This window comes from Turicibacter sanguinis (assembly GCF_013046825.1).
Classification (GTDB): Bacteria; Bacillota_I; Bacilli_A; order MOL361; family Turicibacteraceae; genus Turicibacter; species Turicibacter sanguinis.
The window spans coordinates 1-57,671 of sequence record NZ_CP053187.1; the positions used below are offsets into that span (position 1 = coordinate 1).

A 57,671-nucleotide genomic window follows, 5' to 3' on the forward strand; every position below is an offset into this window, starting at 1 on the left:
TTAAAAAATCACTATATAAATAAAAAATAGGATGCTATCAACTGATAACATCCTATTTAAACCAACATTTTTTCTTTTAATTCTTTTAATACTTTTTTCTCAAGACGTGAAACAGCGACTTGATTAATCTCTAATCGCTTTGCTACCTCTGATTGTGTATAGCCTAAATCAAATCTTAAATAAATCAATAACTTTTCAATAGGATCGAGATTTGAAACTAATTGTTTCAGTACAATCTTTTGTTCTAATCCCATTCCCTCTTGATGATTCGGGATCCGCTCAATTAATGGCATATCTTCTCTTTCATAGTTATCTAAAGACGTCACATTGATTGGAGCATTTAATGCTAAAATGATTTGTTCTTCCGATAATTCTGTCTCTTGAGCGATTTCTTTAATCGTTGGCTCCCGTTCTAATACTTTATTTAAATGATCTTTCACTTCTTGAATTTTATGAATATTACTTTTAATACTTCGACTAATTTTAATTGGACTTTGTTCTCTAATAAAGGCTTTTATCTCACCAATGATTAAAGGAATTGCATAGGTTGAAAGGGTTGTATCATAAGATGAATCAAATTGGTTAATTGATTTAAGTAGCCCCATACAACCAATCTGAAATAAATCATCCTTTTCAACCTCTATATGTCCAAACTTATGAACAACGGACCAAACTAAATCCATATGATTTGTAACAAGTGTTAATCTAGCTTCTTCATCACCACTTTGAGCTTTTGCAATAAGCTCATGTATTTGTTTTTTATCCATCTAATCATCCCTCGTGCTAACTTTTCATCTTCATTTGGTAATGCCTATCACTAACGGATTATTTACTTTTTTATGATTGTTCATGTGCTGCAAATTCTTTTTCAAATACAAGTGTTGTCCCTAAACCTGGTGTAGATTGAACTTCAAAGTGATCACTAAATGATTCCATAATCATAAATCCGAGACCACTTCTTTCCTCCTCACTTTTTGTTGTATATAGCGGTTGCTTCGCTAATTCAATATTATCGATTCCTCTTCCTGAATCTTTAATTGTTACCTTTAACCGTCTTCCAACTAATGATGCACTCATGGTAATAAGCCCCTCTTCATTGTCCTCATAACCGTGAATAATCGCATTAGTTACACCTTCTGAAACAATGGTTTTAATTTCGGTCATTTCCTGAGAACTTGGATCAAGTGGCGCAATAAATCCCATGATCACAAGTCTAGCAAAACTTTCATTAATACTTTTTGCAGGAAACTGTAAATGCATTTCATTGTTCATATTATGCAATCCCCCTAATGATCGCTGTAATCTGTTTCTCATCCTCTACGACTTTAATAATTTGAGATAACCCTGATAACTCAAATACCTTTTTAACTAATGGTTTCATCCCAATCACCATGACTGTCCCATTAACAGACTTAAGTTGATTATAACGACCTAATATAATCCCAATTCCTGAACTATCCATAAAGTCTAAATGTTTTAAATTGAACACGATATGTTGAATACGTGATTCACTCATAACAGAATTTAAACGACTTCTCAGTTGATCTGCCGTATGATGATCGAGTTCACCATTTAAATTAACATAAAGAACTTGCCCCTCAACATAAAGAGAAACTGTAATACTCATATTAATCCCCTTTCTCGTGTGATTTTAATTATCTTCATTTTAAAATAGATTACTTTGGAATATGTCATTTTCGACAATTTTAGTCTTTCTTTTTTTTATTTCCTATGATAAAACTTTATTTTTTTATTCGGTCTTTGTCCAAAATTACAAAAAAAAGAAGAAAATGCATAAAACATGTTATGCATCTTCTCCAAATAATATTTTTGAAACAATATATGTGTATAGCCCAATGAAGCTATTTTTTTCAACAGGTTCACTGACTGTTAACGGAATTGTTGTATATTCTTCTCCATTATAGTAATACGTTAAAGTTCCGACTTCATCCCCTGGTTGAATAGGTAAGATTATTTCTTCATTTAATGTGACGGTATAATTAGTTTCACCTTCACCATCTGTTTTCTTTTTCAATATCGTAATTTGATCCCCTGTTACAATGTCAAAATCACGAGTTTTTGCTAATAAATGATGTCCTGATGAAACAACTAAACCACTTTCTAATTTAGGAACTAACTCATATTGTTCATAAGCATATTCAATTAATCGTGTCACTTCTTGATTACGAATCTCCGATTTACTTGCTCCCATCACAACAGCGATGACTCTCATTCCATTTCGTTGTGCTGTTGCCGTTAAGCAATATCCTGCTTCTTGTGTGAATCCCGTTTTTAAACCATCCACTCCATCAACATATTTAATTAGTTTATTCGTATTAACTAACCAAAATGGTGATTCAGTATCTTGTCGAATATAATCTTCATATAGACCTGAAAACTCTGTAATCTCTGGATAATCCTGTAACAAATGGCGAGCAATAATAGACATATCATAAGGTGTGGTAACATGTCCTGCTGCTGTTAAACCAGTTGGATTTTTAAAAACAGTATTATTCATTCCAAGTTCTTTTGCCTTTTGATTCATTAATTCGACAAATGCTTCTTCACTTCCCGCTACGCGTTCTGCTAAAGCTGTAACAGAATCATTAGCAGATGCGATGGCAATACTTTTGAATAAATCACGAACAATCATTTTTTCTCCAGGTTTTAAATAAATTTGTGATCCACCGTAACTAGCTGCATTTTCACTAACGCGAATCACTTCATCCCATTGCAATGCTCCATTATGAATGGATTCTAAGATTAAATACATCGACATCATTTTTGTCATACTTGCTGGAGCCAACTGTTCATGAGGATTTTTTTCGTATAAAATCTCTCCTGTTTCGGCTTCAATCAAAATGGCAGCTTTCCCATCAGTCACTAATTCATCTGCACTAACAATCTTTGAGTGAACGAGACAACTGAAGCTAAAGCAAGTTAGAAGACTAATTAACACTTTTCTTATTTTCATCTTTGCACCTCTTTTTCTACTGCAGCTTAATACACTTTTATGATACATCCAAATGATTTATACACGCTTAGATTAATTTTTATATAGATTATTTAAGTCGTTTCATAAATCATTTTAAGAATAAAAACGAATGCCCTCTTTTTTCATATTTATTTGAATTTTAATCATGAAAGGATGAGATAAAAACAAAAAGAAGTCGAAGCATCAGGTTTAAGATTCTTCGACTTCTTTTCAATTAAAATTCAAAGTGAACCACTTTTTTTGTCACACTAAAATGAGATTATCTTACTTAATTATATCATAAATTAAAGTAGGTGAGCAAACCTCTTCTGTTGAGATTTGATAAGCTTGCATAATATAATCGATGGCTTCTTGGTGTTCGCTACTATTTGAATGAATATAAGCTAATGTGTCCCCGACTTCAACCATCTCTCCCACTTTTTTATTTAAAACAACTCCAACACCCATATCGATAATATCTTCCTTCATTGCACGTCCAGCACCTAATTTCATGGCTGCGATTCCAATTGATAAGGCATCAATTTTTTCAATATAACCTGCACGGTTAGCCTTAACAGCAACGATGGTTTTCGCACTCGGTAATAATGATGGGTCCTCAATTTGACGAACATCTCCACCTTGTGCCTCAACGAATTCATTAAACTTCTGTAGAGCAATACCATTATGTAAATTTTCTTTTAGCGTTTGATATGCCTCATCTGTTGTATTTGCTTTTTTCGCTAAAACAACCATATGAGAAGCTAATTGTAGCACTAATTCTTCTAAATCTTTCGGGCCATGTCCACTTAATGTGTCAATAGCTTCTTTAACTTCTAAAGCATTTCCAATCGCAAATCCTAAAGGTTGGTTCATGTCCGTTAAAAATGCAACGGTTTGACGATGAGCATCACGCCCAATTTCAACCATTGCTTGCGCTAACTCTTTTGCATCTTCTAATGTTTTCATGAATGCACCCGCACCAAATTTAACATCTAACACAATCGCATCAGCACCTGCAGCAATTTTTTTACTCATGATGGAAGAGGCAATTAAAGGAATTGATTCAACAGTAGATGTTACATCACGTAATGCATATAAATATTTATCTGCAGGAGCTAGGTTCCCTGTTTGTCCAATGATTGCAATTTTTTTATCATTGACTTGTTTAATAAATTCTTCCATTTCAAGTTCAATTCTCATTCCTGAAATAGATTCTAATTTATCAAGGGTACCCCCTGTATGCCCAAGACCTCGTCCACTCATTTTTGCAACAGGGACACCAACAGAAGCCACAAGAGGTCCTAAAATTAATGAAGTTTTATCTCCTACTCCTCCTGTTGAATGCTTATCCACTTTAATTCCTTCAATTGCTGACAAATCAACGACCTCACCTGTCGCTACCATCGCTTGTGTTAAAGCTAATCTCTCAGCTTTTGTCATATCATTAAATACCACTGCCATTAAAAAAGCAGACATTTGGTAATCTGGGATTTCTTTATTTGTATACCCATTAATCATCCATTCAATTTCTTCTTTTGTTAATTCTACATTATGTCTTTTTTTGTAGATTAAATCTACCATTCTCATTTTCCAATCACCTTTTTTCTTTAAAAATAAAAACAATTAAATTATACCCCAAACTGGAAAAGGATGTAATCCTATTCGCGTTATAACATAAAAAAAAGATTTTTAAGGAATACTTCTATTAGGTAATGGAAAAATATAATTATAACCTTGACTAAATGAGGTGAAAATGATGTTCCGTCAACATAAAATCTTATGCGAAAATAAAGAGGTTATTGTCTATCTCTTCTTGTATGATCAGGAAATAGACCTTGAAACAATGAAGAATATTTTTTCCCAAATGTCTACTATGACATTAGAATCACGAATTTTAGACTACTTTTCCCAACATAACATAAAATTTTTCGGGAATCATATTCGCATTGTCTATCATGCAACCATTGTCAAAGATTTTGTTTTAAATCAAAAATATCATCATAAAAAACAGGCTGACAACGTCGTTAATTTATATCGTTAACGACAAAACAAAAGAGTGATATCTAATTATAATAGATATCACTTTTTTGTTTTAATAATTTTTATTTTTATTTTTTTCATCATCTTCTATAGGGGAAGTCAGTTCATTTAAAGATAAATCAAATTCATTTCCGAACTCAAAAAAACCAAACAGACTTTGATGAAGGCAACGATTCATTTCATTTTGCCAGGCATGATTAAAAGCTGAATGAGACTCAGTATGAGAGACATGGCGTTCTTTTTTCAAAATAATCAACTCCTTTATCTTAAAACAGTTGTTAAAATAACTAATAACATTAAGACAATAAGATAAGTAAGAACGGCTTTTGCAAAATTTCGTTTATTTGTATTCACTCGTTTACTAAAACTATAATAAATAAAAGAAACGAGATTCACGATAGGAATCATAGCGAGCAAAAGTAAAAAAATCCATTCTTCTATTTTAATGACAGGTTCTAATTCAATTTCTTGATGTGTCTTTTCCATTAACTCCGCCCTTTCTATTGAATGTATTACTTATTTTTAGAATTCAAAAATTTTTTATACTTATTTTTAGCACAAAAAAAGAACAGTCTCCTTAAGAGACTGTTCTTTCTATAATGCTTTTTTGATAATTGTTTCAACTTGCTCACAAATGTCGTTCGTTGACAATTCTGAATAAGCTTCATAAGGAATTGCATCGTGAATTTTCATTTTAACAACCGTTTTTCTTGGCCAACGCTTCGCTACTTCATAACTATTAAAGATAGTGACTGGAATAATATCCGCTTTAGCTTTTTGGGCTAATTTAAAGCTTCCAGCTTTGAATGAACCCATTTTTGCGTCTACCATACGAGTTCCTTCGGGGAAAATAACCATTAAATGACCTTCTTTAACTGTTTTAGCGGCATTTGAGATAACCTTAACAGATTGTCGCACATCATTTCGATCCATAAATTGACATTGAATTAAACGCATGCTATCACTTAATAAAAAAATATGATCTAATTCCTTTTTAGCAACGTATCCATGCGGACGTTTAATCGCTTTCAACATGGCCACAATATCGATATTACTTTGATGATTTGCATAAATAACACCGTGTTCAACTTCATCTAACTTTTCAAGACCATCCACTTCTACTCGAACATTAAATACTAATGGAATAGCCCATGAAACAACCCAACTGATAAATGAAAACTTCTCAACTGAAGAATACTTTTCGTCTTTTAGCTGTTGAACACGGAAATTTACACCTAAAACCGTGATAATGATGATTAATAGTAATAATCCTATAACTCCCAATCCCCAAAATAAAATAGTTAACAAGTCTTACTCACCCTTTCGTAAACATTAAATCTAAGCTCCTGAACCTTTTTTTCCTTTATACAACGCCACTCATCCCAATTAATTTCAGGGAAATAAGTATCACCTTCAAAGGTAGCATCAATATGCGTAATATATAAACGATCTGCTATTGGTAATGTCTGTTCATAAATTGAACGACCCCCAATGACAAATAATTCTTTAGAATTTTGATAGTTTGCTAAGATTTTATTTAAATTATCTGTAATCGTGACTTGTTCATGATTATAACTCATTTGCTTCGTTAACACAATATGGTGACGATTCGGTAATGGTTTATTTTGATAAGACAAAATCGACTCAAACGTATGACGCCCCATTAAAATATCATGTCCTGTTGTTGTTTCTTTAAAATATTTTAAATCTTCTTTATAATGCCACGGTAATTGATTATTAACACCGATTAATTGATTTTGATCAAAAGCTACAATAAGTGAAATCATCTTCTATTCCCCTTTTTTAAACTGCTACAACCCCTTTTAATAATGGATGAGGATCATAACCTTCTAATGTAAAATCTTCATATTTAAAATCAAAAATTGATTTAACGTCTTGATTTAACTTCATGGTTGGAAGAGGGCGAATATCACGTCCTAATTGAATTTTAACTTGTTCTAAATGATTTTGATAAATATGCGCATCTCCAAGAGTATGAACAAACTCTCCAACTTCTAAACCTGTCACTTGTGCAATCATCATCGTTAATAAAGCATATGATGCAATATTAAATGGTACACCTAAGAAAATATCAGCAGAACGTTGATATAACATACATGATAATTTTCCATCATTTACATAAAATTGAAATAATAAATGACATGGGGGTAAGGCCATTTGATCAAGTTCTCCAACATTCCAGGCATTCACAATTAAGCGACGTGAATTTGGATTTGTTTTAATTTGTTCTACTACTTCAGCTAACTGATCAATAACTGTTCCATTAGCTCCTTCCCAACGACGCCATTGTTTTCCATAAACAGGTCCTAAATTTCCTTCTTCATCTGCCCACTCATTCCAAATTCGTACCCCATTTTCTTGTAAATACTTAACGTTTGTATCTCCACTAATAAACCATAGTAATTCATGAATAATTGATTTCAAGTGAACTTTTTTAGTTGTTAATAACGGAAATCCTTCTGCTAAATCAAAACGCATCTGATATCCAAAGGTACTAATCGTTCCTGTTCCTGTTCGATCACCTTTTGTTGTCCCATTCTCTAATACATGATTTAATAAATCTAAGTATTGTTTCATTTATTTCACTCCTAAACTATATGATTACCTTACTTATTATTACAACTTTAAACTTTATCAATGACACCATAGAAAAAATGCCGTTTTTGATTTTCCCTTCTAATATCAAATCCTAATTCTTTTATTGACAGATTCCCGTAGTTCGATTTAACAACGACTCGTTTCTTAGCGACACGTAATGCTTCTTTAACATGTTCATTTGTCATAACATCATAAGATACAATCGGTTTGATTACTTTAATCCCATGAGAAGACTCAACGGAAGTATCAAACATGAAATCAAAGTATACCACATCAAACGAGTTACTGCGACAATTTTTTAAATATTCTAAATTATCTTCATTCCTAATCTGAATTCGATTAATTAATGAAGACCACTCTGGTTTTTCATGCTGAACATAGTAACTTAATCCTTCTTTAACAATGACGGAAAGAGGGAAACTTTTTTCTAATGACACCACTTCTCCCGTCTGACCAACAACATAGTTAGCGACCAATGTATCAGAGGCTAACCCTAAATTACAATCTAAAAATGTCATGCCTGATTCTAACTGACATGCTGTGATTAAACTGTCTTTTTGTCCCCTTTCGAGCTGCTTAATTCGATGCATAGCCATATTAGGATGAAAGAAAACTTCCTCTTGGCCTTTTTTGTAATAACTTAATCCACGTTGATTATTAACAACAAATATATCAGAGTCTACATGTTCTAATAAATATTTGACAGTCTTTTTATGACGTGAATAAAACGGAATATTTAATTTTTTTGATAAAGTTGAAGCTTGTGAAACAAGAGCCTCTGTTTCATCAAAAGCTGTTGTAATAATCATACGACTCACCTTTTCTAAATATTTTTTGATTTCGTGTTGAATAAAATCATGTCATCGACTTGTTTTTCCGTGAGGTCATAATATCGCCACATGATAATAATAGCAATAACGGCGCCGAAAATAGGATATAAAACATACATGTTCCAAATACCATTTAAAGTCTGTGGGGTTTGTATCACACCAGCTTCATATCCCACACGCTCTAATACAAATCCACTAATCGCCCCAGCAACAGCAGCCGATAACTTAGCTGTAAAAGTTTGTAAAGAAAAACTAATGCCTTCTGCTCGTTCATTTGTTGTATACGTTCCATACTCAATACAATCTACGGTAAATAATCCAATCATAAAAGTTGGGACTTGTGCAATTCCTTTTATTGTCGTAAAAAGGTGAACCCATACAATGTTTGAATAGCCAATCAAATAAAAAACCAATGAAGAGAGAATAGCAACGATAAATGCCATAATAAAAATTTTCTTTTTACCGTATCGTTTAATCAGTGGAGGTAAAACAAAGGGAACCAATAACATAGGGATCATGTTCGCAATGGTTAAAGTTGAAATATAAGATTCATTTCCTAAATTATAAATTGCAAAATAATTAATCGAGACTGTTGAGGTATTCGTTAAACTCGCCATAATAATAGCACCATAGAAAATGAGTAAATATTTATTATTCAAGACAAAGCTAAAGATTTTCTTAAGACTTAACACCTCTTTTTGCTGATAAACATAACGTTCTCTCCCTAGATATCTTAAAGGTAACATAGACAGGAGGGCGAGAGTGGCTAATAATAAAACAGTTCCAGTCCAAGCGATTTTAGAGAGGAGGGTCATAAAAAATAACGAGATAATGACGGATCCTAATCCTGCTCCAATACGACCTATGGAAATAAGGGTCACACGTTCATTTGAATTATGAGTCATGACTGTTGCTAATGCAAAAATGGGAACGTCACTAATGGTATAAATAATGCCCCAAATAAGATACGTGATATAAGCATAAATCAAACTATTGATCCCACCACCTCCTACTTTAATAAAAAGGATAACAGTGGTTAAAGGCATTAAAAAAATCACTAATTTAATCCATGGGATAAATTTTCCACCCTCTAAATTAGTTTTATCTACTATAATTCCCATAATGGGATCATTGACCGCATCAAAAATTCTAGCAATTAAAAACATCGTTCCAACGGCCCCCGCCGTAATCCCAACCACATCGGTATAAAATAGCATTAAAAACTGATAAACTAAAAAATAAATCAGATTTTGTCCCATAAAATAGCCGCCATATGCTAATCGCTCTAACCGATTTGTCACAAATTGTTCTCTAGCCATGCATCATCCTCCATTATAAATTAAACCCAAAATAACAATGATGAAGTGATATCATACAAGCTCACTAACTATCTATTTATTTTGACAGATTCCCTTAATAAGTTCAAGTATTCGATTCAATATTAACGTGTCCATTTTGAAGTTAGACATTCGTCTTCACCTATCAAAATAAAAAAGTTTTAGCCCTCTTTTATCTTAACAAAAGGAGGGCTAAAACTTTTCTCTTATTAAAGAAGCACTTCAATGAGATCCTGATCTTCAGTCGACAATTCTTTTAATTCTTGACGTTCTATTGGTTTAGTTTGAATAAACGAAACTTTTTCTGCAACGACTTCAACAACTCTCAATGATTTATAATTAGGCACCTCATACGTTTTATGAACTAATCTTGCTTTCACCCCAATGATGGCTCCTTTTCCACAGTATTCAACTACACTTTTAGCAATTCCCTCCCATAGGGTTATATTGATAAAATCTGTTTCATACTCACCACTCAAAGCATTTTTAAAAGAACGAGTGACAGCTAGTGTAATCGTTGAGACTTTCTTTCCATCAATTGTTTGTGATAACTCAGGTTGACGGACCACACGTCCGACTAATACAACATTGTTTAACATAATTTTTCACTCCAAAGTTTTAAAATTGTGCGCACTAATTTAATATACGATGACTTTTCTTCTTTTCCTTTTTTTATTTTTTTTAATTTTTAAAAATCAGAAAACGTATTCACCTTTTTTTAGACATAAGAACACAAAATGAACACAAAATTTTGTCGAATTTTGATATAATTTTTTTTGTATTCATGAACATCCCCCCCCGTTCATGTAATACATTCCTTTCATTATTGTTTTTCATTCCATTTTTAATTTTTTACATCCCCTCATCAAACAAACGTATTGGGTTTTTGACTTAGCTAACTTTTTTATGCTAAGTACCAATGCAACCTTATACTATTCCCCTCTCAAGGAGAACTGGTGCCCCCCACCAGTTCTCCTTTTTTTATCTTATAAAATAAAAAGAAACAGGAATTTCATCCTGTTTCTTTTTATTTTATTTTTTAGGAAGTAACTTAAACGTACTAAAACGATCGGCTACAAAATAATCTTTTGCTACCTGTTGTAAATCCTCAATCGTTAATTTTTCTAAAATATCTAGAATCGTAAATAAATGAACACCATTAAAAGCATATTGTGTGAATTGGTTCGCAATAAATTCCACAGAATTTAAAGCGCTTAAAAAGCGGCCTACTTTTTTATTTTTGATCCGATTAAATTCATCTTCATTAAATGCCATGGTTGAAATACTCTCTAATTTTTCTCTTAAACTCGATGCTAATTCATCGGGATATCGAGTGTCTCCTCCAACAATAGAAAAACCAAAGGCCGATTCAAAGTTTGTTTCATAAGAGAATGTATCATTAATATAACCCTTGTCTAACATTTCTTCATAATAAGCAGAACTACTACCAAATATCAAATCAAAAATAATATCAACAGCTATTTCATTCTTTAATAAAACTTCACCTTGACGATCTTTTGTCACATCTTTAATTCCTAAAAAGACTTTTGGAGTCGTGACTTCCATTTCTAGGACACTTTCTTTTGTCACAGCATAATCAGGCTCTTCTGGATATTGGCGTGGAATCTCATCTGCTTTCACATATTCTTTAGCAGCTTGATTTTGACGCACTAACGTCATGATTTCTTCTGGATTAAAATCACCAATAACAAAGAGTAACATGTTCGAAGGATGATAAAAGGTATGATAACATTCATATAATAAATCCGCTGTAATCGGTTGGATAGAATCAACGGTTCCGGCGATATCAATCTTTACTGGGTGATCTTTGAATAGATTATTAATGATTCCATAATAAGCTCTAAAATCAGGGTTATCGTCATACATTTTTATTTCTTGTGCAATAATGCCTTTTTCTTTTTCAACCGTTTCTTCTGTAAAATAAGGAGTTTGAACAAAGTCAATTAATGTCGTTAAATTCTCTGATAATTCACTTGTACAAGAAAATAAATAACACGTTCTCGTAAATGAAGTAAAAGCATTTGACGAGGCACTATGTGCAGAGAATTTTTAAAAAACATCATAGTCTTGTTTTTCAAATAATTTATGTTCGAGGAAATGAGCAATTCCATCTGGAACACGTTTCATTTCTGATTGCCCAATCGGAACAAACTCATTATCAATTGAACCATATTTCGTAGTAAAGGTTGCAAAAGATTTATTAAAGCCTGGTTTGGGTAATAAATAAACTTTTAACCCATTTTCTAATTCTTCAAAATATAACTTTTCTTGTAATTGAGGGAACTCTTTAAATTCCATTATTCTGTCACCTCTTTCCCAGTTAAGAAGAAGATGGCATCTTCTTCGATTTTACTTGCAACACGTTTGATATCTTCCACAGTAACAGCATTCACTTGATCAATCCACTCTTCAACGGTTAAAGGTTGGTCTAAAAGAGCATTTAAATTTTCGTGAGCCATCATCCCTGACGCTTGATCTAAAGATTCTAACTTAGAGTTAATTAATGATTTTTTAGCTAAATCCATTTCTTTATCTGTAAAATTACCATCAACCATATCCTTTAATTGTTGGCCGATAATCTCTAATGCTTTTTGATAATTTTGTGCTTCAATTCCTGAATAAACATACATTAAACCTTTATAGTTATCTAAACGAGAGGCACAGTAGTAACATAAAGAAGCTTTTTCTCGTACATTCATAAATAATTTTGAATGAGCATATCCTCCAAACATCCCATTAAACACTAATAATGGTAGATAGTCATCTTCTCCAATTCGGGTATGAGTTCGATAACCAATATTTAGTTTTCCTTGAGAGATATCTTGCTCTTCTTTCACCACTTCAATCTTTTTAATTTCTTTATCTTCGTGGTCAATTATTTGAGCATTTGTTGACTGAACATTGAATTGTAAATGTTGTTTAAAAGATTCATACACGGCTTGATGATCAATATCACCGACAACCATAATCGTTATTTGATCTTCTGTCAGCATTTTTTGATAAGTTTCTACTAAATCTTTTGCGTTAATTTTTTCTAAATCCTCGACATACCCGATAGAGGTAATGCTAAAACTTTCATCCTTACACATAATTTCAACGAGTTTTTGAAGGGAATAAGAAACTTTATCATCATAAATCGATTCAATATATTCCTTTAATAAACGTTTTTCAACTTCTACCACTTGATCTTTAAAGGCTCCGTCAACAAAACAAGGATGTAAAATGACCTCTTTTAATAAATCAATTCCTTGTTCGAGCAAATCTTCTGAATGACTTAAAAATTTTTCATTTGCTAATGAAAGGTAAAACTTAATATTATGTGTTTTTCCACGTTTTTCAACTGTCGCTGATAAAGAACCACCATATAAGGTTTCTAAATACGTATTTAATTCCTTTTTTGAAGGATATTTTTTCGTTGCAGAACGCATTACATATGGAAGTAACGAACGCTTCGTTACACTATCACGTTCAATCTCCGATTGAAACGAAACTGAAATAAGATTCGTTTTAAATTTATCACTTTTTATCGTTGTTAACTTATATCCTAAGTCATCAAATTGACGAACTTCCATAAATTCACCACCTCTAATTTATTAAATTAAGAATTACCTTAATTTCTTGCACATTAATTATAGGGTATTTTGAACATTAAATCAAAAAAATTCCATTTATTTTTATTAACGGTCTAAATCCCTATTAACAGTTTATTCAATAATCATCATTTAATCCGTGAAATGTTGTGTCACATAATAAGTCCTAATCCCCTCTTCATCTACAACATAAACCCCTACTCCAATTTGATGAAATTCATCATTCACCATATTAGCATAATGATTAGGAGAAGATTTCCATGCATCAAAAATAACTTGTGCTGTTGTTAATGGACTTTGAGAACGATAAATATTTTCACCACTAATATGCACTGCTATTTGAAATTGCTCTTGAAGCTGTGAAAAAGTTAGATGGCCATTATGATCAAAATATTGATACTCATACATATCTTTTGATTTGGCTCTTGCTGTGTCGGTTAACTCCTTACTTTTACTCAATGATTCAATTCCTAAACTTACACGCGTATCATTGACTAAGTCAATAATCTGTTGTTCCATACTTTCAACGAATTCCCCTGAAGCTGGTCTGACATGGCTACTCTCCTCTTCTGAAGTAGAAAGAGGACTCTCATTTTTGGGTGACTCATTCCCTGTCTGCTGATTTTCACTATCTGTCTTTTCAACGGATTCATCTATTGAGGGCTTAGGAACCTCAGCTTCTTTAGGCGGTGCTACATCTTGATGAACTTCATTAAATTTTGGAATATCCTCTTTTTTTACTAACGTAATTGAAATGTCTTTAGGTAATAATAAGGCGACCGCCTCCTGCTGACATTGACATCCTGCCATCAAACAAAGTAAACCAATGATGAATAAAAATAGTTTTTTATTTTTAATCAACCCCGTCACTTCCTTTTTTTATCCATTATTACTTATTTAATATCAGTTAGAAAACTTATTTTATACCTCTTTTTATTAAAATAAAAAGAACAATCCTATTCTTTCGGATTGTTCTTTTACTTAATTACGCTAATTCTAACGCAATTTCCATCATTTTTGTAAATGTATTTTGACGTTCTTCAGCCGTTGTTACTTCATGAGTTACTAATGAGTCAGACACCGTTAAAATACATAATGCATTCACGCCTGCGTAAGCTGCATTCATATATAAAGCGGCTGCTTCCATTTCAACACCCATAACTCCCATTTTAGCCCATTTTTTCCATGAATCTGCGTCTGCATCATAGAAAATATCAGAAGATAAAATATTTCCGACTTTAACATCAATTTCTTTTTCAGCTGCTACTTTGACCGCTTTACTTAATAATTCATAAGAAGCGATTGGAGCATAAGTCCCTGGTAAATTATATTGAGATGCATAGTTAGAATTTGTACAAGCACCCATTCCGATAATGACATCACGGATTTTTACATCTTCTTGAAGAGAACCACAAGAACCGATACGAATTAAATTTTTCACGCCGTAAAAATGAATTAATTCGTAAGAGTAAATCCCAATAGATGGGATTCCCATTCCTGATCCCATAACTGAGATTTTTTTCCCTTTATAAGTTCCAGTATATCCAAACATATTACGAACTGTATTAAATTGCACAACATCTTCTAAGAAATTGTCTGCAATATATTTTGCACGTAATGGATCTCCTGGTAATAAGACTGTTTCTGCGATAATTCCTTGTTCTGTACAACCAATGTGTGGTGTTGGAATTGCCATTTTATTCACTCCTCTTAAATCACTAATATGCTGTTGTATTTTCTTTTCCTTGAACTAATGAAACACCACCAGATGTTCCAATACGGTTTGCTCCGGCTTCAACCATCACTTTCATATCCTCAGCGGTACGGACACCTCCTGAAGCTTTAACCCCAACTGATTCTCCTACTGTTTGACGCATTAAAGCAACGTCAGCTGCTGTGGCTCCACCTGTTGAGAATCCAGTTGATGTTTTAACAAAATGAGCTCCTGCTTTAACAGCCATTTCACAAGCTTTTACTTTTTCTTCATCTGTTAATAAGCATGTTTCGATAATAACTTTTACTAAGACACCGTTTGCAGCCTCTACAACCGCCTTAATATCTTCATACACTAATTCCCAATTTTGATCTTTTGCAGCCCCTACATTGATAACCATATCAATTTCAGATGCCCCGTTTTCAATTGCTAATTTTGTTTCGTATGCTTTTACTTCTTTGAATGTTGCTCCTAATGGAAATCCAATCACTGTACAAACTTTAACGTCTGTTCCTTTTAACTCATTAGCACAAGTTGCGACCCAAGTTGGATTCACACATACTGAAGCAAAATTGAATTGTTTTGCCTCTTCACATAATGTTAAAATTTGAGCTTTCGTTGTTTCAGGTTTTAAAATCGTGTGATCAATATACTTATTCACTTCCATTGAAATCCTCCTCGAGACAGATTAAATCCTAATGATTTATTTGCCTTTATTAGTATATCTGAAGTTATGAATGTTATATCAGTAATTCATTAGGAACATTCTAAAAAATCAGAATTTAAGTGTTTTCAGTGAAGAAATTATCCAGATTCTTCAACTAACTCACCCTCAATTCTACCAAAAAATGACCACTTTTAAAATCTTTTTATTAGTATTTTGTCGAATTAAGCAGACTTTTTTATCTCAATCCAAGTGTTTTTCCTTAATTGAATATAAATAACGTGAAAAAGTCCGGATCATTAAAAAGACAGGAAGTGCAAAAAATACACCTTGAAAGCCCATAATAGTCGCAGCAACCACCATAATCATCATAATTAATAAAGGATGCATATCAAGGTTGCGACCAATAATGAAAGGCTGTAAAAAATTCGCTTCTATACACTGTAAAATGGCTAAAATAATAATTACAATAATCACTTTATTCCAAGAAATTGATAACGCAAAGACGACAACCGGAATAGCCCCAATAAATGGCCCAATAAACGGAATAAAGTCCGTTAAGCCAATTAAAACGCCAAATAATAAAGCATAATCAATTCCTGCAATCATCAACAGAATGGTTGCAATAATTGACAACGTCACCATAATTAAAAAGACCCCACGAATATATGAACCCAAGGATTCATCTAACAACCCAGCGATTGAGACTGCATGATGTCGAAATCGCCTTGGTACAATTTTTAATAACCCGTGCATCATTTTCTCAAAGTCTTTTAAAAAATAAAATAACGCAATTGGAACAATAATGATATTAACTAATGAGCCAATAATTGAAAAAATCATATTGAAGGTCCATCCTGTAATTTCACGCATATGAGTCGTCAAGGTGCTCATCCAGCTACTATAATCTCCTAAAAAATACTGACTGACATTAAGATTAAACTTCTGATCAAAAATCATAATTTGTGTTTGAATAGCCTCTAAATAAGTAGGCAAATTCATGACTAAATCATGTAACTCTCTTAAAATTGTTGGCAAAAACCATGAAATGACACCGTATAAACTTCCAAAAATAAAAAGATAAAATAAAAAAACGGATAAAACCCTTGGAAGCCGAAGTCGATCAATGCAAAGAATGAGAGGATGAATAACATAGGCTAATAAAAAGGCAATTAAAAATGGAAATAAACTCGACCAAATATCTGAAAGAATATTTCCCCAAATAGGAGAAGTTTGAACAAATAAAAAAACAATGCTTAATAACATTAAGACCACTAATGTATACATCCCAAATTTTATAATTTTTGCATATTTTGAAAAAAATTCTTCCATGTCTCTCACCTCGTTAAGTTCAGCTAGTCGTATCATAAAATTATTCTATGTCTTTATATTATAGGTGTCTAAGTTTTGATTATGCCTCTCCTTTTTATTTTTAAAAAAATAAAAACAGGCTATAGCTTAAGCTATAACCTGTTTTTGATTTTTAAAGCCCTTCATCTTTACTATTTGATGACTTAATAAAAATTGACTGACTCCTAAGATAAACTGGCTAAGTCCTAATGCAAGATAAGGACCAAAAACAAAATGGACGTAATACGATAAGAAAAATGTCAAGAGCGAGGTAAAAGCAATATATGAATATTTAACATACGGGCGACTTGCAAGATTTTCACACCGTGCGATTAAGAAAATCGGACAAATCAAAAGTCCCCCATTTAACATAAATAATAATAAAATCCAATACTCAAAATGAGCCATTTGCATAAATAAAGCACCTAACAAAGTATAAGTCCCAATATAAAGAACAAACACCTTATAATCTAGAATTTGACGCTTCATCAAAAATAGCGCACAAATGATAAGGGGAAGAATTAAAGTTCCCGCTAACGATCCTTCAAATAATCCTGCTAAAACAGTTTGAAGGGAATGAAACTTTAAAATAAATTCATCATAAGTTAAGGTAAGCGGTCCGTTAACAGCACTCATAAAAGGTGAACTAAACATCGGTGGGGTTTGTAAAATTCCTAAATTTTGATTAATGGAGATGCTTCCCCATACCCCAACTAAATAACCAATTAATACAGGGTGTACGAGATATAAATTTCCTTTCGGTTTAATCATTGAAGAGACTAAAATTATTAAAAGACTTGCCATACAAAGAGCGGTAACCGGGGCGTCTAAGGATAACATTAAAATCAATATCATAACAAATAATAATGAGGGACGTTCAATTAAGCTCTTTACGCCTTGTTTTAATGTCAAAAGACGATGATTCGATAAAGAAGCTAAACTATAGTCTACCACCGTTGCAAATCCTAAAATAACCATTAATTTAGTCAAATGAATTTTAAAAATTTCAATGGCAATGGTTGATCCTAAATGACCAATGGTTGAATAATAACCATATTCAACAAATAATCCCATCAAAATGAGTAAGCTAGCAACTAAATAAAGAATTTTAATTTGTTTTTTTTCATTAATAGTTAATCTTAAAGGATGGTTTAATCGTCGCTTAATGGCTAATTTAATCTTTTTCATGTCGTTTCTCCTCAATCTTAAAAAGTAATTCTATTCTATCATGAGATAAATCATTTTGGGATAGCTGTCTTTCTAAATATTCAAAAAAAAATTAGCAAAGCGCTAATTTTTTCCTTATTTATACTCATCTTTTAAGTCTTCTTCTGAAATTTGATATAAGTTAACATGACAATATCCCATTGGATTTTTGGTCAAATAGTCTTGATGATAACGCTCTGCCTGATAAAAGGGGCTCTCTTTTTTTACTTCTACCACAATAGGAGATGCATAATTAGGTTGTATCTTTTGAATAAATCTTTCTATAACCGGACGCAAAGCTTCATCGTCATAATAAATTCCTGTTCGATATTGAACGCCAACGTCCCCCCCTTGTTTATTCAATGAAGTGGGATCAATAATTTTAAATAAATGCTCAAGAAGTCGCTCTAATGAAATAACTTGCTCATCATAATAAATTTCACAGGCTTCCACATGATTCGTATTTTGGGCACAAACTTCTTCATAAGTTGGATTCATCGTGAAACCATCTGTATACCCGACACGTGTGGATAAAACACCTTTTAATCGCTTAAAATAAGCTTCGACTCCCCAAAAACAGCCCCCCGCTAAAATGATTTTCTTCATTATTATTTTCCCCCTTTGCTTAAGCTTGATCCCCTTTACGCTTAACTTTAATTGATTTGGTTAACTCATTGATGACATAACTAGCTGCGATTAATCCCGCTACACTTGGAACAAAGGCATTCGAAGCAGGTGGTAATTGTTGTTTACGAACTTCACTATCTTCTTTTCCAACAATTTTAAGAGTATCCTCTCGTCCAATAATTGGTCGCTCTGTCGAATAAATAACTGGAATTTTACCACTTACTTTTTCTTTTTTTAATTTAGTACGAATCACTTTAGCCACTGGATCATAAGACGTCTTCTGCAAGTCTGTGATTTCAAATTTAGTTGGATCTAATTTATTAGCGGCTCCCATTGAAGAAATAAATTTAATATTTCGTTTTAAACATTCTTTAATTAAATGAATTTTATAGCTAATTGTATCTGAAGCATCTACAATAAAATCAATGTGATGATCAAATAATAAGGAAGCCGTTTCTTCTGTATAAAACATATGCATTTGAATCACCTTACATACTGGATTAATTTCCGCAATACGCTCAGCCATCACCTCAACTTTTTTACGTCCTACCGTCTTATGAGTCGCATGAATTTGACGATTTACATTCGTGATATCTACCACATCTTTATCAATTAAAATTAACGTTCCCACACCTGTACGTGCTAATGCCTCCACGGCAAACGAACCGACACCACCAATTCCGAGCACGGCAACCGTACTATTTTTTAAGATTTCTGTTCCTTCAGGTCCATAAACTAATTCATTTCTAGAAAATTGATGTAACATCTCGTCTTGCTCCTTACTCTTTCTAATTATTTAACTGCTTTGATTATACCGTTATTCTCTCTAAATTACCACGATGACTCACTTTTTTTAGGCTATTTTTTAAAATTTAGTATGAAATCTAAAATACTGGCTATAATAATAGTGTCAAATGAAATGTCATTCGGCAGTAAGTATTTGTTGGTGATTAATATACCTCATTTCCTCGGATTTTAGTTGGTATCCAACATCAAGTTACTGTCACGTAGATGATGTAGTTTAGTTGTTTTATGATGAGTGACCTCTTTCATTTGATAGATGCATATGATTTCATTTTCGTCAGTAGATGTAAAAAATAATATGCGTCTAAATCCCCTGAATTGTGCGTATGGTGATTAGTTGTGAAATCCGAACATTTCTGATAAGGGAATCCGGAGTTCTGATATTGTGTTGAATGCCTAACCATTTTGTTAGGAATCCTAATATATCAGACAGGATACCCACCTGCTCTCGAGCGGGTTTATTATCCTAACACTTACGGCAATTTGGGTTATTTAAGATGACACGGATAGCAATATCCGTGTTTTTTTATTTTATCTCAATTTATTTATTGCACTTTATCGCTTAACATGATAAAATCTAATTCCAAACTGAACCGTCAGATGATTTTTCATTTAAAATAATACACTTCTTATACCACATTTTAAACTCTATCTAGTCCATAAGGACCCTAACCCTTCAGATTAAGATAGATTTTGCCTTGACGGTCACTTTGGGCTAAAAACAAAAAGAATTTAGTTTAGATATAAATGAGATGAGTTAAATTGACCTTGCAATCTATCCAATATCATGTTAAAATTTACTCATCTTCTGAGATATGCGTAAGGTGATTAGTTCTTTAAATCCGAACATTTCTGATTAGGGAATCCGATTCGCTAGTGTGGTGTTGAATGCCTAGCTTTTATCACCTAGGACTCCTAAAACACTAGATACGATGCCCACCTGCTATTTTAGCGGGTTTATATCCTAACACCTACGGTATTTTGGATAAACACGAATCAATATGATTCGTGTTTTTTTTATTTGACAGATTGTAATATTAAGTGCGACACAAAAAAACTCATAAATAGGATCTTTGTTATAGAATGAAGTTACCACACAAAATTCTTAACAAGGAGATCTATTTATGAGTTATAAACATCTTAACACATTTGAGCGCACACGTATAGAAGTTCTTTCAAAAATGGGCTATTCAACGAGACAAATCGCTCAACAACTAAATCGCCACCATTCAACGATTGCTCGTGAACTGAAACGAAATACTCAAAAGACGTATCAGGCTGAGTTAGCAGAAGAATTAGCTGGACAACGTCGATTAAGTTGTCGTTGTCCAGAGAAGAAATCTGAACAAGTCATTCAGACCATCCAACATTATTTAAAGTTAACCTGGTCGCCTGAACAAATTTCTAATACCGTTTTAAAGGGTGTTCTTTCATTTAAAACCATTTATCGTTGGATTTATGATGAAACCATTTTGTTAGGAGATTTAAGTTGTTTAAGACAAAAAGGAAAGCGACGAAAACCACGAGAAACACGCGGACGATTTAACATTGGAACGTCGATTCATCAACGTCCCAAAGAAGTAAAAAGACGTGAAACGTTTGGGCACTGGGAATTAGATACGGTTGTTTCAAGTCGTGGAAAGAGTAAAGGTTGCTTGGCGACCTTTGTTGAACGTCAAACACGTTTTTATGTGGCCATTAAAATAGAAAATCGCTCAGCAACAGAAATGTACCGAGCGATTAGTGAGTTATATAAACTCTTTCCTAAAGACACCTTTAAAACTTATACGGTTGATCGAGGAAAAGAGTTTGCTTGTTATTCCAAAGTAGAAGCTGATTTAAAGGTTCCTGTTTACTTCGCAGATGCCTATTCGTCTTGGCAAAGAGGAAGTAATGAAAATGCCAATGGTCTTCTTCGAGAGTTTTTCCCGAAGAAGACAGATTTAGCACGAGTCAGTGACGAAGAGATTAATGAGGCACTCTGCCTCATTAATCATCGACCACGAAAATGTTTAGGGTGGAAAACTTCATTCGAGCTATTTCATGAGAAACTGTCGCATTTGTATTGACAATTCGTCATTTATATAAATAAAAAGGATGCGGTGTGAGAACCTCATCCTTTTTTTATGGCATTAAAACATTTTCTAAACGTACCGTTCCATTTTCCTTGATCACACGATATAACGTATCGTTCATTAAATCAATCCCTGATTCAAATAAACTTCCATAAGTATTAATAAATTTTTCATCAATGCGATGTAAATAAACATAATCATACTCATTTAACCTCGATGCCCATTCCGAAACGGATAAATTACAAGTGTATAAATCAGTATCTGAATAAGGGTCACCTAAACTATACTCATATGTATTAATGTGAATTGGCGTTAAAATATAACGTGATGTTAAATGACCATGACGATTATTTTGCGTAATAAGGTAAACACGGTCAGTAGGATTAACCACCTCTAATAGTTTTTCCATTTCATAATAATCCCATCTTGTTTCAACACTTTGATCAATATAATAAGGGGCTAAAATGGTACTATTTAATAGTGGTTTAATATTGATGAAAATTAAGCAAAAGACGACACAAGCTAATGGTAAATAAGGCTTAAACTTCTTTGACTCATCAGAATCAACACTCAACAACATATATACTAAGAAGATAAAGAATCCCGTTAAATAGGTTCCTAAATAGCGAGCGAGTGAGGCAAGACCTGTTGCTTCCCCTTCTGAATACGTAAATAAATAGACTGATAAGAGTGAAGCTGCAAAAATGAGGCATCCCATAAAGATTAAACGAATGGCCCATTTTATTCTAATTTGATATTTTTTGTTTGTTAAATAAACTAAACTTGCACCTAATAAGGCAAAAATAAATAAACACCCTATAAAGTTAATATCAATCATAAAGCCAGTGATTTTATCAGTAAATAAGGCATTAAAGAAATTAATCATCGTTTGTTTACGATACACAGGTTGATCATCGGCATAAAGATTTAATACTTTTTGTAAGGTTACACCAGGTTCTCCCCAGTAACTCCCTGTTTGACAAATCTTTAAGTACCAACTCCATGAGTACTTCGCAAATAAAATAGTGATTAAAGGCAAAATAAGCATCACTTTATTCACATAACGATTTTGCTTCATAAACGATTTAACCTCTAGGCGATTTAAAATTAAATCTGGCAGAATAATAACAAGTGAAATGGCAGCTAAACCAAATCCCGTTTCTTTAGTTAAGATGAGTGTAGCGAAAGCTAAGCTTAAATTCAATAAATTAAATTTAGACATGGGCTGACTAAAGTAACTATATAAGATATATCCAAAAATCACACCTAGTGTAGCATCAACATAAATCGTATGATAGAACTCATAATAAAAAGCGAGTGGAACCACAAGTACCGTAAAAGCTAACATTAAAAATTTCTTTGGTTCTTTCCAAGTGGTAAACTTTAAAATAGGAATCAATAACGCGATATTAAAAACATTGATGGCCCGATATAAATTTCCTTCAATAAATACCCCAGATAGTTTTTGTAAGAAATATTGGAATAAGGCAATCGCCGGTGGATAAGATTTAAACGTTGTCGTAGCAATGGATTGATTTCCAAGAACATCAAGTGCAAACATATTCTTTACCGTTAATCCCCAATGTGAAAACTCATCCCATTGTGTTAATAAACGACCCCGATGAGCCCACCAAATAAACCCAAAGAATAGTACAAAAAATAGTAAACCTGGTGTTAGAGAACGCATGAAAAACTCTTTTTTATCTTTCCAAACAAAATAAAGACTGAATCCAATCGCTAAAATAGTCAATCCGATCACCGCATAATATCCAACCTTTAATGAACCCAAAATTGAGCAAACATACATTAATAACGTCATGGATAAGACCGTTATCGGTAACACTTCTTCAAAACGCTTTTTAAAGAAGCCGCTATAACTAACTGTAATAGCTAATAAAATGAATAGAAATAAAACTAAATACATATGCGTTTATTTCCTCCTTCATTTTCCACTTCACGCTTAAAGACCCATTCACGTTGGATTTGGAAGCTTAATAAGAATAATAAGACATCCACGATTAATTTTAAACCAACTTCATTCATTTCAGACACTTTAAATAAATAAGTCACCCCAACACCAGAAATCAACATTTGAATGATGCATAAACAATAGTACTTGATAGCAGTTGAAATAGAATTTTCTTTTAAATTAAACACGGTATTTTTATTAACCATGAAATTCGCAACAGACGAAACGATACGTGCTAATACCGTTGCAATCATAATATAATTAAGTCCTGACATGCCTTTTAAAATCGAGATGAATAAGGTAAAAAATGAAATATCAATAATAAAAGAGGCAAATGAAGATAAGATAAATTTTAAAAATACCGAATATATTTTTAATGAATCAACTAACGGATTAAAATGAGAAGACTTATTCTCTTCTAAATAAATCGTTTGAATCGGAACCTCTGTAATACGAACTTGATTTTGTTTTGAATCAATTAACATATTCATTTCAAACTCAAAACGTTCACCCGACACATTCATCAATGTTTTTAAGTAGTTACGAGGGATAGCACGTAATCCTGTTTGTGTATCGGTCACTTTGACCCCACATAAAAATTTAAAAACATGACGTGTCATAATATTTCCAAAGCGGCTTCTAAACGGAATATTGGCTGCATCAAAGTCACGACACCCCATAATTAAATCTGTCGGATGCTCCATCAAAGTATTTGAACATTTGATAATGTCCTCAAGACTATGCTGACCATCGGCATCTACGGTTACAACCCCAACGAGATTTGGAAACGTATTTAAAATATAATTAAATGCCGTTTTTAAAGCACGCCCTTTTCCTAAATTGACATGATGTCGTAACACATGACAATGATACACGTTTTTTGCTTCTTCAAAATACGAATCAAATGTTTCAACACTTCCATCATTCACAACTATAATATGTTCAAATTCATTTGACCTTAAATTTTTAATAAGATTTAGCATTTTCTCATCCGGATTTAAACACGGAATAAGGATCGCTACCTGATTAAATGGCTTCACTAATAAATCCCCTTTTCTGCTCCTAATTTTATTTTAAGTCCTCTTATATAAGAACCGATAAGTTTTGTGGATTTCAAAACCTTTAGTGGTTCTATAGTTATACCTTAGTATCACAACGGCTTAAATACTAAGACTGCTTCTATAAAACTATAGATGACATTTCGGTTTATATACGGACTAAAAGTTATACTCAACGTCTTGTCGATAATTGTACTTCTTGCCTTTTAATTATAAAATATTCCGTCATAGATGGAAACATTTTTTCATAAAAATCCTTCTTCAGGAATTATTTTACAACAAAAGGGAGCTAAGGCTCCCTTTTAATTTACTGTGCGAAATAATCATCTTTTAAGATTTCTTGTCCAATTTCAAACATTTCAAGAACTTTATTATTCATCGAATTAATATAAGCCTCTGTTCCAATTTCATCGTAAGACTCCGTATAGCCAGACCAAATATTATTTCTTGCATGTTCTGTGATCCATCCATAGTTTGAGAAGACAACTAATGACTCATCATCAGAGAATGCATCAACACCAAAGGCATGATAGTAATCATAATTTAAATTAAATAAATTAGCCACGGTTGGTGCAACATCAAATGAACTCATAAGCTTGCTGACTGTCTGAGGTTCCATGCCTGGCGTCCACATAATAAGTGGGACTTTATGAAGTTCCTGCCAATTCCACGCATTCGTATCATCATATGCCCAAATTTTATCATGATGGATTGGGTAAGGATAATGATCACCAAAGATGATAATCACAGTATCCTCTAATTCTCCTGCCTCTTCTAATCGATTAATTAAATACGCCATCGATTCATCAAATGCATTTTGTGCCGCATAATAATAAACAATTTCTTCATCTGCGCCTTCTTTGACAAACGGACGCACATAGTCATAATTAGCTGCAAGCTCTGTTCGTTGAGTCGTATAAGGCGTATGACCATTCGTTGTTAATATGTAACTAAAGAATTTCTCTTGTTGCAAGAAAATATCAGCAGAAGCTTTCATTAAATCTGTATCACTTGGCCAATTGACCATGTACTCCCACTCGTCTAAAAACGCTAGCCCAAGTGCTTTTTGATCATAAAATGTTTCATACCCAAGAGCGCGATGATAATTAAAGCGATTATAGAAATCTCCTGTATTGGAGTGGAATGATTGTGCTGTATATCCCGCCTCTTTAAACCGATTCGCTAGCGTATTTGGGAAGGTATTATTCGCAAAATCATACGAGGTTGTTCCATAAGACATCGATGGAACTAATGACGTGTTCACCACGAACTCGGAATCACTTGTTGAGGCTTTATACGTTGGAGAATAGTAATTATCAAAATACAGTCCCTCTTGAATCATTTTATATAACGTCGGCGTCATATTTTCATCAATCGCTAAATTCGACAAACTTTCAGCCAAAACAAATACTACATTTTTACCTTCAAATAATCCTGTCATCTCATTTTCAACATGTTCATGGTTCATTTCTTCAAAATAGGCATCGATTTGTTCATAATCTGCCGCAATCTTAAACTTTTTCGAAATAAATCGTTGCGTGGTAATGCTCACATCTTGCTTCGTATAAGCAAATAGACCAAATCGTTCCATTGCACGTTCTTTATCAAATAAAGATTCATACAAATAGTTATCGTCTTTAAATTTATCTGATACTGAATCGGTTGTCTCAAATGTTATTTTGGTCACCCAGTTTAATCCAAATGCTATGACAAAGCAAACCACAACCGCCATATAATCAAACTTTTGACGCTTCATTTGACGTTTTAATAAAACTAAAATCAAAATAAACAACACAACCGGAATAAAGAACAAAGTATATTTCCATTCTAAAACACGGAAAATCTCTCCCTTAACCGTTCCAAGTTCTCCTAAATTAGTGGCTTGGGAAACTGAAAAAAAGGCTTTATAAAAATAATGATAAATGACTTGTCCAAGTCCAAGAATGGCAAATAAGATTGCTGTCAATCCATAATAAATTTGGCGTCCCATTCCTTTAAATAACAATCCGATAGCGGCAAAGCCACATGCATACGCTGTTGAAAATAAAATAGAACGTTTAACTAAAACATTCAATCCCGCTAAATAATGCAATAAAAGATCTACACTGACTAATGTCACAATATAAGCGAATACTATCACATAAGATTTAATCCATCCAAATTTCTTCATAAATTCCACCTCTTCGCTATTTCACCTCATATTATACCAAAATACAAAAAGCAGTCGCAAGTCGTTTTAAATTTTGACATCTTTTCATAACTTGACACAATTCGAAGAAAGGTACCAATGAAAAGCGATTTTATGATATAATAGCACAGAAAAATGATACTTATTTTGAATAAAGGGGGCTCCTATGCTTAAACGATATTTAAAAGAAGAAAAGTTTACGTTACTAAGCTTTTTGATTCTAACGCTTCTTATTTTTTCACCATATATATTACACCTTAAATCCTTCACCTTAGGATTTGACTATCAAAACCAACACCTTTATTTTTATGAGGAATTTCATCGTCTACTAAGCAGTGGAGAAGCTCCATTTTGGTCATGGAACTTATTTTTAGGAACTAATTTTATCGGTTCTAAAACCTACTACCTCCTAGGCGATCCATTTGCGTACCTAACACTTTTATTCCCCGCTTCAAAAATGATGGGAGCAGTCTTTTACATCACTCTTTTAAAACTATTTGTCGCACTCATTGGGGTAAGTGCTTTTTTGAAAGAAATGGGAATCAAATCACAAATGAGATTTATTCCATCCATCATGTACACTTTTTGTGGTTGGGGCTCTTTATTCGTTGAACATCCGATGTACCTAACATGGTTCGCTCTACTTCCCCTTATCTTTTTAGCCATTGAAAAGTATTTAAATAAAGGGCGTGTCAGTCTCGTTGTTTTCGCCTCTTTTATTTTACTCATTTCAAATTACTATTTATTCTGGTCATTATGTGTCTTCTTAGTCTTTTATTGGCCACTCAGATATTTCATGACCCATGAATTTAATATTAGAGCATTTATTCTATCCTCTTTAAAACTTGTCGCAGCCTTTATCTTAGGAGCTTGTATGACGCTCATTCTCATTTTACCAGCCGTCATTCATACAGCCCTTAATACACGATTAAATGAAGCAAGCGAAGGATTGTCTTTTTTATGGAGACCGATTAAAATCTACCTTGATATTATCATGCGTTCATTCTGTCCAAACTTTGATTCAACATGGGACAAAGCCCTTCTCTTTAACACTGATGATTACCGAACAAACCAATTAACGCTTTATTCTGGTGTTGTGACCTATCTCTTTGTCTTTTCGTACTTCTTAGATAAAACAAAGTATAAATTAAAAGAAAATTGGCTTTGGTTAAGTTTATATGGTATCTTAGGACTTCTATTAATGACACCTTATGGCGGGTCTTTGATGCATGGACTAAGTGAACCAACCTTCCGTTTTACAATCTTAATCATAATGGTCAATGTCATCATCGTTGCAAAATATTTAAATCATCGAGAATTTAAAAGACTTCCGTTAGTTTTGAGTAGTGTGATTATCATCGCACTTTTAATTGGATTAATCGTCATTGGGTCAAATAGTTATGAATATCTCCAAGAGCTTCAATTAAAAGAACTCTTCGTCATGAAAGTCACTATCGTACTTGTCATCGCCTACTTACTCATCCTTCTCTTCATCAAAAAATTCTCAATTAAAATAGCATCCATTGCGATACTTCTCATCCTAGAACTTGGGATTAGTGCCTCTATGACGCTTAATCGTTATCCTGATGGTAGCGAAGACTTCAGGCTAGGTGAAAAATATGACCAAGAAGCCTTTGATTATCTAGAAGAACTTGATTCAAGTTTGTATCGTACTTATACGCCTATCCGTGCAACGGATTACAGTATTTACCGAAACTTAAACTTACACTATGGATACAAAAGCGTTTCAACGTACGATAGCATGTACCAATTTACACTTAGCGATTTCTTTTCCCTAATTGGGGCCAATCCGACGTATTGGGGCTTCCATATTCTTGAATCAGAGACAGCTAAAATGCTTGGCGTTAAATATTATGTCATCTCACACGATGAACAAGATTTAATTGACAACTTGGATGAGCTAACACTACTAAAAACATTCGAACATGAATCCGTTTATTTGTATAACGACTACTTACCAATTGGGTTCACGTATTCAAACTATTTAAAACAATCGGATGCTTTAGCTATGTCACCATCTGAGATTGATTTTGTTAACACCTTAGTCCTTGAAGACGATGACTTTGAATCACTTTCACTTAAAAAGCAAAGTGATAAGCGTGACCTATTTGAACAAACCACATACTCGCAAAATAGGATTGATGGAACGATTACCATCACGTCTCCTGCTTACCTTTACTTCTCGATTCCATACGATAAAGGGTGGAACTTATCCGTAAACGGTGTAAAAACAAACTTTGATAAAGTACAAGGTGGATTTATTGGACTTCCTCTTGAAACAGGTCATTATAACATCACCTTAACCTATACACCACCAGGTTTTAAACTAGGAGCTATCCTAACAACCATCAGTACGCTAGGATTTATCACAATCCTAATCATAGAATTCAAAAAAAATGAACTCGGAAATTAATTCCCGAGTTCATTTTTTTTATTGACGTTTTCGACGATCAGCGATTAAGAAGAAAATAAAAAGTCCGCTACAACATGCTGTTAAAATGATTCCAATATTTAATCCAATCGGCCAATATGAAAATTCAATCTCATATTCACCTGCGTCAAGTTGTAGTCCTAAGAACCCTTGATTCACCTTAATCGGTTGAACCGTTTCTCCATTCACTTTAACACTCCATCCCTTATCATAAGGAATTGAAGTAAATAACCACTGGTTATCTTCATTAATCGTAATACTTGTTTTTAAATCATCATTATTAAATTCTAACACATCTAAACCTTGTGTTTGACGTGTTGTATATAACTCATCATAACGACTTAAGTTTTCATCTAAGTAAATGTTCACTAGTGCTAGTGGATCACCGTAATCACCCACAACGACCTCTAAATAATCAAATTTCGGTTCAATATAAAATCCTGCATAATCAAACTGATATCCGATTTGCTCAAAAACTAATTCTCCATCTAAATACGCTCGAACCTCAAGATCCGGTGAGCCAAAGTTTTCAACATAAACCATTGTCTTTTCTTTTGGTTCTTCATATTCAAAGCTAAAGAATCCTGGTTTTCCCCATTCTAAAATTGACGTTAATTCTTCTAATGGATTGATATCACGGAATGAATGACTAGCATATTCATCTGGTACAACTAAATAATAAGGATATAACAAGTTTTGTTCAAGCGCAGACTTAGAATTAAAGTCAGATTCACTGATGACCTGATTAAAGGTAAAGCCTAAATCGGTATAGAATTGATTTTCATAAACAATCGCGCCATTTAAATGCGTTAAATATTGAAACCCATAAGGAAGATTTGCTTCTCCACCACTAAAATCAATATAGTATTTATAAGCTAATAAATTTAACACGTTCTCCTTCCCGATTTGTTGAGAAGTTGTCCAAGAAGCAACCTTAAGTGGAGACAAGAACTGATCTTGACTATACTGATAAACCGAGGTGTAGAATCTAAATCCTTTAAAGTTACTCGACATTGGTAAATTATCATCCGCTGGTTTTCCTTTTTGAGTCGTTCTAAATTCAACACGATAGAAACTATCATCCATTTCCTGAAGAGCTTTAAAGAAATCAGAACGCTCAACCGCCTCATAATCTAAATTCTCTTTTGTCAATGGTGCATCTGTGCTTAATAGGTTTCTAAATGAAATAAGTCCTTCGAGTGCAATAAACACTGATAAAATGACTATTTTATACTTAATTTTAGGTAAAACTAAAGTTAACGTAAAAATAATAACCAAGATAGATGCTAATAAACAATGATTTTTTAACATGACTAATTCGTGTGCATTAACATTCCATTGACGCCATAATGTAAACCCATACAATCCCCATACGATGACAATAACAGTTCCTGCCATAACCATTAAGGCTGTCTTAAGATATTTCGTATAGAAGGCTTCTTCACGGTCTTTAAAATAGGCGTCTAGGAAGCGCGTGAGCATCATGACAAATAAGAACATAAACATATACATCCAACGTGTATCAAGAGATCCTTGTAATAACACATAGAAGATTTTAAATACAAAGAAGAATGATAATATTCCAAGGAAAATAACATACCCCATTTTTTCTCGTTTATCTTTTAAGAAAAGTAATAATGGAACAACCACTGGTGTTAGGATGGTCGTATACAAAGAGGCTCCTCCTCCCCATCCAATTCCAGGATCCGTTGTGCAACTAATTAAGAAGTTAGGATCAAAACGATGTCCCACTGGGAAGAAAATACTCGTTACATAACGATAAAATTGCTTTAACGTGACCACCGATGTTAAACTAGTCCCACTTTCACTTAAACGCGGCGTTTGAATAATAATTAGTGCACTTGGAATTAAGATAAGCCCTCCAATTCCAATTCCGAGTAGATAAAAACCGATGATTTTTAATTGTGTCAAGAAAATTTCTTTTCCTCGATTCATTAAGAAGTTTCTAAATAAAGAATACATCATCGCAAACGGAATGAACTGATAAGAGAAATAAAAATTCATCATCGTTATGAGTGCCACCAGTAATACCATTAGGCCAAATTTCTTTTCCTCTAAGTAGCGTTCAATCGCGTATAAAATGAGTGGATACAGTAAAAACGCATCTAAGAAGAAGAAGAAATGATAATACGTGAGTACCCATCCTGAGAACATGATGACAAGAGCACCAATGAAGGCCACTCCTAACTTTTTATTCAATTTACTTAACCATAAGAAGCTAAAAATACCAATTAAACTAATTTTAATGATATACCAGTATAAAAATAAGGTCGGAATGACATCTCGCGGAAATAGCGTCGTTAACCAAAAGAATGGGGACGTTAAAAAGTAATAAACATGTGAGAAAACACTAGAACCAAGTCCGTGTGTCCAATCCCAAAAGTTTAACTCGCCACTATGAACTAAATCCCATCCATGATAATAAAAAGGTAATACTTGCGTCAGGTTATCACCATAAAAAATCATCAACTCACCTGTTAAAACATATTTAAGATGAGCCAGTAAGACAATCCCGACTAAAATCAACATATAATGATACTTTTTCATCTCCAAACTCCATTCAATCTAAAATTCACTATTGATTCAAATAGCTAATATGATATACCACATAAGAATTATTGATATAAATTCGATTGGCAAACGATCCAAGTGTTTCATATAACAGTGGATCTCCATCGGCTGGTACGATGACAAATTCAATGGTATATGCACGCATTCGACGTTCTAAATCATTGTAAACTGATGGTTCTTCTTCTGCCCAACTCTTTGAATTGGTTAATAATGAATAAATAAACATGCGATACTCGTATGGATTAGTGTCGTAATTCATATAAAAATCACGCAATGTTGCTACATTAAACACTAAAATTTGTGGTTCATATAAGAAACGCGTTCTTAAATCACAACTCATAACCGTTGTTCGATAATCCGGTTCTTTAAAGTATTCTAACTTATACTCGACTAACGCTTTTTCAGCCTCTATTAAATCATAGGGTAACTTATAATAAGGATCGTAAGTTGTATCATTTATTAAGAATTTTAAGCTAAAGTCTTGGGCATGAATCACTGAATTATTGATAAATAAAATTCCAAATACCGCTGTTAATCCCAACGTTAAAATAGTCTTGGCTTTAATAGATTTCATCAATGAAACATAAAACTTTACCCCGACTGCAAATGTTATCAATGAGAATAATAAAATTGTTGTTCGCCCATAAACAATTCCCGTTAAATACTTGCTAATAAACGGAGCCACAAATGGGTTATAGAAGAAGATTAAAGTTCCGACTAAAATGACTTTATATAAGCGATATTCTTCCACCTCACAACGATAGCATAAGACTCCGATAAGTAACGCCCACCCCACAAGGGTATAAATCACTTTTAAAGGTAATAAAATCGCTTGGTAAGAAATAAAACTTTTTTCTGTAAAATAGGTGATTCCATTAATATAATCCGGAATAAAAGATGCCATTGAAACTGGTGAGGCAATGCCCTTAAGTGTCATCACTATAGAGATTAAAAGAATACTAGCTAGTAACAAAATTAAGGCAAATCGCATGATTTTTTTCATTATATTTGAAAATTTTTGAACAAGCCAATAGATTAGAGGATAAAGAACGACCAAAATAATGGTCGCAATCAAAGCAAAAAGCATAGACATGGTAGATATAATTCCGATCACATAAAAAGCTAATGGAATACTTAATGTTACAGGCAATTTCAAATTAGGCTGCTTTGCGATAAACACTTCAAATCCTAGCAATAAAAGAACTAACATTCCCCCCACAAATAACCCAGTTGATTGAACCGAATAATGACTAAACATTAAGATGATAAGAGAGAGGATTGACCAAGGCGTTTCTTTTTCTCGACTCGCCACATAAATCCAAATCAAGTAAATCATTATAAAGGGTCTAAACTGATTGCCATAATAAGAATAAATCATCCCCGATAACGTATCATTCACTAAACAGAATAATCCGCCTACTAGCACCCACTTCATAAACCAATGAGTGTCTTTGAAATAATAATGAACCGCATTAAACAGACAAAGTGGCATTATTATTAAAAAAATAATTGAGGGTAGCCATAAGGTCACCAACATATAATCAACATTTAAAAGCTGTGAAAGGGCTGATAAGAATAAATAATAGCCTTGGAAATTGTAAATCCAGTTTAAAACGCCTGTCTCACCACTCCATGGGTTAATCATATTAACCTGCATGGCATTCACATTTGATCCGACAAATGGAATATAAAAATTAAAGTCTTCACCTGAATAATTTAAACTATCGACGTTCGCATAGAAGTAAATTAAAACACCCGCCATAATCACGATAAGAATATAGTCTAGTTGCCAAGTTAAGCGATACCAAAGCTTTATTTTAAAAAGCGCATAACCACTTAAAACAATCCCAAGTATAACCGTTAAAATTACCAACACCTGACTTGATAAATGCCAAATCATCACCGGTAATGTGATGATTTGGTGTAAGCCTAGAATGATAAAAAAGCCAAGTGGAATCGCATAAGGGAGTTTCTCACTCAAATTTAATTTCATTGAAACAATTTTCCCAATCGCGTAAGATAAGACTAAAATAAAGACCGTCATTGCGATAATCGAATTAATCATCTGTCCCCCACCTCGTCTATTGCCAGCTATAATGAATCTCAACTGATTCATCTAACCCATAGAATTTCTTAAACACACCTTGATGATACGGCGTTACTGCTTCTCCAGAATGGATCGAATGCGTTGGATACGCAGGTAACCAAAGCTCTCCGCTTGGATTTTGTTTGTATGCTTCGATTCTTTGTTCTTGTTCTTGACGAACCTCAAAAACTTGAGAATAGAGACGTCCATACCAGACAAATATAAGCATCGTTAAAATAGAAAAGACAAGAGTGGCTGATTTATTTACCATTGGATTAAATCTTATTTCATTCACAAGATACCCAATCACAATAATTAAGAAATACACCGTGAAAATTGCACAACGGGGTCCAATAATTGGTGAAAGCAACATAGCTCCCATGACTGCCATCCCAAGTAAATAGTAAAAACACATTATAAAAATAGATTGGCATTTCCATAGTAAGTAAATTATTATACCAAAAATAAGCATCGCCATGAATGTCCAATACCCCATTAAAATCCAAGAATTCATATCTGCAAAATAATAAGCAATACTTGTAAACTTCCAAAAACTGATGCCATATGATTCATTTAATGAAACAATGATTGATGAACCTAAAACGTAGACACTGCTCAACATGACTAAACTTAAAATAATAGGTGTAACTTTAAATTTAAATTGATTTCGCTTTTGAATGATTAAGGTCATCATAACAGCAATTAAAATTAGGATAATCACCGTATTTTCTGTAAACGTATAATGAATAAATTCAGGATACTTTGTTAACACTTTTTCAATAAGATTTTTAGACATCCATTCTGTATCTTCAAGAACACGAGCTCTTGAACCTGGGCTTAATCTCATCATTAAAAATGCACCTGTTGTTGTTACGGTATTAAGAAGTAAAATTAAATCCACTTTTTTTGCTTGAATTAGGCGATATCCCATTAGTAATAAATTAGCTAAAATTAAACCACCTGCAATGTTTTCCATAATCAGCCCGACTGTCATACCAGAAACAATACTGATTAAGATTTCATACCATTTAAAGGTCGCGTTAGAATCTTTAAAATATCGACCCATCAAATAGAGTTGTAATAAGGCCATGACCGCTGAGAAACGGTAGTTAATTGATCCCACAACAAATGTGAAGGTTTCCATTCGAATCCCATGTGACACCGTAAACATTAAAAACAAAATAAGACTTGCAATCAATCCTTTTTGACGTACTGGATTGATGATTTTATATAGCAATAAAAAGGTTGAGGAAAATAATAATGGATTAAAGAAATAAATCCACCATTCATGATGTGAAGCAAGTAAAAAACCTAAAAATTCTCCTACCACACGCCCTGACCAGGTTTGATAAAACTCAAATGTCATCGTTAAAGGACCTTTCAATCCATTAATATAATACCCCCAGTCATCTCCGACTAAAGGTGTCATGGATGAAACCCACATAAAAAATAAAAATAATCCCATGGCTATATACACATAGAAATACCTTTTAAAATTCTCTATTAACTTCATTTATTCTTCCCCTCTACTTCATATATCCTTCTAATAAACCATCAATTAAGCTTACCATATTGCCTTTTAACGTATACGGTTTCGGTTCAAATCTTTTCGCACGTTCATACGTTTGAATAAAATTATCACCATCCTGATAAGAAATAAGATAGCCTAGATCTTCAAATTTCTTTGCTAACTCAATTTGATGATTATTGACATGTTCACCATATTCTTTAAGTCTTGGAACCGCAATGATTTTTTTGTGATTTTTAATCGCCTGTAACATCGATCCTGCACCCGCATGGGTGACAATTAAATCTGCTTTTTCATACAACATTTGGATTTCTTCATTTGAAACAAAGCCAAATATCTGCATCTTATTCGACTCATATTGATTATGTCCGGCTTGAACAATGACTTCTTCTCTATCCGCCACTTGTTCGACTAATTTAATCATCCGACTAAAATCTTGCTTCTGAGTACCACATAAAACTAAAATCAAAATAAACAACCTCCAAACTTAGCATCTGGATAAACTTCTAACAACTCTTCCCACTGAACGTAAAAATCAGTAGCAAGTTTATACATAATTTTTCCTGTCATCGATGGGGTATGAACATTGGCTACCGTCTCAATATAAACAACTTTACGCCCCAATATTCTTGCATATACACACATCGGAATAGTTGAATGAACACCCGTTGAAATCACAACACGTGGACGATACTTGATAAAATAAAATAATGAAACGATCCAAACCCATAAATACTCAAACAGATAAATCCATCCATCATTTTTCGAACAATACATCACGTATTCTGTTGGATAAATTGGATCTTTTGAAACGTCTGTTTTCTCCGTTACAATAACCCCATTATATTTTTTAATCAATTCACCTAATTGAAGTAATTCCGAATAATGCCCACCGGCACTCGCACAAAACAATATTTTTCCTTTTTTCATCATTATCACCAAATTTATTATATCATAAAACAAAAATAAGTCATGAATTTATCACAATCCATGACTTATTTTGTCCATCCTATTGGATGTCTATGAGATATTGATCTGAAAAGTATAATCGATCATAATATAAATAAACGGCCACCACATCAATGTCATGTTCTTTTAAAAAATCACTCAACATAAAATCATGATTTAGACGTAAATCAATGATATACGTTTCATCAAAATGAGAAGCAAACCACCCATTCATTGGATTAGAGAAAGAATCAACTAAAAACAAAGCATTTATCCCGGTATTCTCACCGTAATCATATTTAATTTCACCAGCATATCCTCCGTAAAATGCGTCATAATGATGAATATCCTTATATCCTGGACCGTAGCCATTATGATAAGCATATCGATCACCATTTTCTTTTTCTAAACCGTCTACATAGGTGGTCGCTTGAGGTGCACCTTCAATTATCAAATCACAAATTTGGTCTGTTGCACGACTATACATCCCTGTTCGTCTCGCATAACTTCCACGATAATAAACATCCTCAAAACAAACCTTTTGTGTCACAGATCTTGGATGTCCGATTTGAGGAAACACTTCATTAATCATCTCAATCAAATCTGTATAGGCTACATAAGCGCCATCAGCCGTATGATGTAAATCTGTCTTATAAAAATATTGATAATACTCATCATAATTATTAATTTGCATCTCACCAAAATAAATATCATCATCTAGTGTACTCGTAAAGGTTTCTTTATAAATCTTTGAAGCCTCTTGGTAGTCTTGTCCTTCTAACCAATCCACTTCACTTAAAAGCAAATTCTTATAAATAAAAAGTGGCTGGTCCATAAAATTTGCGACTTTATTATACATTATAGCATGTTGCTTTACCACATCGTTTAAACTTTCAGAATAATAAAGTGGCGATTCAATATAATGCTCATTATATTTACTCACTTCTCGAACCGGAATTAATTTATTTTGTGTCTGATTAAAATAAGACACATACTTCGTCAAAAAGTAATCTAACCGCGTTTGCCATTTGACTAAAAAGCCTCTACCATAAAATTGATCGGCATAAGCCGTTTCAAATCCCGTTTGAAAACTACCATCATATAAACTTTCAAGCGTTATCTTTGGGAAACTAGCTAATTCTCGATATTCAAAATCAACCTCCGTATTTTTAGGAGCGAATAACATCAAACCATTCACTAAAACTAGAGCTCCAAAAAATACAATAATAAATACACTATTTCTTATCTTTTCAAAACGCATCGCTTCGCCTCCCCTAGAAACGGAAATAAATAAAAGGATTAAATGTCGAATCTAAAAGTGACATGACACATAAAACAAATAACATCCCAAGCCCTAAATCTCCGATTAATTTAGTCACTTCACCTTGTTTTAAGAATTTTCTCGCTAGTTTAGCAATCAAAGGCGTTGCCCCAACTAAACCAACTACTAAGTATGGCCAATAATATTGAATATCTAACATTAGAAAGATATCCCACTTCATTAAAACCTTAAAATCAAACATCGACTTTAGATAGGCTCCTAATTGTACTAAATTCGTAAAGCTGAAAATAACCCATCCAATTAAAAATAAAACAATCGCATAAATATGTTGAATCAGACTTGGAAGTCTTTCAAGCCACTTCAATAAAACATACTTTTCAATAATTAAAATAACGCCAAAGTACAATCCCCATAAAATAAAGTTCCAACTCGCACCATGCCAAAAACCTGTTAAAAACCAGACAATTAAAATATTACGAATGTGTTTTAAAACAGTTCCTCGATTTCCTCCAAGTGGAATATAGACATAATCTCTAAACCAGGATCCAAGTGAAATATGCCAACGGCGCCAAAATTCTGTCATACTTTTTGAAATATAAGGATAATTAAAATTCTCGAGAAAATGGAACCCAAACATTTTCCCAAGCCCAATGGCCATATCACTATAACCTGAAAAATCATAATAAATGTGCAAGGCATATGCGATAATTCCAATCCATGAAATAATTAAACTCAACTCATTTTGATGTAACACTTGAATTTGTGTGGCTAATAATCCAAGCTTATTAGAAATCAGTACTTTTTTCATTAATCCAACGATAAATCGCCTCAATCCATTCGAAACATTTTCAAGCGTCTCTTGTCGTGAACTTAATTCTTTTTCAATTGTTGAGTAACGGACAATAGGTCCTGCAATCAACTGTGGGAATAATGCAACATATGTTGCTAACCTTAAAAAACTCTCTTGAACTTTTACACGACCACGATACACATCAATAGTATAGGACATACTTTGGAAGGTATAAAAACTAATTCCAATTGGTAATGGCAAGTTAAATGGTTGAAGATTTAAATGGAATATAAAATTAATATTTTCAATCATAAAATCACAATATTTGAAGAAAAATAAAACAACTAAATTAATGATAACACTTGAAATTAAAGCTTTTTTAGCCCCTGTATTATCTTTTCTTTGTAAACATCGCCCGACCCACTCGGCATGATAAAAGTCATTCATCGTTGATAAAATCATTAACAAGACGTAAATAGGCTCGCCCCATGCATAAAAAATTAACGACCCAATCAAGAGAACTAAATTCCGATAGACACGATTTTTACTTAAAAAATAAATTCCAATAATTAACGGAAAAAAGCAAAACAAAAACGTAAAACTACTAAATACCACCTAAGTACCCTCCTACCTTCATTTCAAAACTCTTGCAAAATAGATGGACATAAGAAAAAAGATTGCCCGTCTTCGGGCAAATCTTTTTATCCTATCCCCTTTTTATAACTGAAAAGACTTTTGCAAATCCCCAATAAGAGAACGAATTCATCATTCTAAAGTAAAGATGCTTCTTATCTTTCTTTTTATTTAAATAGTGATTTTTCTTCCAATTTGGAAAAGTTTCATTCAACAATTTCCACCCATTTGATAACACATACTTTCGTTCTGTCTTATCTTTAATTTGTGCCGCTCGCAAAAATGAACTTCCTAAAAAATATTTAATAAACAAATATTCTAATTCTTCATGATAAGATTCAATCAAATCATGTTGTTTAAAATAATCATAAATTCCTGAAAAGACCTCTAACATATCACGCACACGATGATTATGAGTATGTGTAATCGATCCTGTGCGTTGAACGTAATAAACAAACGGTTCTCCAACAAATCCAAAACGTCTGATATGTGGCGCTAATCGAATTAAAAGAGAAGAATCTTCATAGCGAAGCCCCGTTGGAAACTTAATATCGAGTGAATTAAACCAACTTGTTTTATAAATTTTAGTCCAAAGTGTCGCAATCATCTCCGTCATATACTCACGGTTATCTTTAAATGGCCCATCAGTTGCTTGTACTAATTTATCAGGATACTCCCAATAAAAATTACAAGAGACTAAATCAGCATCTTTTTTAATCGCCTCTTCATACATTTTTTCAAACATTGTTAACTCTACATAATCATCACTATCAACAAACCCAAAATACTCTCCCGTCACTTTAGAAATCCCAAAATTACGAGTATCAGCGATTCCACCGTTTGGCTTAATATAGCTTTTAATGAGATGAGGATATTGTTTTACATAATGATCAATAATGATTTGAGAATCATCAGGAGTTGAATCATTCACCACAATAATTTCAATATCTTGAAGTGTCTGATTCACTAAAGAATCTAAACACTTTTCTAAATACTTTTCAACATTATATACTGGAACAATAATACTTACTTTCGGCATATCGTCACACCCTTAATCCACTTTCTTCAAAGTTTTTTGAAATAGAGTAATTAAACTAAATGCAATAAAGAAGCTTGTTAATAACGTATCTAATACATGTCCACTATAATAAGCTGCTCCAAGTCCTGCTCCAACCGAAACCAGTAACATCCCATTTTCAAATGTTACCATCGATTTAAAGCGACGTAGCATATTAACTCCACATGCTGCCATTAACACAAGGTATGGACCTGTAAAGATGATGGCCCCTAAAATTCCAAGCGTATAGTATTGACGTAGGAAATCTTGTTCAATAATAAAACCACCTTGGCTAACCGTTGAATAACTTGTCCCAAATAATTTTTGTTTAGGCGTTAACATGTCCCACTTATACTCTGCAAATAATTTCTGTAAATCGCGTCCATCTGTACGTACTTCAAAAGGTTGCTCTAAAACATGCTTCCAGAAAACAGGGTCAAATTCAATTTCATAAATATAATCATAATAAGCAGGCATTCCAATCAACCAAGCATTATTACGAACGATATTAATTAAAGCCCAATTATATTCAAATGAATCTCCTTCCATCCCTTCTAGACCACTCGATAAGTCTGGTATCACTTGATTATCCTCACGATTACTTTGAATCTGCACGGCATTCTCTTGTTGATGTTTAATAGCTGGAGAATAAGGGAAGACAAGACTACAAAATGCAATCATAAAGGCCATAAAGGCAAGTGAAACGACTTGAAGACGTCCTTGCTTTAAAAGCAAAATAATGAGATAGCCAATAAATGCAATCACAGCAACGGCAATAGTACCAAGGGTTGCCACACGAGTTCCAACAATCATCATGCAAAGAGAATGAATCACAATTAAAATCATGACTGGCCACTTACGTTTAACTTCATATAGGACCTTATAGAGCAAAGGGAGTAACGTAAACAATAAAGCTCCGATGACATTTGCTTCTTGGAAAAATCCCTTTGATGTTAACTGAGTGGCCTTATACTGTTCATATCCCCCCATAAACCAAGAAATAAAACTTGATTGCGTGTACCCACCATAACTTCCTTTTGAAATGGCCAATAAATCTGTGATAAAAATCACACCACAAACGAACGTAGAAACACATAAGATGACGCGATTAAATGATTTTTCACTAAAGTTGGCCATCCAAACAACATACATCAAAACAAATGGTAATGTCATGGTTAAAATATACTTCAACTCAATTCCCGTTAAAAACTGATAATTAGCAGGCAAGAATAAATCTAAATTTTTCGTTGAAATAAAATGTAAAACAACATAAGCTATCCAAATGATTGCGATAATAGCGGCCCCAATAAACGTACGCTTCTTATGCTTGTCAACCAAAATAAAGGCCCCTACTGCAAGCAACGGCAAAATAAGAAATCTAACAATCGTTGATGGAACAATTAAATGATATTGCTTTAAAAAATCATTCAATAAATAATCTAAATCAACCAATGGCTGAATCACTAAAAAAATAAAGACTAAAATCCCATAAAAACTTGGACTTTTAATCATCGATTTTAATTGATTTAACATACTACTCCTCCACAATCTCTTTAATCTGCTCGACGATTTGGTTATTATGATAATGATACGTCAACAAGTGTGCTTCCATCACATTGAGCTGCTCTGGATGTTTAATTAAGTCTTTCATCCCTTCATAGAAGGAGTTTTCATTGTTATCAACAACAATCCCATATTCATTATTTTTCAACTGCTCTTCAATACCGGCCACCTTTGTTGCTAACACAGGTGTCAAACAAAGTAAAGATTCAAATACAACGGTTGGCAATCCTTCATAACGTGATGGCAATAAGAAACAATCGGCAAGTTTAAAATATGGAAATGGATTTTCACGATAACCAATTAGCTTAAACGTCTCCTCAACTTGATAAGCCTTAATTTTTTGTTTTAAAACTGCTTCATCCTCTCCACCACCAATAATCATAATATGATGCAATAAGCCTTCTTGTATGAGTCGATGATGGATCTCGAGTAAGCGATCATATCCTTTTTGATCTACTAATCGCCCCACACTGATAAATGTCAAAGCTTCTTGTTTAAAAAATGTCGAACGAGTTTCATCAATCTCCACATTGTATTTTTGCTTAATTAAGTCTTCTTGAATAATATTATGAATCACTTTAACAGGTTTGCTTAATTCAAATACTTCTTGATAGGAAGCCGCAGCAACCTTTGATACTGCGACTTGCTCATCCATTAAGGATAACGTCTTCTTAAGCAATGGCATGTAATTAGATGAGAAATTTTGAACTTTATAATCTAAATGAACCCAATTTACTTTTTTCTTACTATTTCCATTGGCAACAAAAATTGTACAAAAACCTTCTTTAAAAGCAATCTCAACATCATAAGAATCAAGTTTCATTTTTTTTCGTTCACGCTTAATTTTATTTCCAATCATTCCGGCCTTCATTAAGAAAACCAGATATAGTTTTCTAGCTATCAAAGCTAAATTTTTAGATTTAATTAACTGTCCGAGGGGTAAATCAATGACACTAAAAAATTTAGAGCCTTCTAAGACTCGCACTTCTTTCGGCACACCCTTTAGCATCTCACCATGCTTATGAAGGACAAGTAAATCTATTTCATAATCTGTCGTCTTAACAAGTGTTGTCAATAAATTATTCAAAACACGTGCTACTCCGCCAACGACCATCTCATCATTAACAATTAAAATTCTTTTTGACATTTTCTCACTTCCGATCATATAACCATAACACTAGTTTAAATTGACGTAAATACAATAAATACATTAAAACTTTCTCTTTCTTACTATAAGTATTAATATACTTATTCTTGATCCATTTTGGATATTTACTACTTAAAGTGGTAATATTCTGATTTAAAAATACTTCACGTCCATTTTGATACTCTCTAATGCGTTGCGTCGTTAATTTAGCCCCATGCTCGACAAACATATAATTAACCTCATCAAGACAAGGAATTTTATTTTTGACAACGTAAGACTTGACTAAATCAAGAGCACGATAGATATCAAAAATTTTATCAGAAGGTGTATGCATAATAGAGCCCGCACGTTGAAAATAGTTATAAAAAACATGATTAACTTTGACGATTTTATTCGCCTTGGCTAATACGATCGGAACACATCCTAAATCTTCATACCATAATCCTTTTGGAAACTTAACATCATCAAATAATGAACGTTTAAACAGTTTATTACACGCACTATTATTAATAGTAATGATTAAAGGATCATTTGAAACATTCGTTTCAGTAAACTCTCCTCCTGGAACAAACTTTGTCTCACCTGATTCATACACATACTGCATATCACAAACAACGACATCAGCTTGCTTCTTTACGACTTGCTGATACATAACCTTAAACATATCTGCCTCTACCCAGTCATCACTATCAATAAAGGCAACATAATCCCCATTTGCATGTGCTAATCCATAATTTCTAGCATCTGCTAAGCCACCATTCTTTTTCATCAATCCAATGATTTTCCCGGGAAATTTCTTTTGATACTCCTCTACGATATCTTGCGAATGATCCGTACTTCCATCATTCACACAAATAATCTCAATCTCCTTCATCGTTTGATTAACAAGTGAAGCTAAACATTTATCTAAATACTTCTCAACATTATAAATTGGGACAATCACACTTAATTTTGCTATCACGTTATCACACCTATTTCAATAATTTCTGCTTGATAAAAATAAAACTCTTCAATAATTTAATTTGTTTATGCCCAAGCAATTTTAAGATAAAACGATCTTTCTTCGATAAACAACTTAAATATTGATTACTTAACCATCCAGGATAATGACGATTCATATGGTCAATAGCCTCTTTAATATATGTTTCTCCATCTTCAAGTTTTAAAAAGCGCAGACAACTAAATAAAGCTAGATTTTCAATTGATAAATAGGCTAACTCTTCCATGTACTCGTCAAAAATTCCTTGCTGCTTATAATACGACTCTATCGAATCAATCGCTTTATAAATATCTAAAACTTTTGGATTAACTGTCGACATAATAGACCCTTCACGTTGAATGTAATGAACAAAGGCTTCATTGACATATGCAATATGATGACATTTTGGCATAAATTTAGCGGTCGTCGCTAAATCTTCATACCATAATCCTTTGGGATAACGAATATTTGTCTTTGTAAACAGCTCCGTCTTATAAAGCTTATTCCAAGCTGATGCAGGACTTAACAATAAATTTTTAAAGGGATTATCCGCTTGTTGACGCAATCCTTGAATATAATTTGAAACACCACGGTCTTCCCATTCCATTAAAAAGTCAGATACAACCAAATCAGCATTCTCTTCCTTTGCTTTTTGATATAGTTTCTCATACATCATTGGCTCAATCCAATCATCGCTATCAACAAAACCAATATACTCCCCACGTACATAAGATAAAGCATAATTTCTAGCATCACTTAACCCACCATTTTCTTTAATTAATGGTTTAAATAAATGAGGGTATTTTTTGACATACTCATCAATAATTTGTTGAGATTGATCTGGACTTCCATCATTTACAACAATGCATTCTATTTCTTTTAATGTTTGATTCACAATCGAATCTAAACATCTTGGTAAAAACTGCTCCACATTATAGACTGGAAGGATAATACTTACTTTTACCACTTTTTTCACCACCTGACTAAACTAAGATTTAAATTTATAAAATAACTTTAATGTCATTTTTGACTCATAGATTGAAGCTCTTAATTTTTCTTTAATTGATTGATTCGCTTTTTGTTGTTGATAATATTTATTATTTGTCCAGCCTTTAAATTCTTGCTGTAAATAATCATAAAACTCATTCATAATTTTAAGTGCTAATGATGAATCTTTAATATGAATGACTTTTTGTAATTCATAAAGGGCTTGATTAATACAAACCATCTCTAATTCATCTTCAAACGTTTTGAATTTATTTAGTTTTTTATAATAATTGATACTAGCTTCCAATGCTAATAATGTATGTAAAATTCTTTCATCATACGCACTTGAAACATTATTTAAACGATTAGCTAAATAATAATATAAGGGTTGATTAATCATCGCGATTTTCTCACAATGTGCTAATAGCATCAACGTAAAGGCTAAATCTTCACTTCGATAGTTTGTTGGAAATAGTAGTTGATTAGCCGTTAAAATTTCTTTTTTAATAAGTTTATTCCAAGGAGCAGGATTAATTTTAAACAGAATCTCTTTGTGATTCATTAAATCAATCGTCTCAGATTCAAATTTTGGTAATGAAATAGCAAATTGTTCACTTGAATCTTCATAACAATCATAATACTCACAAATGGCCACTGAAGCATCAGATAAACGGATTCCTTCATATAATTTTTCTAACATTTCTTCATGTAGATAATCATCTGGATCAATAAAAATAACATAGGGAGCACTCGATAAACTTAATCCTAAGTTTCGTGTTTTTCCAACCCCTTCATTTTGCTTATCCATCACTTTAAAACGAGAATCCTTTTGCTCCCATTCTCTAATTAAAGTTAAGGTCTCATCTGTAGAACCATCATTGATCACTATCACTTCGAAATCTTTGAATGTTTGAGTGACCAAACTTTTAAAACATTTATCAATATATTTTGCGACATTATACGCAGGAATGATAACACTAATTTGACTCACGGGGTTTACACCTACTTTAGCTCATTTTCATCTAAAATTCGACTATATTAAAAAAGATATTTATTCTATAGTTGTAACCATATTTGAACAGAAATAGTCACATTTATCATATCATAATTTAATTCCAATGGAAATATAAACAAAAAAAGCGCATCGAGATTTCGACACACTTTTTACAATTGTTTATTTTTTTAATACAATTCGCTTTGCACGATTAACAAATAATCTAAATTCATTAAAGAATACAAAATATAAGATGCTATGAGCTATTAAAACAATGGTACCTAAAACGGCCGATCCTAGGAACCAAACTAAAATTGATGACGTTCCTGATGAGAATACTAACTTCCATCCCATATAAGAAATGGATCCAATCACAAACATAATCCCTATTCGTCCAAGAACCAGACGATAATAATACCAAGGTGATAAGTTAAAAACACGTGGATAAACTAAATTGACTGTCATAAAGAAATCAAAAATAAACTGAGACAAGAATGTTCCTAATAAAATCCCAGTAATTCCAAAGTTTTTAATTAATACTAGAGAAATTAATAGATTAGCTATTGCAGTGATGTAAGCAATTTTTTTAGTCTCTTTAAATAAACCATTCACATTTCTAACAACTAATAATGGTTCTCTTGACACCAAATAAAATAAATTTACACTAAATAACAAGACTGCGAATAATGAAAGAATATATTGCTCCTCTTTCATCCATAACATCATAAAATCTCTCATGACAACAAATAAAATACTACAAATCACTGAACTTAAGAAAAAGGCAAAATTCGTATATTCCAAAAATGTTGCATATTTATGTTCTTCATTCTCATTTGAAAATAAATTTCCAAAACTATCAATTGGCGCTTGCACAATGCTAAATAAAATCTTTTGTAAACTTGAGCAAATTAAATTATAAGCATTATAAATATTCGTCACTGAAGTAGCAACAAAGACACTTAATAAAATAGGATCCGTATTACTTAAGACCACACCCGAAATTTTATGTGCAAAGACATGTTTTGTATTTTCAAGAGCTGATAAGTCACGTTCTTCATGATTATTCTTTAAATAAGGATATAACTTAAGAGATTTCTGTCTAGAATAAACATATGTTGCAATGGTTAAAAGTCCATCGACTAATAAAACAATCGCTAAATCTACTTTCAGTAACGCAAGCACAACGACTAAAACAGAGCGAATAAACGTAATGAATTGAATTCCGATATTAATTTTATAATATTGTTGATCAGATTGAACGACAATATTCGGTCCCATTAAAAAGTAAGAAATCACCACTGGAATCAATAATAAGAAATAAATCAAGTAGATCGTCCCACTTGGAATCGGATCCGCTTTACTAATAAATAGCGGAGAAACAATTCCTATAATTGTTCCAAGCACTAAAATGATAATTCCCATCCATCTAAATAAATAGACAGCCCCATTATATAATTCGGTTACCTTTTTATGATTTTTATCAGCCAAGGGTTTATATAATATTTGCTGAAATGCCATTCCAAATCCACCTTCAACTAGATTTAAAACAGCCATAATTTGTAATAATGTCGAATAAAGTCCGTTAATTGAACTACCATAGATACTAGAAAATAAACTAAATTTAACAAAACCTAAAATAGGTAAAATTAAATTTGGAATTGTTGTTGCTAGCATATTAAAAAACGAATGTTTCGTTCTCATCTCATCACTCCTAACACAATCTTTCCTTTTATTTGACTAGAAAGACATAATTTAATAAAAAGGTGTATCGTCATTAGGATACACCTTTTTGATTTAAGTATTAATATTTTAACTAAGATTGTGGCGCTGATGGTTGCTCTGTACTCACACAAAGTGGATCATCTGGATTCTCATCACAGAAATTTGGAGCCGGTACCTCAGGTTCTGGATCAGGTGTTGGTGTTGGATCCGGTGTTGGTGTTGGATCCGGTGTCGGTGTTGGATCCGGTGTCGGTGTTGGATCCGGTGTCGGTGTTGGATCCGGTGTCGGTGTTGGATCTGGTGTAGGTTCAACACCTAATGAAACAACAACAGTAATATGACCTGAACTTACGCTTTGACCTACTCCAGGTGAATAAGAAATAATCGCTCCTTTTGTAACCGTTGCGCTATACTGCTCTTGTTTTGAAACTGTAATTGAAAGTCCTAATTCGGCGTTTTTCTGACTAATATACGAAACGAACTCTTCGTATGTTTTGCCAACATAATTATCTAGTGTCACTGATGCGACTCCTTTAGATTTATATACATTAATTGAAGAATTCGCATTAATCACTGTTCCAGCAGAAACATCAGATACCCAAAATCCCGCTGATACAGAAGAGAACTTATCATCTGTAAAGTTAACTTTAACGGATACTTTATTTGCCCAATTATTAATTTGGTCTTTTGACCAACCTAAAGCATTGAAATCTGGTACCGTAATATAATCCATCACGGTTACTGTTAAACTACTAATACTATCTTTTTTCGTATAAGCTTTAACACTTTGAGACGTCACATACCCCGCTTTGGATGGATCATATCCTGAATCTGACCACGAAATTTTATTAATCGTAATCGGAACGCCTGCTGAAGATGCCCAGTTTTGAGCCATTTGTGCTGTATACTTCCCGCCTACCATATCAGGCATCATACTGCGACACTCTTCAGCATTTTGATTAGCTGAATCTGTACAATCTAATCCTTTTTTAATCACACTTACTGAAATAGATGATACTTTAGACGCAATCGTATTTGCTTTAACACTTTGATAAATAACTTGATTATTGGCAGCAGATGAGATATAACCACTATCTCCCTCTTCAACATAATTCACATCGATACTGATCCCATTTTGTTTTGCCCAAGACGTTACTTCGCTTAATACCCATCCTTCAGAAACAAAATCTGGAACTAATTCTGGCATTTCTGGAATATCAGGTGATGCTTCATTATACCATGACTGTACCCATGTCACACCATAATGTGGTGAAAATGGTGTATAGCTAAATGTATACTTTATTTCAGGTTGAATTTCTTCTAAGTTAATTAACATATTTTTTTTAGCATCTGCAACTGCTCCATCAAATGGAAAGGCATAATTTAAAATATCTCCACGAAATTCGTTATAAACATTACCGAAAGTGGCACTAATAACCATATTTTTAAAATGAATGTAATTCATTGGATTGTTACTTCCATAACTTGTTACTGTATCTAATGCATATTGGAATGACGATGTAATTTGATTCATTGAGATATTTGTTTCAATATTATTTCCAAGCACTTCAATGACTTTTAATACTTCATTAATAGAATTCATTTCAGTTAACATCTGGCTGATAGCTGCTCGAATAACCTCTTGTTGGCTTTCCGCACGTCCAAGATCGCCATTAGCTAATGTTTTTCGATGTCTTGCTAAAGCAAGTGCCTGCTCTCCATCTAAAATTTGATATCCTTGTTCAACATATACGATATCATCTCCCCAATTACGATCACTATTTTGCTCAATAATCGTTTGTGGAACATACATATAAATTCCACCAATGGCATCGATTAACTCAACAAATCCTTTAAAGTTAATTTTCACGTAATATGGAATATCAATATCAAACCAATTTTCTACTGTTTCAATCACACAGGTTGTTCCACCATTATTGGCATGGTTAATTTTGTCCTTCATGTTGTTATAACATGGAATTTCAACATAAGAGTCACGAGGAATTGAAGTCATCGTCACAGATAATTTTTGTGGATTAACCGTCGCTAAAATTAAGGAATCTGCACGTGAATTTGCATTCAATCCTTCTGTTTCAGAGTCAACTCCCATTAATAAAATAGAGAATGGCTGATCAACTAAAGAATCATAATTTTTATTTGATTCCACTGTAACCTCTTGCTTAATAACTGTTTCGATGTTGGCTAAAACAGTCGTCTCTGTCGAAATATTTTCATAACCTAATTGATCGGAAAAAATCGTGGTATAATTATCCCCAATAATAATGGCATCAACGTCTCCTTGATATAAATCGTGAATTAAATCAAATGGCATATCATATGTTTTCACTTTTTCTTCAGATAACTCATTTTTATCTAAAAATGTATTAATACTTTCTACAACTTCTTCTTTAGTAATATTTAAGGTCCCAATTGTTTTTCCTTTTAAATCATCAAATGATTTAATGTTTGAATCCGTCATTGAAACTAAACTATAGTTAATCACGGTTTCTTGTGTTGTCATATTATTTAATGATTTATACACTTTCATATTCACATATCCAAAGTATGAAGAACAAATAATTGATACAATTGCAATCACACTTGTCACTAAAATTCCAATCCCTTTATTTTTGTTTAGACAATACATCCCAAACATCAATAAAGATAAAAAGGCAAAAATTAAAATTAACGACACATTGATTCGAAGAGAACTATTGAATCCAGAATATTTATTGATATAAACAATATTTAAGACAATTGGAATAATTAAAAGTGATAATAATAAATACTTAACAATCGGCTTTTTTAATATATTTTGCAAGTTACTCATTTCTCCTCACCTCCACTACTGAATTTCAATTAAAACTAATTGATTTTCTTTTTCAACAACAATAAATCCTGTTTCTGTTGGAAATTTTGATAAATCTAACTCATCACTATCTGTATATGTCCATTCTGCATAAACATATGTCCCATCCATCTCTGTTCCGTCTGGCATTGTGTAGACATAGTTAGGATCAACCCCCGTTACCTTAACATTTGCTACTGTTAGCAATTGATCGGCACCGAACTCTTCAATATAGTAATCTAGATATAAATAGAAGACATCTACTGCTTTATTTCTAAAATCTGAACGATATAACGGATACACAAATTGTAATCCACCTACATCGTTACGTCCTCCTTTATTAGACCAAGTAAAGAAATCGGCAATGAAATTTTTAACAACAGACTCTGCATAAGCTGATTCAGTTTCTGGAGTCCATGACTCTTCAAAGGCTGTTTGATTCTCAATTAATTCATCATAAATTTCTTTTTGATATTCTGTAGCTGTTTCACGTAACGTATAATCAACAACGTCTTGGGTCACATCAATAATTCCTATATTCGTATTCACATCATTTCCTACTGTACTTTTATCTCCTTTTAACTGAGTGATTAAAATAACTGCAAGAACAATTGTAGTGATTGTAAAGATTCCCCCGAAAACTAAAAAGGGCTCTTTTAACAGCTTATTTAGCTTCATTTTCTTCACCTTCTCTTTCCTTGATTACCGAAGCATATTGACATGTTTTTTGATGCATATCGCCTTCATAAATTAATTCATCCGTATACACACCACTTGCCCCATAGTATAACAATTCTTCTAGTGTGACATCATCATTAATGGTATGGAAGAACATTGGTTTTTTTAGATACTGCAATTGATTTAAAAGATCAAATCTTGGATCTCCCCATAATGAAGCAAAAAATTGTGGCATCGTTACAAATACAATTTCTTCATTTTCATTAATAAACTCAATGACTTCATAATTCGAGCGATGAGTTTCCTGATACATGGTATAGATATAACGATCGAATTCATAAATTTCTTCTACCATATCGAACATTTCAAGCGTATAAAGTTGTGGAATAATTCGAGATAACAAAGTCTCATCAACTGCCGTTACCTGTTCAACAATAGCAGTAAATGATTGTTTTACACTGTCTTCATCTGCCCATTTTGTATCTGTAACAAATACCACATCATCATACTCTTGTAATAATTTAATGATATCTTCAAAAGTCATGGGGCTATATTGACCATTGATTTTCATACTTAAAAATTGTTCTAATGTTGGAACATATTCATCACGTTCATTTTTTTCAATCGATGATAAATCAATTAAGTCGAGTTGTTCAAATCGCTCATAATCGCTTTCTGACCACTCATGACGGGCAACTAATTCTCCATCACTCGTAAAGAGTAGGTCTACTTCGAAAACTCTAAATCCTTTATCATAATTATCTTTAAATGCTTCAATAGAATTTGTATAAGGATACCCATCAATTCCGCCCATTGCATGAGCAATATATACTAATTCTTCTTTAGACATAGGGGTTGTTAAATGCTCAATATCCATTTCATACTTACAAAGCATATCTGAATAATCGGTAATAACGGCTTCATATTCATCTAACATTGTATTTTGTGTATGACTTTTTTCTTCAAGTTGCTTAATGGTTTGATCCATCATATAAATTAAAATGGCTAATCCACACGCTGTAATCCCCAATAAAACGCCCAATATGATTAGCTTATTTTTTTTGATATACTCTTTCATACTAACCCCCTTCTAAATACATACTATTTAATTGTACATTATTTAACTAAGAATGCAAATATTGAAAATCGTAATTAAGTAAAAAAATACATTTTTATACATTTTCCATTACATTCCACCATTTTTTGAAATTAAAGCAAATCCCTATTACATAAAAAAATCTCCTCATGATGAGGAGATTTTTAGTTCTATTTCTTTAATTGAATGTGTAATTCAGTTAACTGTGCCTCGCTTACGCGTCCTGGTGCTTCTGTCATTGGACATGTTGCCGATGCATTTTTAGGGAATGCAATCACATCACGTAAACTTTGTGATCCTGTTAAAATCATCGCGATTCGGTCAAGACCTAATGCTAAACCACCATGTGGAGGTGTTCCGTATTTGAAGGCATTCATTAAGAAACCAAATTGTTCTTCAGCTTCTTCTTTTGTAAATCCTAATGCTTCAAACATACGAGATTGAATATCAGGACGATAAATACGTAATGATCCTCCTCCTAATTCATATCCATTTAATACGATATCGTAAGCTTGAGCTTTCGCATTATGAGAATCTGTATCGAACGTATCTAATGTATCTAAACTTGGCATTGTGAATGGGTGGTGTGCTGCAAAGAATCGTCCAGCTTCTTCATCATATTCGAATAATGGCCAGTCAATCACCCATAAGAAGTTAAATTTTGATTCATCAATTAATCCTAATTCTTTAGCTAAATGTAAGCGTAATGCTCCTAAGCTATCTGCTACGACTGCTTTTGTATCAGCAACGAATAATAATAAATCCCCAATTTCAGCATTTGTAGCAGCTTTAATTGAAGCCACTTCGTCTTCATTAAAGAATTTCGCGATTGGACCATTGAATCCTTCTTCGACTACTTTCACCCAAGCTAATCCTTTAGCTTTATATTTTTTAACAAAGTCAGTTAATTTATCAATGTCTTTACGTGAGAAGCGTTCTGCTGCGCCTTTCACACATAATGCTTTTACTTCATTTCCTGCTTCAACCGTACTTGCAAAGACTGAGAATCCACAGTTAGCTACAACATGATTTAAAGGTATTAATTCCATTTCAAAACGTGTGTCTGGTTTATCTGATCCATAACGTCCCATTGCTTCTTCATAGCTTAAACGTGGGAATGGACGCGGAGTATCTAACCCTTTAACATCTTTCATCATCTTAACTAACATTTCTTCAACTAAATTCATAATTTCTTCTTGTGTTAAGAATGAGGTTTCGATGTCAATTTGAGTAAATTCAGGTTGACGGTCAGCACGTAAGTCTTCATCACGGAAACAACGTGCTACTTGATAATAACGTTCAAATCCAGATACCATTAATAACTGTTTGAAAATCTGTGGTGATTGAGGTAAAGCATAGAATTCACCTTCATGAACACGACTTGGAACTAGATAATCACGTGCTCCTTCTGGTGTTGATTTATTTAAATATGGTGTTTCAACTTCAATAAAGTCTTGACTATCTAAATAACTACGAACTGATTTTAAAATGTTATGACGTAAGATAAAGTTCTTTTGCATCATTGGACGACGTAAATCTAAATAACGATATTTTAAACGTGTATCTTCTAAAGCATCTGTTTCATCTGCAATGATTAAAGGTGTCATTTCTGCCTCTGAGATAATGGTTAGTTGTTCTAAAACAACTTCAATATCCCCTGTTGGCATATTTGGATTTTTACTTTGACGTTCTGCAACGATCCCTTTAACGGCAATAACATATTCATTACGAACTTTATTAGCCACTTCTAGTACTTCAGGGCTAACTGTTTCTGGATTTGCCACTAATTGTGTCATTCCATAACGGTCACGTAAATCAATGAAAACTAATCCTCCTAAGTTACGAGATTTAGCAACCCAACCTTTTAATTCAACTACTTGACCGACATTCTCAAGTCTTAATTCTCCATTATTATGTGTACGATTCATAAAATTTTCACCTCTTCTTAATGTTGACATCCGCATCCATGACCATTTCCACCGCAACACTCATGATCATCTCCATGACCATGTCCTCCACAGCACTCATGTTCTTCTTCTTGATGATCGTGGCATCCACCACCACAACATCCTCCATGTTGATGGTTACGTTGTTGATCTTCGATAATATAGTCAATAACAAATCCTACTGGAATACTTTCTTGTGTACCTGTTTGATTATTTTTAATATTAATCATCCCATGTTGTAACTCTTCATCACCTAAAATCGCTGTGTAACGTGCATGATAGCGGTCGGCTTGTTTAAATTGACCTTTTAAGTTTTTACCTAAATAGTCTGTTTCACAAGCAAGTCCACGGCTACGTAAATCGAGTAATAAACGTGATCCAAATACTTTTGCATCTTCCCCAAGAGTAATTAAGAATAAATCAACCGCGTCTTCACCTGCTACTTGAATATTCTCAGCTTCAAGTGCTAATAATAGACGTTCAAGTCCCATACCAAATCCAATAGCAGGAACAGTTGGTCCTCCAAGTTCAGCTACTAACTTGTTGTAACGTCCACCACCACATAATGTATTTTGTGAACCAAATCCTTCAATCTCAGCTTGAATTTCAAAAATAGTATGCGTATAGTAATCAAATCCACGAACTAAGCTTGCATCATACTCATATTCAATTCCCATTGCTTTTAAATATTTTTGTACATTCATAAAGTAAGCTTTATCTTCTTCAGTTAAATGATCAATCATTTGTGGTGCTGATTGCATAATTTCTTTATTGCGATCAACTTTACAATCCAAAACACGTAATGGATTTTTTTCTAATCGAACTTGGCAATCTGCACATAATTCTTCTTTATGCCCTTCAAAATGAGCAAGTAAAGCAGCACGATAATTTTCACGACTTTCAGTATCTCCAAGAGAGTTTAACTTAACTTTAATATTACGAAGTCCAAGAACTTTATATAAAGTAACAGCTAACGAAATAACTTCGGCATCAATTGATGGATCCGCGCTTCCAAATACTTCTGTTCCAAATTGAATGTGCTGACGATAACGTCCTTTTTGTTGACGTTCATAACGGAACATTGGTCCAATATAAAACATTTTTTGTACCATTTGGTCCGCATACATTTTATTTTCAATATAGCTACGTACAACACCGGCTGTTCCTTCCGGACGTAATGTCATCATACGGTCACCACGGTCTTTAAAATCATATGTTTCCTTTGACACAACATCAGATGTTTCACCGGCTGAACGATGATACAATTGTGTACTTTCAAACATTGGGGTACGAATTTCTTTGTAATTAAAGATTGAACAGATTTCGCGAATTAAACTTTCAACATTTTGCCAACGAGCACTATCTTTTGGTAAAACATCATAAGTCCCTTTAGGTTTATTAAAATTCATTCTTTTAGCTCCTTTCATAGCCTTACATAATAAGCAATAATCGATGTCGGACACGGGTTATACTTAACTTTTTTAAAATTAAGTATAAAAAAAGTCCTTAGATTTAATCTAAGGACGTTATATACGCGGTACCACCTTAATTGTAGTTATCAAATAACTACCACTTGAAACGTTAACGCCGTCTACGGATATCCCTACTTAAAGTTCAGGACATCTTCTCACAAGTGTCTTTCCTTAACTTACCCGTCGGAGCTTCCAGCCGTGACTCCGTTCTCTAGTTCGTTATCGATTAAGGCTCTTTCTTGATCATCGAATTTATTTTTATTATTGACTATTTACTTCATTATAATACATTTTTTCTTAAGATTCAATAATTAAAGTCGTCGGACCATCATTGGTAAATTCTACATCCATCATCGCACCAAAAACACCTGTCTCGACGGTTAACTGGTACATATTTCGTAAGATATCATTAAACTGGTCATATAAAGTTTTTGCGACTTCAGGACGAGCTGCTTCAACAAAACTTGGGCGATTCCCTTTACGCGTGTCTCCATATAATGTGAATTGAGAAACAGATAAAATAGATCCTTGAATATCTTTCACTGATAAATTCATTTTTCCATCTTTATCTTCAAAAATACGCAAATTAGCTACTTTTTTTGCACAGTATTCTAAATCTTTTATCGTATCTTCGTGTGTTATTCCGACTAATAACAATAATCCTTTATCAATCGATCCAACAACTTCCCCTTCAACGATTACTTTTGCCAATTTTGCACGTTGTACGACTACTTTCATTTCTACACTCCTATTACTGTATAATACGTTCTACACTAAAGACATCTTTAACACGCTTAATTGTATTAACAATACTGATGAGCTGCTCCACATTACGTACAGATAATGATAAATTGATAATGGTTGTGTCATTAGCAGATACAGCATTCAATTCCGAAATATTCGTATTTAAAATTGTCAATTTTTGAATCACATCGCCAAGTACATTTTTACGATCAAGTGCTGTGATTCTAATTTTAGCACTAAATGAATTTGAATGCTCATCATCCCACTCAACTGGAACAATTCTTCCATTGGTTTTGATATTATGACATTCAGCATGGTGAATCGTAATCCCGCTACCTTTTGTAATATATCCAACAATCGGATCACCTGGCACCGGGTGGCAACATTTCCCAATCCTTAAATCAACATTATCTAATCCATCTACAATAATACCAAAACGATTTTTTGCTTTTTTACGATGCTCTTCTTTAATCTTTGCCGCCTCGTTAATTTGTTGAATGAGTTCACTATCATTGACTTCCTTACCATCTGCGAAATATCGTTCAAGCATTGTTTTAACGACTAAGCGACCGCGACCAATTTGGTAATAAAGCTCTTCTAGTTTATCAATACTTTGCTTTTTATAAGCTGTTAATAATTTTTTAATATCTAAATCACTTAACGATAAATCTTTCGAAGCTAATTCTTTTAGGAAAGCCTCTTCGCCTTTATTGACATACTCTTCGCGTTTAATACGATTAAAGTACTGGCGAATTTTATGACGTGCTTGTGAAGTCTGAACAATATTTAACCAATCTTCACTCGGACCAAAGGAATTTCTTGATGATTTAATTTCAACAATATCGCCGGTTTTCATTTGATAATTTAAGGTAACAATCTTTCCATTCACAATCGCACCCGTTGTTTTATGTCCAAGATCTGTATGAATACGATATGCAAAATCAAGTGGGGTAGAACCCGGTGGAAAATCAAAGACGTCTCCATTTGGAGAAAAGACATACACATTCGCATTAAAGATATCATCTTTAACGAGCTTCATTAATTTCTCAGCATCATTCACT

49 protein-coding genes, 2 other RNA genes, 1 pseudogene and 1 other annotated feature (1 of these 53 running past the window's edge) are annotated in these 57,671 nt (G+C 33.1%); of the genes and pseudogenes, 5 read left to right on the plus strand and 47 right to left on the minus strand.

All coding sequences use genetic code 11. The features are described from left to right. Nucleotides 1–56: 56 nt before the first annotated feature. From HLK68_RS00005 to HLK68_RS00025, 5 genes are all read right to left on the minus strand, one after another. On the minus strand, nt 57–767 hold the full coding sequence (locus tag HLK68_RS00005; protein ID WP_006784533.1) for a sigma-70 family RNA polymerase sigma factor: 711 nt from the start codon (nt 765–767) through the stop codon (nt 57–59). Between the two features lie 70 nt (nt 768–837). Beyond that, nucleotides 838–1,272: an anti-sigma F factor gene (spoIIAB, locus tag HLK68_RS00010; RefSeq protein ID WP_006784532.1), complete on the minus strand. Its 435-nt coding sequence runs from the start codon at nt 1,270–1,272 to the stop codon at nt 838–840. Between the two features lies 1 nt (nt 1,273). After that, entirely contained in the window at nt 1,274–1,627 is a 354-nt protein-coding gene (spoIIAA, locus tag HLK68_RS00015) for an anti-sigma F factor antagonist (protein WP_006784531.1), read from the minus strand. A 177-nt stretch (nt 1,628–1,804) separates the two neighbouring features. Further along, nucleotides 1,805–2,974, minus strand: coding sequence for a D-alanyl-D-alanine carboxypeptidase family protein (locus HLK68_RS00020; RefSeq protein ID WP_006784530.1), 1,170 nt, complete (start codon nt 2,972–2,974; stop codon nt 1,805–1,807). A gap of 285 nt (nt 2,975–3,259) precedes the next feature. Continuing rightward, nucleotides 3,260–4,561 carry a pyrimidine-nucleoside phosphorylase gene (locus HLK68_RS00025; protein WP_132942603.1) on the minus strand — a complete coding sequence of 434 codons (1,302 nt, stop codon included), beginning with the start codon at nt 4,559–4,561 and terminating at the stop codon, nt 3,260–3,262. A 166-nt stretch (nt 4,562–4,727) separates the two neighbouring features. On the opposite strand from HLK68_RS00025, the gene HLK68_RS00030 reads away from it, so the two are divergent. Next, nucleotides 4,728–5,015 carry a hypothetical protein gene (locus HLK68_RS00030; RefSeq protein ID WP_229040032.1) on the plus strand — a complete coding sequence of 96 codons (288 nt, stop codon included), beginning with the start codon at nt 4,728–4,730 and terminating at the stop codon, nt 5,013–5,015. A gap of 51 nt (nt 5,016–5,066) precedes the next feature. Here HLK68_RS00030 and HLK68_RS00035 read toward each other — a convergent pair whose 3' ends face one another. The 18 genes and pseudogenes from HLK68_RS00035 to HLK68_RS00115 all read right to left on the minus strand — a co-directional run bounded on the left by HLK68_RS00035 (nt 5,067) and on the right by HLK68_RS00115 (nt 19,738). Further along, the gene (locus HLK68_RS00035; RefSeq protein ID WP_006784527.1) at nt 5,067–5,261 is read right to left on the minus strand and encodes a hypothetical protein; all 195 of its coding nucleotides are present in this window, start codon (nt 5,259–5,261) and stop codon (nt 5,067–5,069) included. Nucleotides 5,262–5,275: 14 nt separating this feature from the next. Further along, entirely contained in the window at nt 5,276–5,500 is a 225-nt protein-coding gene (locus HLK68_RS00040; protein ID WP_006784526.1) for a hypothetical protein, read from the minus strand. A 108-nt stretch (nt 5,501–5,608) separates the two neighbouring features. Continuing rightward, the gene (locus HLK68_RS00045) at nt 5,609–6,322 is read right to left on the minus strand and encodes a lysophospholipid acyltransferase family protein (RefSeq protein ID WP_006784525.1); all 714 of its coding nucleotides are present in this window, start codon (nt 6,320–6,322) and stop codon (nt 5,609–5,611) included. Then, the gene (locus tag HLK68_RS00050; RefSeq protein WP_006784524.1) at nt 6,316–6,801 is read right to left on the minus strand and encodes a dihydrofolate reductase; all 486 of its coding nucleotides are present in this window, start codon (nt 6,799–6,801) and stop codon (nt 6,316–6,318) included. Before HLK68_RS00050 ends, HLK68_RS00045 begins: the two co-directional genes overlap by 7 nt. A gap of 16 nt (nt 6,802–6,817) precedes the next feature. Continuing rightward, nucleotides 6,818–7,612: a thymidylate synthase gene (locus tag HLK68_RS00055; protein ID WP_006784523.1), complete on the minus strand. Its 795-nt coding sequence runs from the start codon at nt 7,610–7,612 to the stop codon at nt 6,818–6,820. Between the two features lie 47 nt (nt 7,613–7,659). Further along, nucleotides 7,660–8,442 carry a class I SAM-dependent methyltransferase gene (locus HLK68_RS00060; protein WP_006784522.1) on the minus strand — a complete coding sequence of 261 codons (783 nt, stop codon included), beginning with the start codon at nt 8,440–8,442 and terminating at the stop codon, nt 7,660–7,662. Nucleotides 8,443–8,456: 14 nt separating this feature from the next. Next, complete coding sequence (locus HLK68_RS00065) at nt 8,457–9,782, minus strand: MFS transporter (protein ID WP_006784521.1); 1,326 nt, start codon at nt 9,780–9,782, stop codon at nt 8,457–8,459. Nucleotides 9,783–10,009: 227 nt separating this feature from the next. Beyond that, the gene (gene ssb / locus HLK68_RS00070) at nt 10,010–10,399 is read right to left on the minus strand and encodes a single-stranded DNA-binding protein (RefSeq protein WP_006784520.1); all 390 of its coding nucleotides are present in this window, start codon (nt 10,397–10,399) and stop codon (nt 10,010–10,012) included. Between the two features lie 433 nt (nt 10,400–10,832). After that, nucleotides 10,833–11,858, minus strand: a pseudogene (gene yfmH / locus HLK68_RS14530) (EF-P 5-aminopentanol modification-associated protein YfmH); the annotation flags it as partial. Between the two features lie 12 nt (nt 11,859–11,870). Beyond that, nucleotides 11,871–12,119: a hypothetical protein gene (locus HLK68_RS14540; protein ID WP_238843605.1), complete on the minus strand. Its 249-nt coding sequence runs from the start codon at nt 12,117–12,119 to the stop codon at nt 11,871–11,873. Next, nucleotides 12,119–13,393, minus strand: coding sequence for an EF-P 5-aminopentanol modification-associated protein YfmF (gene yfmF, locus HLK68_RS00080; RefSeq protein WP_129821275.1), 1,275 nt, complete (start codon nt 13,391–13,393; stop codon nt 12,119–12,121). The genes HLK68_RS14540 and yfmF overlap by 1 nt, the downstream gene beginning before the upstream one ends. Before the next feature lie 150 nt (nt 13,394–13,543). Then, a complete protein-coding gene (locus HLK68_RS00085; RefSeq protein ID WP_230311891.1) occupies nt 13,544–14,272 on the minus strand; it encodes a CAP domain-containing protein in 729 nt (242 codons plus the stop codon). Between the two features lie 124 nt (nt 14,273–14,396). After that, on the minus strand, nt 14,397–15,107 hold the full coding sequence (gene deoD, locus HLK68_RS00090) for a purine-nucleoside phosphorylase (RefSeq protein WP_009606972.1): 711 nt from the start codon (nt 15,105–15,107) through the stop codon (nt 14,397–14,399). A 22-nt stretch (nt 15,108–15,129) separates the two neighbouring features. After that, nucleotides 15,130–15,792 carry a deoxyribose-phosphate aldolase gene (deoC, locus tag HLK68_RS00095; RefSeq protein WP_006784515.1) on the minus strand — a complete coding sequence of 221 codons (663 nt, stop codon included), beginning with the start codon at nt 15,790–15,792 and terminating at the stop codon, nt 15,130–15,132. Nucleotides 15,793–16,032: 240 nt separating this feature from the next. Beyond that, entirely contained in the window at nt 16,033–17,121 is a 1,089-nt protein-coding gene (locus tag HLK68_RS00100) for an AI-2E family transporter (protein ID WP_006784514.1), read from the minus strand. 126 nt (nt 17,122–17,247) lie between these two features. Beyond that, the gene (locus tag HLK68_RS00105; protein WP_055163584.1) at nt 17,248–18,327 is read right to left on the minus strand and encodes an RnfABCDGE type electron transport complex subunit D; all 1,080 of its coding nucleotides are present in this window, start codon (nt 18,325–18,327) and stop codon (nt 17,248–17,250) included. Between the two features lie 114 nt (nt 18,328–18,441). Next, nucleotides 18,442–18,951, minus strand: a complete 510-nt coding sequence (gene msrA / locus HLK68_RS00110) for a peptide-methionine (S)-S-oxide reductase MsrA (protein ID WP_006784512.1) — start codon at nt 18,949–18,951, stop codon at nt 18,442–18,444. Between the two features lie 19 nt (nt 18,952–18,970). Continuing rightward, nucleotides 18,971–19,738, minus strand: a complete 768-nt coding sequence (locus HLK68_RS00115; RefSeq protein ID WP_006784511.1) for a tRNA threonylcarbamoyladenosine dehydratase — start codon at nt 19,736–19,738, stop codon at nt 18,971–18,973. A gap of 345 nt (nt 19,739–20,083) precedes the next feature. Here HLK68_RS00115 and ssrS (HLK68_RS00120) point away from each other — a divergent pair. The 3 genes from ssrS (HLK68_RS00120) (at nt 20,084) to HLK68_RS00130 (ending at nt 21,845) form a co-directional block, all read left to right on the plus strand. Further along, nucleotides 20,084–20,270: non-coding RNA, 6S RNA (gene ssrS, locus HLK68_RS00120), on the plus strand. A 308-nt stretch (nt 20,271–20,578) separates the two neighbouring features. Further along, a non-coding RNA gene (ssrS, locus tag HLK68_RS00125) (6S RNA) lies at nt 20,579–20,768 on the plus strand. Between the two features lie 132 nt (nt 20,769–20,900). Then, on the plus strand, nt 20,901–21,845 hold the full coding sequence (locus HLK68_RS00130; RefSeq protein WP_055164393.1) for an IS30 family transposase: 945 nt from the start codon (nt 20,901–20,903) through the stop codon (nt 21,843–21,845). 55 nt (nt 21,846–21,900) lie between these two features. Here HLK68_RS00130 and HLK68_RS00135 read toward each other — a convergent pair whose 3' ends face one another. The 3 genes from HLK68_RS00135 to HLK68_RS00145 all read right to left on the minus strand — a co-directional run bounded on the left by HLK68_RS00135 (nt 21,901) and on the right by HLK68_RS00145 (nt 27,048). Further along, entirely contained in the window at nt 21,901–23,775 is a 1,875-nt protein-coding gene (locus HLK68_RS00135) for a hypothetical protein (RefSeq protein WP_006785678.1), read from the minus strand. Beyond that, nucleotides 23,766–24,860 carry a bifunctional glycosyltransferase family 2/GtrA family protein gene (locus HLK68_RS00140; protein WP_006785677.1) on the minus strand — a complete coding sequence of 365 codons (1,095 nt, stop codon included), beginning with the start codon at nt 24,858–24,860 and terminating at the stop codon, nt 23,766–23,768. Before HLK68_RS00140 ends, HLK68_RS00135 begins: the two co-directional genes overlap by 10 nt. A gap of 325 nt (nt 24,861–25,185) precedes the next feature. Next, complete coding sequence (locus tag HLK68_RS00145; RefSeq protein WP_006785676.1) at nt 25,186–27,048, minus strand: LTA synthase family protein; 1,863 nt, start codon at nt 27,046–27,048, stop codon at nt 25,186–25,188. A gap of 184 nt (nt 27,049–27,232) precedes the next feature. Between HLK68_RS00145 and HLK68_RS00150 the strand changes: the two genes are divergently transcribed. Beyond that, nucleotides 27,233–29,500: a YfhO family protein gene (locus tag HLK68_RS00150; RefSeq protein WP_132942903.1), complete on the plus strand. Its 2,268-nt coding sequence runs from the start codon at nt 27,233–27,235 to the stop codon at nt 29,498–29,500. Nucleotides 29,501–29,518: 18 nt separating this feature from the next. On the opposite strand, the gene HLK68_RS00155 is transcribed toward HLK68_RS00150, so the two are convergent. From HLK68_RS00155 to HLK68_RS00255, 21 genes are all read right to left on the minus strand, one after another. After that, nucleotides 29,519–32,086, minus strand: coding sequence for a YfhO family protein (locus HLK68_RS00155; protein ID WP_132942904.1), 2,568 nt, complete (start codon nt 32,084–32,086; stop codon nt 29,519–29,521). A 28-nt stretch (nt 32,087–32,114) separates the two neighbouring features. After that, nucleotides 32,115–34,175: a DUF6077 domain-containing protein gene (locus tag HLK68_RS00160; protein WP_132942905.1), complete on the minus strand. Its 2,061-nt coding sequence runs from the start codon at nt 34,173–34,175 to the stop codon at nt 32,115–32,117. Nucleotides 34,176–34,191: 16 nt separating this feature from the next. After that, nucleotides 34,192–35,709 (minus strand): DUF6056 family protein, encoded by a 1,518-nt coding sequence (locus tag HLK68_RS00165; RefSeq protein ID WP_132942906.1) that lies wholly within the window; start codon nt 35,707–35,709, stop codon nt 34,192–34,194. A gap of 13 nt (nt 35,710–35,722) precedes the next feature. Next, the gene (gene pssE, locus HLK68_RS00170; protein WP_006784207.1) at nt 35,723–36,193 is read right to left on the minus strand and encodes a PssE/Cps14G family polysaccharide biosynthesis glycosyltransferase; all 471 of its coding nucleotides are present in this window, start codon (nt 36,191–36,193) and stop codon (nt 35,723–35,725) included. Beyond that, nucleotides 36,190–36,654, minus strand: coding sequence for a PssD/Cps14F family polysaccharide biosynthesis glycosyltransferase (gene pssD / locus HLK68_RS00175; protein ID WP_006784208.1), 465 nt, complete (start codon nt 36,652–36,654; stop codon nt 36,190–36,192). Before pssD ends, pssE begins: the two co-directional genes overlap by 4 nt. Before the next feature lie 79 nt (nt 36,655–36,733). After that, nucleotides 36,734–37,933: a hypothetical protein gene (locus HLK68_RS00180; protein WP_006784209.1), complete on the minus strand. Its 1,200-nt coding sequence runs from the start codon at nt 37,931–37,933 to the stop codon at nt 36,734–36,736. 13 nt (nt 37,934–37,946) lie between these two features. After that, a complete protein-coding gene (locus tag HLK68_RS00185; RefSeq protein ID WP_006784210.1) occupies nt 37,947–39,359 on the minus strand; it encodes an MBOAT family O-acyltransferase in 1,413 nt (470 codons plus the stop codon). 91 nt (nt 39,360–39,450) lie between these two features. Next, the gene (locus tag HLK68_RS00190) at nt 39,451–40,416 is read right to left on the minus strand and encodes a glycosyltransferase family 2 protein (RefSeq protein ID WP_006784211.1); all 966 of its coding nucleotides are present in this window, start codon (nt 40,414–40,416) and stop codon (nt 39,451–39,453) included. Between the two features lie 12 nt (nt 40,417–40,428). Next, the gene (locus HLK68_RS00195) at nt 40,429–41,967 is read right to left on the minus strand and encodes an O-antigen ligase family protein (RefSeq protein WP_132942907.1); all 1,539 of its coding nucleotides are present in this window, start codon (nt 41,965–41,967) and stop codon (nt 40,429–40,431) included. A 1-nt stretch (nt 41,968) separates the two neighbouring features. Further along, nucleotides 41,969–43,144: a glycosyltransferase gene (locus HLK68_RS00200; RefSeq protein ID WP_229059750.1), complete on the minus strand. Its 1,176-nt coding sequence runs from the start codon at nt 43,142–43,144 to the stop codon at nt 41,969–41,971. A 4-nt stretch (nt 43,145–43,148) separates the two neighbouring features. Beyond that, the gene (locus HLK68_RS00205; protein WP_006784214.1) at nt 43,149–44,105 is read right to left on the minus strand and encodes a glycosyltransferase family 2 protein; all 957 of its coding nucleotides are present in this window, start codon (nt 44,103–44,105) and stop codon (nt 43,149–43,151) included. Between the two features lie 10 nt (nt 44,106–44,115). Further along, complete coding sequence (locus tag HLK68_RS00210) at nt 44,116–45,090, minus strand: glycosyltransferase family 2 protein (RefSeq protein WP_009606944.1); 975 nt, start codon at nt 45,088–45,090, stop codon at nt 44,116–44,118. Between the two features lie 21 nt (nt 45,091–45,111). After that, complete coding sequence (locus tag HLK68_RS00215) at nt 45,112–46,101, minus strand: glycosyltransferase family 2 protein (protein ID WP_006784216.1); 990 nt, start codon at nt 46,099–46,101, stop codon at nt 45,112–45,114. A gap of 183 nt (nt 46,102–46,284) precedes the next feature. Further along, on the minus strand, nt 46,285–47,805 hold the full coding sequence (locus HLK68_RS00220) for a lipopolysaccharide biosynthesis protein (RefSeq protein ID WP_132942908.1): 1,521 nt from the start codon (nt 47,803–47,805) through the stop codon (nt 46,285–46,287). Between the two features lie 112 nt (nt 47,806–47,917). After that, a complete protein-coding gene (locus tag HLK68_RS00225; protein ID WP_238843607.1) occupies nt 47,918–50,656 on the minus strand; it encodes an LCP family glycopolymer transferase in 2,739 nt (912 codons plus the stop codon). 15 nt (nt 50,657–50,671) lie between these two features. Then, the gene (locus tag HLK68_RS00230) at nt 50,672–51,352 is read right to left on the minus strand and encodes a hypothetical protein (protein WP_132942909.1); all 681 of its coding nucleotides are present in this window, start codon (nt 51,350–51,352) and stop codon (nt 50,672–50,674) included. Beyond that, complete coding sequence (locus tag HLK68_RS00235; protein WP_006784220.1) at nt 51,339–52,430, minus strand: phosphatidylinositol-specific phospholipase C/glycerophosphodiester phosphodiesterase family protein; 1,092 nt, start codon at nt 52,428–52,430, stop codon at nt 51,339–51,341. The genes HLK68_RS00230 and HLK68_RS00235 overlap by 14 nt, the downstream gene beginning before the upstream one ends. A gap of 188 nt (nt 52,431–52,618) precedes the next feature. Then, the gene (gene aspS / locus HLK68_RS00240; protein WP_132942910.1) at nt 52,619–54,376 is read right to left on the minus strand and encodes an aspartate--tRNA ligase; all 1,758 of its coding nucleotides are present in this window, start codon (nt 54,374–54,376) and stop codon (nt 52,619–52,621) included. Nucleotides 54,377–54,393: 17 nt separating this feature from the next. Further along, on the minus strand, nt 54,394–55,803 hold the full coding sequence (gene hisS, locus HLK68_RS00245; RefSeq protein WP_009606939.1) for a histidine--tRNA ligase: 1,410 nt from the start codon (nt 55,801–55,803) through the stop codon (nt 54,394–54,396). Nucleotides 55,804–55,910: 107 nt separating this feature from the next. Next, nucleotides 55,911–56,122: a binding site (T-box leader), on the minus strand. 41 nt (nt 56,123–56,163) lie between these two features. After that, entirely contained in the window at nt 56,164–56,604 is a 441-nt protein-coding gene (gene dtd, locus HLK68_RS00250) for a D-aminoacyl-tRNA deacylase (RefSeq protein ID WP_055163562.1), read from the minus strand. 13 nt (nt 56,605–56,617) lie between these two features. Next, on the minus strand, nt 56,618–57,671 hold the end of the coding sequence (locus HLK68_RS00255) for a RelA/SpoT family protein (RefSeq protein ID WP_132942911.1). Its footprint extends 1,139 nt past the window's final position; only the last 1,054 of its 2,193 coding nucleotides appear in the window; its start codon lies off the right edge, out of view; the stop codon is at nt 56,618–56,620.

Excerpts from the sequence above, each read along its gene's own strand:
- HLK68_RS00005 (WP_006784533.1), bottom strand. The coding sequence starts at position 767 with ATGGATAAAAAACAAATACATGAGCTTATTGCAAAAGCTCAAAGTGGT.
- spoIIAB (WP_006784532.1), bottom strand. The coding sequence starts at position 1,272 with ATGAACAATGAAATGCATTTACAGTTTCCTGCAAAAAGTATTAATGAA.
- spoIIAA (WP_006784531.1), bottom strand. The coding sequence starts at position 1,627 with ATGAGTATTACAGTTTCTCTTTATGTTGAGGGGCAAGTTCTTTATGTT.
- HLK68_RS00020 (WP_006784530.1), bottom strand. The coding sequence starts at position 2,974 with ATGAAAATAAGAAAAGTGTTAATTAGTCTTCTAACTTGCTTTAGCTTC.
- HLK68_RS00025 (WP_132942603.1), bottom strand. The coding sequence starts at position 4,561 with ATGAGAATGGTAGATTTAATCTACAAAAAAAGACATAATGTAGAATTA.
- HLK68_RS00030 (WP_229040032.1), top strand. The coding sequence starts at position 4,728 with ATGATGTTCCGTCAACATAAAATCTTATGCGAAAATAAAGAGGTTATT.
- HLK68_RS00040 (WP_006784526.1), bottom strand. The coding sequence starts at position 5,500 with ATGGAAAAGACACATCAAGAAATTGAATTAGAACCTGTCATTAAAATA.
- HLK68_RS00050 (WP_006784524.1), bottom strand. The coding sequence starts at position 6,801 with ATGATTTCACTTATTGTAGCTTTTGATCAAAATCAATTAATCGGTGTT.
- HLK68_RS00055 (WP_006784523.1), bottom strand. The coding sequence starts at position 7,612 with ATGAAACAATACTTAGATTTATTAAATCATGTATTAGAGAATGGGACA.
- HLK68_RS00060 (WP_006784522.1), bottom strand. The coding sequence starts at position 8,442 with ATGATTATTACAACAGCTTTTGATGAAACAGAGGCTCTTGTTTCACAA.
- HLK68_RS00065 (WP_006784521.1), bottom strand. The coding sequence starts at position 9,782 with ATGGCTAGAGAACAATTTGTGACAAATCGGTTAGAGCGATTAGCATAT.
- ssb (WP_006784520.1), bottom strand. The coding sequence starts at position 10,399 with ATGTTAAACAATGTTGTATTAGTCGGACGTGTGGTCCGTCAACCTGAG.
- HLK68_RS14540 (WP_238843605.1), bottom strand. The coding sequence starts at position 12,119 with ATGGAATTTAAAGAGTTCCCTCAATTACAAGAAAAGTTATATTTTGAA.
- yfmF (WP_129821275.1), bottom strand. The coding sequence starts at position 13,393 with ATGGAAGTTCGTCAATTTGATGACTTAGGATATAAGTTAACAACGATA.
- deoD (WP_009606972.1), bottom strand. The coding sequence starts at position 15,107 with ATGGCAATTCCAACACCACACATTGGTTGTACAGAACAAGGAATTATC.
- deoC (WP_006784515.1), bottom strand. The coding sequence starts at position 15,792 with ATGGAAGTGAATAAGTATATTGATCACACGATTTTAAAACCTGAAACA.
- HLK68_RS00100 (WP_006784514.1), bottom strand. The coding sequence starts at position 17,121 with ATGGAAGAATTTTTTTCAAAATATGCAAAAATTATAAAATTTGGGATG.
- HLK68_RS00105 (WP_055163584.1), bottom strand. The coding sequence starts at position 18,327 with ATGAAAAAGATTAAATTAGCCATTAAGCGACGATTAAACCATCCTTTA.
- msrA (WP_006784512.1), bottom strand. The coding sequence starts at position 18,951 with ATGAAGAAAATCATTTTAGCGGGGGGCTGTTTTTGGGGAGTCGAAGCT.
- HLK68_RS00115 (WP_006784511.1), bottom strand. The coding sequence starts at position 19,738 with ATGTTACATCAATTTTCTAGAAATGAATTAGTTTATGGACCTGAAGGA.
- HLK68_RS00130 (WP_055164393.1), top strand. The coding sequence starts at position 20,901 with ATGAGTTATAAACATCTTAACACATTTGAGCGCACACGTATAGAAGTT.
- HLK68_RS00135 (WP_006785678.1), bottom strand. The coding sequence starts at position 23,775 with ATGTATTTAGTTTTATTTCTATTCATTTTATTAGCTATTACAGTTAGT.
- HLK68_RS00145 (WP_006785676.1), bottom strand. The coding sequence starts at position 27,048 with ATGAAGAAATTTGGATGGATTAAATCTTATGTGATAGTATTCGCTTAT.
- HLK68_RS00150 (WP_132942903.1), top strand. The coding sequence starts at position 27,233 with ATGCTTAAACGATATTTAAAAGAAGAAAAGTTTACGTTACTAAGCTTT.
- HLK68_RS00155 (WP_132942904.1), bottom strand. The coding sequence starts at position 32,086 with ATGAAAAAGTATCATTATATGTTGATTTTAGTCGGGATTGTCTTACTG.
- HLK68_RS00160 (WP_132942905.1), bottom strand. The coding sequence starts at position 34,175 with ATGATTAATTCGATTATCGCAATGACGGTCTTTATTTTAGTCTTATCT.
- HLK68_RS00165 (WP_132942906.1), bottom strand. The coding sequence starts at position 35,709 with ATGAAGTTAATAGAGAATTTTAAAAGGTATTTCTATGTGTATATAGCC.
- pssD (WP_006784208.1), bottom strand. The coding sequence starts at position 36,654 with ATGAAAAAAGGAAAAATATTGTTTTGTGCGAGTGCCGGTGGGCATTAT.
- HLK68_RS00180 (WP_006784209.1), bottom strand. The coding sequence starts at position 37,933 with ATGCGTTTTGAAAAGATAAGAAATAGTGTATTTATTATTGTATTTTTT.
- HLK68_RS00190 (WP_006784211.1), bottom strand. The coding sequence starts at position 40,416 with ATGCCGAAAGTAAGTATTATTGTTCCAGTATATAATGTTGAAAAGTAT.
- HLK68_RS00195 (WP_132942907.1), bottom strand. The coding sequence starts at position 41,967 with ATGTTAAATCAATTAAAATCGATGATTAAAAGTCCAAGTTTTTATGGG.
- HLK68_RS00200 (WP_229059750.1), bottom strand. The coding sequence starts at position 43,144 with ATGTCAAAAAGAATTTTAATTGTTAATGATGAGATGGTCGTTGGCGGA.
- HLK68_RS00220 (WP_132942908.1), bottom strand. The coding sequence starts at position 47,805 with ATGAGAACGAAACATTCGTTTTTTAATATGCTAGCAACAACAATTCCA.
- HLK68_RS00225 (WP_238843607.1), bottom strand. The coding sequence starts at position 50,656 with ATGAGTAACTTGCAAAATATATTAAAAAAGCCGATTGTTAAGTATTTA.
- HLK68_RS00230 (WP_132942909.1), bottom strand. The coding sequence starts at position 51,352 with ATGAAGCTAAATAAGCTGTTAAAAGAGCCCTTTTTAGTTTTCGGGGGA.
- HLK68_RS00235 (WP_006784220.1), bottom strand. The coding sequence starts at position 52,430 with ATGAAAGAGTATATCAAAAAAAATAAGCTAATCATATTGGGCGTTTTA.
- aspS (WP_132942910.1), bottom strand. The coding sequence starts at position 54,376 with ATGAATCGTACACATAATAATGGAGAATTAAGACTTGAGAATGTCGGT.
- hisS (WP_009606939.1), bottom strand. The coding sequence starts at position 55,803 with ATGAATTTTAATAAACCTAAAGGGACTTATGATGTTTTACCAAAAGAT.
- dtd (WP_055163562.1), bottom strand. The coding sequence starts at position 56,604 with ATGAAAGTAGTCGTACAACGTGCAAAATTGGCAAAAGTAATCGTTGAA.